We start from the raw sequence: 57,671 nt of genomic DNA, 5'->3' as shown, positions 1-57,671 counted from the left end.
CAGCCCGTCCAGAGTGCCACAGAGGGAGCATCAGTTGTGCCCGCTATTACTTCTGAACCCGCTACATTAGCAACACCTGTTGCTCTCACCTCATTACAAGCAGAAGTTTTGTACTGTCTCTTGGCGCTTCTCACCACCAAGCAAATCAGTTCTGAAACCGTTGAGGCAGAGTCGAATACTGCGATCGCATCACCCAACCTAGTAGAGCTGAAAACTTGGGCGGAAGACATAGCGAGATCGCAACCGGATACCTATGATGTAACCCAGCTTCCGAGCCTTCAGTCAGCCACCGTGGATGAAGCTCGGCACTTGTTAGTCGAAGCTGGCTTTTCAGTTCAAGCAGTAGACCAAGCTTGGCAACTCCTACAAGCCTCAGGCCAGATGCCTCCTCAGGCGTGAAACATAAAATCAGTTTGCCCGCTTCATGTTTGCCAGCTTTATAGCTGTTGCTCTAAAACCAGTGCCCTACAGCCAGCACCCTAAAACTAGTCAAACTTCCTGTCTAGCGATCTAGGTCATTCTCTCGAAGGGGTAGACAGTCAAGGCAGGGGTTTAAGATGCTATTGAGAAACCTGATGAAGTACCGATGCAATTCTTCCTTGTGAAAGCGATTCAACCTATTTTGCAGCGTTGTCTAGGCATCATTCTGCTGCTGTGCTTGGCATGGCTATGGATCATCCTGTGGGCGACTCCCGCTTGGGCTCAGGTTGATACCGTCAACTACAACAACGCCAACTTAAACAACCAAGACTTTTCCCATGCCAACTTAGTTGGCAGAACTTTTGTCGCTGCGGAAATGCGAGAGATTAATTTTCAGGGAGCCGATTTAACTAACGCCATCATGACAAAAGGCGTGCTGCTCAATGCCAACTTAAGTGGCGTTAACTTCACTGGAGCCTTGGTCGATCGCGTCTTTTTGCAAGGAGCGGATCTTTCCAATGCGATTTTCCAAGAAGCAACTATGACCCGTACCAGTTTTGAAGGTGCGACTATCACTGGGGCAGATTTCACCGATGCCATTCTCGATCGCTACGAGATTGCCCAGCTCTGCAAACGAGCTGAAGGAGTCAACCCAGTCACGGGAGTAGCGACGCGCGATAGCCTAGGCTGTCGCTAGCGGTTGCCCTGCCCACTGAGCCATTGCGGGCCAATTCAACACATCCTCTAGCAGCGATTGATATCCCGCTACATTGGGGTGAAGGCCATCCTCGCACAGGCGCGATCGCCACCAGTCTTCACCCCGATCTAGCCAATGCTGAAAAACGTCCAGATAGTGGATTTGGCGCTCTGCACAGGCCAATCGAGTCACTTCTTTGTAGCGCACTTGCTCGCTCTGGCTGTAATAGAAGCAGTCTAGGAATGGCATCTTGGCTTCATCGATTGGCACCATGCCAACAAATAAAACTGGGCACAACTGCTTTGCTTGGTCTAGCAAATTGCTAATCTCAGTTTGGAATAGCTCAAAATCGGTAAAGTTACGTCCCGTAGGTCGCCCCAAGCGGGCAGAATCGTTTACTCCGACAGAGAGAATAATTAAATCTGGAACGCGGTTTCGTAGCTCCCCGCGATGGCGAAACTCACCGTCTAACCGTTGGGTTATTTGCTGGACTCCATCGCCCCGCACACCAAGGTTATAAAGTACATGACCTGGGCTATCCGGGAGCATCCAACTGCGGCGTAGGCGTTCTACCCAACCACCCCCAGCTGGATCGCCAAATCCGTACACAATGCTGTCACCCAGGGCGACAATCTTCTGAGGGTGATGCTTAAAGACAAGCCCACGTTGTTGCTGAGAAATAGGAGATTCAAGGGTTCGCATGCGATCGCCTGAACGCTGAATCGGACTTTATCATTCAAACAAAAACTTTGCAAATCTTGATGCATCTATAGAAGCAGACATAAACGCAACTTTTAAGGATCAAACAGCGTCTGGGAGACTCCTGATAGACTAGAGATTGCTCTCCCAACTTAAGAATTCTATGCACAAGCGTTCTGTATTCGATACCACCCAAATCATGCGACGGGCTGAAGATTTGATTGGGGCCGCTTCTAATCGTTATCGGATCACTGTGCAAGTTGCCAATCGGGCGAAGCGTCGTCGGTTTGAAGATTTTGACAGCATTGATGACCCCAAGATGAAACCCGTGTTACGGGCGATCATGGAAATGTCGGATGAGCTAACTCAACCAGAAATTATTGGCGAGTGAAAAGACGAAATCGAGTTCTAAAGTTTATTGCCACTGTTCTAAGTGTCGCGGGCTTAACTGCGATCGCAGCGGTAATGAGTTTGGGCAACCATAGCTTGCTCAATCCAGCCCCTGCTTTCTCTCAAAGCCCTGGTTTCTCCCAAAGCGTTGTCAGAGTTGATGATGCTTGGCAGCAAGTCTATAAGCAGATTCCTAACTTGCCCCGTGAAAACCAGTACACCAGCACAGAAACAGGTAAGGTAGACCCCAACAACACGTTGGTTCGACGCTTAATTCGCTATCACATTTATGTGAAGGGGAGACCCCCAGGATACCGCTTGGACTGGAAACTAACCTTGGCTGATTACTTGGGTGCCAACAGCCTGATGCAGGAATCTCAGTATCCAGGGTACGACACCTTAAAGACTAACCCCCTAGAAGGCGATCGCATAGCTATTGGTCGTTTAAATCGAGTCCAACGGAATGCGTTAGCTCAAGCTTTGACTAATGTGTTTAGTCCTCGGGCTAGTCAAGCGGCTCAACCCAACCCGAACCCAGCGAGTAATGTTCCATCAGGCTCAACTCGGCCTCAAGGGACTCCGACTTCACCAAGGCTCCCTCAACCAAAGCCAGGAGATGCGCGGTTGCTCTTGCCTTAGCAGTTAATGCAATTTAATTTAAGCGGGTAGTTGAGTGGATGTACGTCTGCTGAACTACCTTTACTTTTTAGGCTTAGTTTCTGGGCAAATACCACAGCATTTAAATGGAACGATTAGTCAAAAGTGGACCCGGTTGGCGACTGGGCTGGGACCCTAATGCCAAAGAATTTCAAGGGCTAGTCGGTGGGACAGACTGGGCCATTGAGTTAACCGAAGCGGAATTAAACGATCTCTGCCGCCTGACGGAGCAGCTTGCTGGCACCATGCAGCACATGGCTACAGAATTAATGGATGAAGAAAAGATTAGCTGTGAAGCGGAAAGCGATCTCTTGTGGCTAGAAGCCGAAGGTTATCCCCATACCTACAGCTTGCGTTTCATTTTACAAACTGGACGCCGGGGAGAAGGCAGTTGGCCTGATTCGGCAGTGCCCGCTCTGCTACAAGCTATTCGAGTCCTGAAAGTTTTCTGATTTTTTGTACTGAATTAATTGGGAAGTTATGGTATAGTCGTAAAGCACGACGGGGCGTAGCGCAGCTTGGTAGCGCACTACTTTGGGGTAGTAGGGGTCGTGGGTTCGAATCCCGCCGCTCCGATTGCATAAGGCCTGCTCATTAAATTGAGCGGGCTTTGTTGTTTTAAAAATTTTTTGGTAAAATCTGATTCTTCACACAGCTGGTCAAACTTCTAAGCAGAACGAGCTTCTAGATTTAAAGACTTAGGGTCGAGTTAGCAGAAAAAGCAGAGGGCGATCGCATTGTTAATTTGACAAGGAATATTGTCTCTAATGTTCTTCTGATCGCGGTTGTAGGCTATCTCTGCTTGAGTCAGTTTTTTCTCTTCCTATAATGACTAGGGATCTTCATCTAGGGGATTTATCCTTTCCTGCCTGCGTAGATTGAGGTTGCTTGAGGAGATAGTACGGAAGAACGGCTCCTTTATAAGACTTAGCTTGTTGAAGTTGAGACCAAGCTAATCTTTTAGCTGGTCTATCAAACCTGTATCTATCAGGTATCAAGCCTTTAACCCCTATTCCCCTTTGCAAGCCTGGCCATGCAAATCGCACCTGTTCCAGGTTCGCTTCTACAAAGGATACTCCTCGTAAGTTTGCTCCCATAAGGAACGCACTTTGTAGATTCGCTTCTCTAAGGTCAGCTTCTTGTAAGTTCGTCCCTATGAGATCCGCGTTTTGTAAGTTCGCCTGTATTAGGTTTATCTCCGCCAGGTTCGCAAACCAAAGTCGTGCGTCTTGCAAGTTAGCTCCTTCAAGCTCTGCCTGCTTCAGATTTGCCCCCGTTAGATGCGCGCTGATAAGGCACGCTTGCACCAGGCATGCTTGGTATAGGTTTGACCTCAAAAGAGTTACCCCTTGTAGGTCTGCCCCTTGTAGCTTTGCCTGTCTCAGATTGGCTTCACAAAGCTTTGCCCATTGCAAGTTAGCACTGCAAAACTTCGCTTCTTGCAGATTCGCTCCGGTAAGTTCCACTTGTTGTAGATTAGCGTCTGAAAGCTCTGCTTGCTGGAAGTTGATTCCCGCAAGTTCTGCCTGTTGGAGACTAGAGCCTGAAAGGTCTGCTGAGCTCAGTTGAGCGGTAGGAGGAAGGTGTAAACGTCGCAAGTCTACTGCTCGCAAATTGAGGCGATGGGGTTCAAGCTTGTGCCCATAGGTATGCTTCCGTCGAGCAAGTAAGGTCATCACAGCCTGAATGTCAAGGGGCAGCGGTGGAATATTTGGTTGGCTTGCAAAGTTATCACCCTCAACTTTTTGAAGCGCTACTTGAATAAACGAGGTCGGCTTCTTTTCAGTTTTAGGTGGGTAGGGTGACTTTTCTCGTACGTAAGCAGTAAGAGTTTCCATTACTTGCCAGTAGTACTTTTCCTCCGCATCCTTGGCAATTTGCTCCAACGCATAAATGCCGCCAAGCCGAACGTGGATATTATCACTTCCCAGTTGCTCAATGGATTTGCTGAAGCGCTCCGCTACTTGTTTTTCTTGCGTAGCCTGATAGTTGAGCCAGGCAATAAAAGCAGTTGCAGCAGCGAAAATACCAACAACTCCTTGGATCAACCAACTTCGGGTAGCGTTCTCAGCATCAATTCGTGATTTTTCTAGAGCAGCAATTTTTTCAGGGTCGACAGGTTTGGATCGAGGCATCGAAGCTTTTGACGTTGGTGATCGCAGCGCATCAATCTGTTGTTGTAGAGGTTCTACCTGCCACTGTGGAACTTTCCAGAGTGCCCAAGGCATAAGAATAATAACCACACTTCCTATCGTCAACAAAATGAACTTTTGGGAGGGTAGAGATTTGGACATCCAATTAAAGCTGCCTTGAGTCCATGCATTTTCTCTAGATACAAATGTATCGATGTTGTTTTCGGCTGATCCTAAAATTAGAAGTACCACAGGCGTAAGGCGGAACAGCGATCGCATCAGCATGACAACGCGATCGCTTGTGGGGCATCCTGAATGGGTATTTGGCAGAACTTCTCGTCTTAAGCTTTTTGTATGTCTTTGACTTTCGTCTTTTATTCGGTGTTGGGTATATTCCTATTTGCCTTAGCCTTCTTTGTCATTTTTTGGCCAGTATTACTACTGCTCAAGCATCTGGGAAAAGGCATTAACACCCGATACTTCATTACAGCACTCCTTACTCTCACCATTTCCGGAGTAGGGGTAGCCGCAGCCGATCTCCGATTTCTGGTGCCTATAGTGATCGGGATTCCTGTTTTAGCACTGATGTGGTGGGGCGATCACAGAGCTGAAGCGAGGCAGCGATCGCGTCCGTAAACGTAAAACGTAATAGGAGAGCGATTTGTACGGGTTCAATTTGTGAACGCCCGGTTTTATGGTCGATTGTTTCCACGCAATCTCGCTTTGACTTCACGAACAGCAACCGCTGCAAGTACACCTACCATAGCCACTATAGAGCCAGCAAAAAGTTGGGCGATCGGCCACATGGATGCTCCACCTCCTTGGTAGGGGACGAAATACTCGTTGTAGAGTAGCCACGCCAGCAGCCCAAACCAAGGAATTGCACCTCCCAGAATAACGGAACGGTTCCCCTGGAAGATCCAGCCACAAATGCCTCCAGTGAGGGCAGCTAAAGAGATCAGCATTAACCACATGAATGAAATATACCCTCAAGATTGCATCAAGCCGTTTGGCTATATTTTCAATGGTGCTCTACGAAAAGAGCGTTTTAGCAAGCAGACATCCTGAAGCCTGGTATTGGAAAGCCCCTATTCAGCGACTAGAGCGTGACAGACGGTAAGGAAAGCGCAGGGATGAAGCGAGGCAGCGATCGCGCCAGTAAATGTAATAGAGGAGCGATACCTACTTTAGGAAAAAACCATACTGCCTAACTGATTAAACCGTGAAGGTATAAAATTTGCTCAAAGAGCGCAGTTTTTACGCGATTTTGCTAACTATAGTTCGGCCAGTTCAGTGAGTACAACGGAAAAAATTGAACGCACAATATAGGAAGTTCGAAGCTTTACAGGAACTTGATAGAGATAGCGATGACAATCACTGAACTTCACAATTCAACCACTGTTAAAGAGCGAATCTTGATTGTTGAAGACAATGAGCTGCATCGCTTAATTACTCACGACTGTTTAGAAGCTGAAGGTTACACGGTTCTGAGCCTACCGGATGGCCTCAACTTCTTTTCAGCCTTGGCTGAGTTCCAACCTGGGCTACTGCTCCTCGACCTGAAGCTACCTTGCATTGATGGATTGACTTTGCTTCAGCAATTAAAATCGTCTGCCTGGTCTGCTGTTCCCGTCATCGTTGCCTCTGCCTACGCCTTCCAGAGCGAGAAGCAAAAAGCGATCGATTTGGGAGCATGTGCGTATCTCACAAAACCGATCGCTCTAGAGAATTTGGTGAAAACAATTGAAGTTGAACTGAAGACCGCTTACTCAATCATTTAACTAGCGGTTACGGCTCTTGTTGATCAATAAAATCTTCTACAATCTCATTGATTTTTGAGTAGTTTACTGGGATTTTATCTGCTAGCTCGCTGAATTTAGTTGCCAATTCGCTGAATTTTTTAGACAGACTTACTAGCGTTTGCAGATCATTTCCAAGGCCATTTTGAGCTGCTAGATAAGCCTCTCTGAATTCTTCCGGTGTCATATGGGTCAGATCTCTTCAAGTAAGAAAAAGTTTGCGCTTAACAACTCAATTCTCTCTTTGCAGACCCCAAAACTCCCCTAGCCAAATGACTCAACCTGTATCAGCGATTGCGCCTAACCACAGGAAATTAGCTAATTACTCTGACAAAAGACTCTACGGAAATTCTTACTAAAAACTTTTGGCTTTTTAGTAGCGATCGCCTAATCACAGTCAATTAATCTTCATAAGCAAAAGAGGCAAAGCCTAAGCTTCACCTCTCTTACCTTAAGACTTATAAGCTACAAAACTAATTTAGTTCGCAGCTACAGTCAGCTTGGGTTCTGCACTAGTCTGACCATCGGGCTGGATTGACTGCCCTTCAATAAAGGAGCGCAACATCCAAGCCATTTCTTCGTGTTGTTCCATCAAACCTGTGAGGAAGTCGGCAGTTCCTTCATCATGGAAGCTTTCGGAGCACTGGTCTACATGGTCACGCAGATTACGAATTACCTGCTCGTGGTCACCGACCAAGTTAGAAACCATTTGCTCAGCTGTAGGAACGTCACCCCCATGCTCTTCAATAGATGCGTTTTCCAAGAAGCCTTGAGCAGTTCCAACCGGGTAGCCGCCCAACATCCGGACGCGCTCAGCCAGTGAATCAATGTTTTCGGTCAGAGCTTGGTAGTGCTCTTCCCACATTTGGTGTAGAGAGCGGAATTGAGGACCAACTACATCCCAGTGGTATTTCTTAGTTTTGATCAGAAGCAAATAAGCGTTAGACAGATCACGATTCAACAATCCAATCACGCCTTGACGCTGTTCTTCGGTCAAACCAATATTTAACTTACGCATTTTTATTTTTCTCCACGCTTCAGCTCTCTTTCTACTGCAACAAATCCACACAATTGCAGCATCAGTCAAATGAGAGATTGTTGAACTGGCGTAGGTTCTGAATCTTGGAGGATGCTAAAACGAAGGTGTTTAGGGCTTATCTGCAACCACAGGACTCACCTTAGCGCGATAAAGCAGCTTCCCCTCTTGACGATAACCTGTGTAGCGGACTCGGACGCGATCGCCAGGTTGAGCAATTCCTTCCATCAATTGATGCTGAGTTGGGTCGTAGGGCAGTTCCATTCCCACTTCAGCGATCGCCTCGATTCCCCACTGCTGTAATAAAGTTTCAATCGGTCGCAGTAATGGTAGCAGTCTGACCGCTGGTGCTTGAGGGTTTTGTTGAGCTGCATAAGCCGCTGTCGGCCATTGCAGAAGCCAAGATTCGATCGCCTGCAAAACAGATTGTTGAAACTCTTGCCAAAGCGCCTCTCGTTGTTGAGCCAATTGCGCTTGCGATCGCTCATATTCCAACTTTACGGCTACCAGTTCAGCCTCCAAACCCGTTTCACTGACTGTCGGCAAAACAGGGCGTACCTCTGGCTCTAGGGCAACCTGCGAAAAAGTGCTAATCAGCTCAGGCAAGGAGATTTTTAGAGCTTGGCTGAGCTTAATCAAGGCTTCGGCCCGCATCTGAGTAGCTCGTCCTTGCCGCAGTTGCCGCACCTGCCACTCTGACACGTCGGCTTTTTGAGCTAGGGCTTTAAAGCTGGAAACACCCATCGGTTGCATAAGCGATCGCAACTGATGGGTGTAGTCTGGAGAGTTCGCTGGGATCATCCTACTTACACTTCAACGGGTAGCTCTGAAGTAATACCATCTCATTTTCTACCCATTCGTGAGTCTGAAGTTGATGACGTCCCAAGTAATGATTCGAGATCTTACTGATCGAGTAGGCTTCTCAACATCCAAGCTGTTTTTTCATGAATTTGCATCCGCTGCGTTAGCAGGTCAGCCGTTGGTTCATCATTAACCCGCTCCGTAGCTGGAAAAACAGAGCGAGCAGTGCGAACCACAGCTTCCTGACCCTCTACCAAGAGACGAATCATTTCGTCGGCGGTGGGGACACCCGGAGTTTCGTCGATCGAGCTAATTCGGGCAAAATCGCTGTAGGTGCCAGGAGCAGGAAATCCGAGGGCACGAATTCGCTCAGCAATTAGATCCACAGCCAAAGCTAATTCGGTGTACTGAGTCTCAAACATGAGGTGAAGCGTCTGGAACATAGGACCCGTCACGTTCCAGTGGAAGTTATGAGTCTTGAGGTAAAGCGTGTAAGTATCTGCCAGCAGACGGGAAAGTCCGTCCACAATCTCCTTGCGATCGGCTTCACTAATACCGATATTGATGGCGATACCTTTAGATTGGGCTTGCATAATATCTCCGTAGGTAACTCAAGGATTTTGTTAGCTAACCATCCAGCTTGCAACTAGATTATGCCAGTTAGATAGTCATCGCTAAATGTCAGGATGATAAATGTCAGGGTTAATACAAAAGGCAGTTTACTCGGTTGCTACTTTCAGCTTTAGGCCAGGTGCATCTGCAAAACTGAGCGAGGCGCACGACGAACGTTGCAGCGGATCATTTCATGACCCAAGCGACTACAAGCCTCGAAACGGTGGCAACCCGAGAACCCATAGTACTCGCCCTCAACTTCTAAAACATCAATGGGTTCTCTTAAGCCTTCTGCCTCAATAGAAGTCATCAAAGCGGCAACTTTAGCAGGGTCGTTTTGTCGAAACAAAGGACGACGAATTTTTTGGATGGGAATATTTTCAATTCTGGCCATCGGCTGCGGCGGAGAGATGATTGCTTATGTCCTAAATCATACTCATTCCGACTACGATTTGCAACATTTTTTATAATTTCTCTTGTCGCTGCGACTTGCTGAGCAGCCAGGAAAGAGATTGTTAAGCCTGATGAAAATTACGGATCTTTTTCCCTGTTTTTTTCGTCGAACTGCCGTATTCTGTCAAAGAAGTCTTCTTGCGATGCCGCGACCTGTGAGCCAACCGCTTCAACCCATTGCTTCCTCTAAAGCTAAAAACCCCAAGGTTCAGAGAAACCCACTGCGTCTCCCTTGGTTTGAGTTATCTGGTATGGCGATCGCTGCTTCCTGCTTAGCAGGCTTAGGAGTCCAGGCAGGAGTCTCTGCTGCGCCCCCAGAACCAGAGCTACAACTTGGCGTTGTGCAACGATTTGGCACCAAACCCACCGATGAACTAACTTTGCAAGCCCCAGCGGGCGATCGCCTGACCCTAACTTTTACGACAGGCCCCATCCGCCAAACCTTAAGCACTACCAAGGTAAAGATGGATGTGGTGATGCAGCCACTACCAGAACCACAAGTCAATGAACGAGTGGTCCTGAGTACTCACCGCAGCTTCGAGAGTGCTGAAGACAGCGCTGCCAAGTGGCAGGCTCAAGGGATTGAAGTTGAAGTCGCCCAGCCGGAACGCTGGCAAGTTTGGGCTAAGCGGGATGTGTACAGTTCCCCGCTCCTGCGGCGTTTACTACTGCAAAGCTTGCAAGACCAAGGTAATGCGACTGCGTATATTGATTCACAAGTTCTTTCCCAAGTCCCGAAAGCCTCGTTTATCGTAGATGGCTACCGCTACACCCGGGATCAGTTCCAAGTCAGTAGTAGTAGCAGTTTGGTTCAGGTCACGCCGGGCAGTAAAGAGAAAAACAAAAGTCCCGAACAAATAGCCAAAGAGCAGCAAACCAGTCGGCTTTATGCTGGAACAATACGCCTGCAACCCAACTCTTACGGCACCTATACTCTCGTTAATCAAGTACCTATCGAAACGTACTTGCGAGGCGTTGTGCCGCACGAAATTGGGGCTGGAGCCCCCCAGCCTGCGGTCGAAGCCCAAGCAATTTTGGCTCGTACTTACGCCCTACGCAACTTACGCCGCTTCGCGATCGATGGTTACGAGCTTTGTGCCGATACCCAATGCCAAGTGTATTGGGGATTAACTGGAACCGTGCCTGAAGCCGATCGCGCGATCGCAGCGACTCGGGGCTTGGTCTTGACTTACCAAAACGAACTCGTGGACGCTTTATACTCCTCGACCACAGGTGGAGTAACCGCGCCCTTTAGTGATGTCTGGAATGGAGCCCCTCGGCCTTACTTGCAAGCCGTGATCGATTCAGCCGCTAACATTTGGGATTTATCGCAGCGCAGCTTAGCCAATGAGCAAAACTTCCGGGCCTTTATTACTCAGCGTAAAGGCTTCAATGAAGAGGGGTGGGATATGTTCCGCTGGCGCGAAGAGGGCAGTTTACCTCGACTGACCACAGATCTGAAGCAATATTTGCAGAGCAATAAACATCCCTTAGCTGATTTCACAGCTATTCAACAACTCCAGGTCACCGAGCGATCGCCTGCGGGACGAGTGTTGAAGATGGTGGCACAAACGGATCGAGGCGCGATCGAGTTAGAAAAAGATGACATTCTCAACGCTTTCTACCCACCCAACAGCACCCTCTTTTACTTAGACCCCATTTACGGAGCCAACAAAGTTCTCAAAGGTTACGCCTTTGTGGGAGGAGGGCTGGGACACGGCGTAGGGTTAAGCCAAACTGGCTCCTACCGTCTAGGTAAGTTGGGCTGGACCAATCAGAAAATTTTGAGTTTCTACTATCCAGGCACTCAGATTCAACCGATTAGTCAAGCGCTGACCTTTTGGCGCACTCCGTCTCCCCAAACGGCTCCTAGAAGCTAAAAAATAAGGCAGGCAGTGCAACTCGCACTCCTGCCCACTCCCTCGACCAATATCATCTAAGTTCCTCTTTTAGCAAAAAGGTTTAGAACCTTGGTGAGAGCCAGAGAGAAATCAACCAATTAGCATTTCTCTCTGGCCCGACAAAACGAATTTTTTAGTACAGTTCTTCTTCTTGGTGGGTCAGGATGGTGCAATCAGAGGTGGGGTAAGCCACGCAAGTTAGCACGAAACCAGCTTCGATTTGATCGTCATCCAAGAAGGACTGATCGCTTTGATCAATGCTGCCGCTGGTAATCTTACCAGCACAGGTAGAGCAAGCACCAGCGCGACAGGAGTAAGGAAGGTCAATTCCCTGCTCTTCTGCGGCGTCAAGAATGTACTCGTCATCAGGAACTTCAATAGTGGTGTTGAGCCCTTCAGCTTCGTTGATCAAGGTGACCTTAAAAGTTGGCATGCAGTAGTCCTCTCTGTTCAATGAATCGGCACGTAAAGCCTGTAGAAAGGCGACTTCAGGCATCTTCCTGAGTAATGGCTTCCTTCATCAGCTTCACTTCTAGATACTACGGGAAAAATTAAAACTTGTAACACCAAATCAGGTGTTGGGTTGAATGGGATTCGTAATGAAATTTGGTCATTTGATCTACTTATACTTATGGGACGGGTAAAGGCTTGACTAAATGGCTTTTACCGGTTCCTTTCTCAGCCTATTCATTAGATTTATGGCTTAGAAGTAAGATGCTATGAGGGTTTAGCGGTTGACAAATGGAATTCTATTAGTCCCAAAATCAAGCGATAAATTAGTAAGAATTATCTGTTTTATTAGAATTCATTAACTACGCTAGTTAGTCGGGTTGGAGCTAAAACTATCTACCTGGATTAGAACAATTCGGTAATCTATAGATTCGCCATCTTGTTCATTAGTACTGACTTGGATTTGTAGCTGTGACCACGCATTTCTTCAAAGATATGGTTCCATTTCCCCTCAATGTAGGGTTGGTTGGGACTGGCTATGCCGCAAAGTTACGAGCAGAGACATTTCAAGCGGATTCGCGATCGCAACTAGTAGCAGTAGTGGGCCACGAGCTAGAAAGAGCCGTTGCCTTTAGCCAAACTTACCAAGCTGAGGCGTTGGACAATTGGTCAGCCTTACTCGATCGCCCGGAAATTGATTTGGTGGTGATCTGTACGGTAAATCGGGATCACGGAGCGATCGCCCGAGCCGCCCTAGAAGCAGGCAAGCATGTCGTGGTTGAGTATCCCTTGGCTTTGGATGTAGCCGAGGCAGAGATGCTGATTGCCCTAGCTAGAACCCAAAACAAATTACTGCATGTCGAGCATATTGAACTCTTGGGCGGCTTGCATCAGGCCCTACGGAAATCTTTGCCGCAGATTGGCTCCGTCTTTTACGCCCGCTACGCCACAATCAATCCCCAAAATCCCGCGCCGCAAAAATGGACTTACCAGCCAGAACTGTTTGGCTTTCCCTTTTTGGGTGCTACTTCCCGGATTCATCGCTTAACCGATTTGTTTGGCACAGTTACAACTGTAAGTTGTCAGGCGCGTTACTGGAGGCAACCTGAAGCCGATCAAGACTCTGGTTTATATCAGGCTTGCTTGTGCACCGCCCACTTGAATTTCGCCAATGGGGTGCTAGCTGAAGTCACCTATGGCAAAGGGGAAACCCTATGGCAATCGGCTCGTACCTTTGAAGTGCAAGGAATCCAAGGAGCTTTAGTCTTTGATGGCGATCGCGGCACTTTAATTCAAGCTGCTGGCGAGCAGGTGGTTGAGGTGGGCGGACGACGGGGTTTGTTCGCGAAAGACACAGCCAATGTTTTAGATCATCTCTATAAAGGCACTCCTTTATATGTGTCACCAGAGGCCAGTTTGTATGCTTTGAAAGTGGCAGACGCCGCGCGGCGATCGGCAGAGACGGGACAGGTAGTGGCAGTGGGTAGTGAGTAGGTAGTACTTAGCGGTTAACGGTTGGCTGGTTTCCTGCCTCATGTTGGCCGTTATCGACGCTCTGCGTGACCGTTAGAGATTACTTGAGGGCTGGGGGTCTCTGCTTCGTGGAATCCCTGCACTTCTGCAAGGGTGTAGAGGGGCCTACCTTTGATTTCCTCGTAGATGCGGCCAATGTATTCGCCCAGGATACCGATGCTGACCAATTGCACCGCACCCAGAAAAAAGACCGCCACAATAATAGCCGCGTAGCCAGTCAAAGGTGAACCAGGGGCAAAAAATCGCCAGTAAAGCACCAAAATTGCCATACAAAGCGCGATCGCCGCAGAAAATAGCCCAATATAAGTCGAAATGCGCAGCGGTACTTTGGAAAACGAAACTAACCCATTCACAGCTAGCCCCAAGGACTTGCGGAACGTATATTTCACATCTCCAGCAAAGCGAGGGTTCCGCTCAAACAAAATTGCGGTTTGCCGAAACCCGACCCACGATCGCAGCCCTCGAATATAACGATTTCGCTCTGGCATCGCATTCAGCACATCCACCACTTGGCGATCGAGCAAACAAAAGTCTCCCGTATCGGTGGGGATTTCGACATCGGCTAACTGCTTCAGGATGCGATAGAAAGCATAGGCCGTGAAACGCTTAAACCAACCTTCGCGTTGGCGCTGCGTGCGTTGGGCATAAACCACTTGATAGCCTTGCCGCCACTTTTCCACCATGTCGGGGATCAGTTCTGGTGGGTCTTGCAAATCCGCATCCAGAATCACCACAATTTGCCCACGGGCAAAGTTTAGCCCCGCCGTCACTGCAATTTGATGGCCAAAGTTGCGAGCCAAGCTCAAGTAGCAAACCCGCGCATCACGTTGGTGCAGCTCCCGCAATAGTTCCCAAGAGCGATCGCGACTGCCATCATTAATCAATATCAACTCCACTGGCCCATCCATGCGGTCCATGATGCTGCTAATGCGGCGATACAGCTCTGGGATGGTAGCTTCTTCGTTATAAATAGGAACTACAAAAGAATAGTGAGGGCGCATGATCCGTCTCTAGCCTGCCAGTACTTGCACGCTGACCTTGTGATGAATATACCCTTAGTTGCTATTACTCTGAGCGATCGCCCCGCGCTGATTAACCATAGACTCAGCAATAGATCAGGAGATTGAAATGAATACTCCTAAACTTGCAGAAATTCGAGCTTTCCTCAGCCTCTCTGACAAAATCGGCACAGCCGGGCAACCGAGTGTCGAGCAGTTCGTAGCCATTAAAGCCGCAGGTTACGAAACTGTGGTGAATTTAGCGCTATCCACCTCAACGAATGCGCTGCAAAACGAAGCAGAAATCATTACGAGTTACGGGATGGAATATATTCACATTCCAGTTGATTGGGAAAAACCGCAGGTTGAGGATGCTTTGAATTTCTTTGAGGTGATGGCAGCTAACCACGACAAAAAAGTGTTTGTCCATTGTGCTGCCAATATGCGGGTTTCAGCATTTATGTTTTTATACCGCACCCTTTGCCAAAATGTTGCTCCTGAAGCAGCACTCCAAGACTTACAGCAAATTTGGACTCCAGCACCGCAATGGCAAGCTTTTATTGAGCAAGTAACTACTCAATACCGGAGAAAAATTCTCTAGAAAATTATTATTTGCACCTTAATTTTCCTACTCCTTGAATTTATTTGTAGTGCAGGCATTCTGCGTGCTACAGACAGGAAGATGGGGTTTTGCGAAAAGCCTTTAATTCAGCCTGTATTTATATCTTCAGGGTTAATCATGCTTTAGAAATAGCGATCGCATGTGACTCTATGGAGGCGATCGCTCCGCATTCTCTTCAAAAAAAATTAAAACCAAAAAGAAATCTTCACCTCGACAAAAGGAGGAGAAAACTCTATGAAGAAAACTTCAATCGCTCGTTGGACAACAATTTGTCTTCTGTTATGGTTTGCGATCGCTTGTTCCACAAATCGTGCTTCGAATAGTTCGGTGGAGACTGCACAGAACTCCCAAAATCAGGTTCCAACTCCAACCTCAACTCCTGGAGCAGAGAGTAGTCCTACTAGGCCGTCTGAGCGCTCTCCGCAAACTGCTAGTTATGACACTACGTATGATCCGCAAACAGTGCAAGGCTATGGCGATGGGTCAGACCAATCCTCATTTATTGCCCAAATTAGATATAGCAACGTGCCTCTATGGGTTAGAGAATCTTTTTTTAAGCAAAAGTTGAATGAACGTTATGTCATGGTCTTTAGGGACATCAGACCTCTATATCTGCGAGGAGACTTTAACGGCGACAGCAAAATTGATATTGCCTTAATGCTGCAAGAAAAACCAGTTCAAAATGGCTTGAGTTCTCCTTTAGTGATGGCAATTTTTCAGGGTGGTACAGAGCAGGCAACTATCATTGATGATCCCGACAAGTTGGGTGCCGATGATATTTGGGCAGTCGTCCCTGAAGAAGAGATAGCTAAATATCCGTCAATCTCGGCTCTAGGAGAAGGAATTTTGATGGCAAAAGCAGCATCAGCTAGCCGCACGATCTACTGGGATGGTAAAGAATACAACTCTCTCCAAACTTCAGATTAGTAGCGAGGTAGAGCGATCGCTAAAGCTAAACAATGAGCACCAATAGCCATGCTTCTGGGGAACAGCAAAGATTTTAGTCTGTCCATAGAGGTTAGAACGAGTTGCAACAGCTTATGAGTGTGCAGACTGGATTTCTAGAGCAGCGATATAACTACATTCTTTCCAGCTTCATTGGCTTAGCCATCGCCTTGCTTGTTTTATCCGGGCCACTATTTATCTCAGTACCGATCGCTGCTTTTACAGTTGGTGTAGATGCTCAGCGTATTGTTCTATCAGGGCACCGTTTTCAGTGCATCGGACGAGATCCGGTAAAAACTTCTGCTAGATGTACAACTCATTTGAAAGGGCAGCTACTTGAACTTGAGTTCACTTATGGCCACCAAACCAGCACGGTTTTAACTCAGTGCAACGTCAAGTACGGTCAGCAGATACTAAAGTGCTCTGGTGGATATGATTACCGAGCTAGCTTTAGTAAACCCTTTGTTTACGTTCAAGACAACCTAGGATTAACTAGCTTTGAGCGTCGGATGCTGTGGTTAGAAAACCCACTGATTAATGTGTCTGAGAGCGACTGGCTCACCTTAAATAGAAAGTTTGCTTTAGTTATATCGATCTTGCTTGGGATAAGTATTTGGTTAAATGTAAAGCTCAAACGAGCTTGGCGAATTGTACTCGTGAGCCTCAGCATTCCATTTCTAGTGGTACCAACGGAGTCATTGATAGCGTTGGTACTTTTATTTACTGGATATGTTGATTAAAGATCAGGAGTTAGCGACCTAGCAGATTGGGAATGCCTTCGCAGCCGCCCATGATCGTATTTCTAGTTTTGGAACCGCCCCAAGCACAGCAGTAGCAGCGTTGATCTTCCGACAGCTTTACCCCCGTGAGATCGGCGTTTTCTACAACTGCCCCTGTATGCAGGCCAGCCCGGTAGTCAGGAGCCTCGGTGCGGCTGCGAGGAGTGGCAGTATCAAGGTTGCCATAGAACAGACGGGTGCCTTCTAGGTCAGCCTTTTGCAGCTTGGCTTCATACAAAATTGCTCTGGCTAAGTTGGCTTTTACTAGGTCGCAGTTGTTGAGATTCGCCCGGACTAAATTGGCTTCGCTTAAGTCAGTCCAGCGGAGATCAGTCCCAGACAAATCTGCCCCAGCCAGCATCACTCCCAAGTCAATGACTCGGACCCCATGAATTCGGTCTTCTTCGTAGCCGCCAACCCCATCCAAAATTGCTCGGCCCAACCGGCGATCGCGCCTTAATGGACTTAGCAGCTTGGCCCGCGAGAGGAACCGAATAATTTTGGCTTTTCCACCCGCATCCACACTGCTAAAGATGGCAGCCGTACGGCCCTCCGCGATCGCCCGTTCTTGGGGCCAATCTTCTAGCAACCCTTGGTCATCCAACACCAGATCTGAAATACCTTGGAAATAAGTGTCGATAGTTTGCTGTTGAGTAATAAGGTTCTGCTGGATTGTCAGGTCTTTAGAAATTACATACTGTCGCCAAGCAATATAAACCGCTAAAACCGCAATTAAAATCTGCCCTAACGCGCCAAAGACTTCGCCTAACGCTCCAACCGCATCCCAATTTAACTGATTGATCCAATTATTCAGGCGCTGATTGAAGCCAGTAAGTTGATAAAGACCCACCAGAGCTGCAATCAGTCCTACGGTGCCGATCCAAACCGATTGCTCTTGTCGGGGGAATAACTCGGCGATCGCAGGTTGCCAAACAGGCCACACCACCTGCAAAGACAGCAGCAAAGCCACCAAAGCCCCTGCCCAACCAAACCAAGCATTATCCAATCCAAACCCAATCAGCATGATGGCGATCGCGGCCAAGATCATGACGGAAGTAGCAGCAGTAGTCGCTGGCGAGCTACCCGGAACCCCTTTCTGAGACTGGGTATGCCGCACGACAGGCTGCCGCGACTTTTGTAACGAATTACTCGTTAGTGCCCCTAATGATTGGTTAGCCGCTAAGTTTTCTTGGTAAAGCTGATTACTCGCCGCACCATTAAGGCTGTTAGCGCCAGAGTTAGAGTCAGGTGAGCCGGGTTCCGGCGCAGACATAGGCGAGTGAGACTGAGATGAGTTGGGATTGCTGGTCATGCTGTTCAGTATGAAGCCTCAAAGACTCTGGGCATGGCTACTTGTATCCAAAATAGTAGCCAAATTTTAGGAGGGACGCGATCGCATTCGTGTTTATAAGCGAAAGCGAGGGCATACCTTCGCACACCCCCGCTGCTAATTAATCAATGCTTCAAGTGGTCGGAATTAAATTCCAGATCCGGTTCCGGGTAACGGATCGAGAACTATACCGCCGATGACAACTGGAAGCATGGCGGTTTCGGTACCACTACTAAAGGCACTACTACCGCCTACACCACTCGTGGTTAAGTCGATGGTCTCGCCGTTTTGGCCATCTGTGAGATCCCAAGCGTGGAATGTAAAGGTGGCGAGGCCAAGGAAATTAGGTTCTGGCTGGAAGCGAATCAGTTCTTCGCCAGCTAATAACTGAGCTGACTTTTCTGAAACTCCAGAGATATCCGTCCAATTACTGCCACTATCGAGGGAGTACTGCCAAGTGCCGCTAGCATCATTCGCTTCTGTGATGGCAATGCCTGAGAGGGCACCTACGTCCGAGTCCGTGACTTGGGTACCCAATAACTCAAACACCATATTACCGGGACTGTCGGTGGCAGTAGGGGCGATCGCCGTTAATAGAGGTGCAGCCTCAGGATTGAGCACAGGCGCATCATTGACTGCATTAACCCCGATGCGAACGGTGGCAGAGGCCGTAGCGTTGTTGCCATCCTTGACGGTGTAGCTGAAGCTATCGCTACCGTTGAAGCCAAAATTAGGCTGGTAGGTAAAGACCCCTTCCTCGCTAAAGGTGACAGTGCCTTGATCAGGCGTGGTAAACGAGACGAGGGTAAGCGGAGTATTTTCGACATCAGTATCGTTCGCAAAGGCGTTGAAGCTGGCGATCGCCGTGTCTTCATTGGTTGTCACAAAGTCATCTAGGGCGATGGGCGGAACATTCGTGTCCTTAACCACCGTGAGATTAACGTTGGCTACTGCTGTCGCACCTACACCATCTCGGACAGTGTACGTAAAGCTATCGCTGCCACTAAAGTCTGCCTTGGGCATGTAGAGATATGTGCCATTGCCAAAACCCATAACACTGCCATTCGTCGGTTGCGAGAAGCTAACGATCGCTAGTGGTTCTCCTTCCACATCAGAATCGTTCGTCAATAAGTTGGTGGCATTGAGCGTGAGCACTGTATCTTCATTGGTGGTAAACGCATCATTGCCAACAATGGGGATGTCGTTGACCGCATTAACGGTGAGCGTGACCACAGCTACTGCCGTTGCATTATTGCTGGTGCCATCTGTAATGGTGTAAGTAAAGCTATCGCTGCCACTAAACCCAGGCTCTGGGGTGTAAAGGTAGGTATTGCCGCCTCGATCGACTAATTGCCCCTTGGAAGCAGCGGTGAAATTGGTGATCAGCAGCGGGGTGCCATCTGCATCTCGATCGTTGAGCAGCAGATTGTTGGCAGTAATGGTCAGCGTGCCATCTTCATCCAAACTAAAGCTGTCTCCAGTCGCGATCGGCAAATCGTTAACTGAAGTCACACTGAGAGTCACCGTACTACTAGCGGTGCCACCATTGCTGTCGGTAACGGTGTAAGTAAAGCTATCGCTGCCGTTGAAGTTGGAGTTGGGTGTATACAGATAAGTGCCGTTATTGTTACCCACTAAACTGCCGTTCCCAGGTTGGGTAAAGCTAGTAATGAGCAACTCTCCAATCTCTGTATCGGAGTCATTGGCGAGTAAGTCTGTTGCGTTTAAAGTTAAAGCCGTGTCTTCAACTGTGGTCGCGGTATTGCTGCCGACAAGGGGCAAGTCATTGACCGAGTTCATCACTAGGTTGGCTGTAGCGATCGCCGAACTACCATTGCTATCTGTAACGGTGTAAGTAAAGCTGGCGCTGCCGTTGAAGTTGGGGGCAGGGGTGTAGAGGTAGTTGCCGTTGTTATCTCTGGCTAAACTGCCACTTGTAGGTTGAGTAAAGCTTGTAACTGTCAGCAGTCCATCTTCAACGTCCGAATCGTTCGTGAGTAAGTTCGCTTGGGTAAAGCTGAGGGATGTATCTTCATTTGTGGTCAAGCTGTCAGATCCAGGGGTTGGGGTGTCATTAACAGCTCCAACCGAGATCGTCACCGTTGCCGTAGCAGAACCGTCGAGGCCATCAGTCACAGTGTAGGTAAAGCTCTCTGTGCCATTGAAGTTGGCGTTGGGCGTGTAGACGTAAGTACCGTCACCATTCCCTACTACCGAGCCATTCGCAGGTTGGGTAAAGCCAGTAATGAGTAAGGTTTGGCCGTCAGGCTCAATGTCATTAGTAAAGAGAAGATTGCTGCTAATCGTCAGTCGGGTATCTTCGCTGGTGGAGACCGTGTCGTTAGTCGCGATCGGAACATCCGGCAATGGATTCACTAAGACACTTACCGTGGCGATCGCGGTCCCACCAAAGGCATCAGCCACTGTATAAGTGAAGGTATCACTACCGTTGAAGTTGAGGTTGGGTGTGTAGCTGAGGGTGCCGTCCTGATTGATGGTCACAGTGCCATTTGCGGCTGGACCGACACTGGCGATCGCGATCGCATCACCATTGCTATCACTAGTATTCAGCAAGCCATTGACGGTAATCGCCACATCTTCGTTGGTCGTGATTGCTTGATTGCCGACCACAGGAGCAGCATTGACTCCCAGACGGTTTTCCGCTTGGCCAAACAAGGCAAAATGCTCGAAAGCGCTTTTGAAGATTCCTGCTGCCACCGCTTGGGCAACATCGGTATAACGCGCCAAGTAAGCCCTCCCGTCAAAAGCCGGGCTCGGACTGCGATTTTCCCCTTGTCCAAACAAAGCAAAGTGCTCATAACCACTGTTGAAAGCGCCTGCTGCTACTGCCTGAGCTACATCGAGGTTCTGGGCTAAATAGTAGTCGCTATCAAATAAGGGAGTGGGGTCACGCCTCTCCACTTGGCCAAATTGCAGAAAGTGGCTCACTGCACTTCTAATCGTTCCTGCTGCCACAGCCTGAGCTACGTCAGGATTGGTGCTGAGGTAATAGTTGGTATCGAAAAACGGGCCGAAGCTCCGACTTTCTCGTTGCCCGAACTCCAAAAAGTGGTCATAGGCGCTGCTAAAGATGCCCGCTGCCACAGCCTGAGCCACATCAGGGTTTTTTGCCAAATAGTAGTTGCTATCAAACAGAAAAATTGGCTCACGTCCCTCTGTCTGCCCAAACTGCACGAAATGATCAATGGCACTAGGGATAGTTCCAGCAGCGATCGCTACACCAATATCCGGGTTGGTACTGAGGTAGTACTTGGTGTCAAAAAAAGCACTGGGGTCTCGCCCCTCTAAACGACCGAACCGAGTGAAGTGATCGAGACCACTGGTGAATGCGTCTGAAGCAAGCGCAAGAGCTACATCAGGATTCGTTGCCAGATAATAGCTTTCGTCAAACAGCTCAGCGAAGTTTAGGCTCATAGAATTCCTCTACTCAAAGGACATGGACGGTTTTGGGCGGAAATCTACGGTATTCAAACTACGGAAATTAAAGTTAAATTTATTACCAAAGCAGACTGCTTTACAGTATTCCTTATCACTCTGCAAGAGTATTAATGCTGGTTAAAGTACCATACCAGCTAGATTTAACAATCTTTTTGTTTTTTTGATGAAGTCTTCTTACTTGCAACACAAAACCCTAGGGAGACACAATGAACAAGGCCAAGGGACAGAAAAGATATGAACAGAATTTTGGGATGGACAGCGATTGGTGTCGGAACTTGTAGTGCCGTCTTGTGGCAAACCGTGACAATAGCAGCACAACCGCTGTACCTGGCCTACCCACCGAATAACCATGAGACCACTAGCGATCGCATTTTCTTAATTGGCACCGCTCCCCCCTCTGGAGAAGTGCTGGTCAACGATCGCCCAATTCAACGCAGTGCGGCAGGGCATTTTGCGCCTACGTTTCCGCTGCAAGTTGGCGAGAATTTATTCACCCTGCGCTACCAAAACCAAACCATTCAGCTCAAGGTGACTCGTCAAGCCGCTCAGCCAGAAGTGCCCACTGGGTTAAATTTCGCCAAAGATTCTTTGACTCCTGCTGTTGATATCGCTCGTTTGCCTGGAGAATCTATTTGTTTTGGCGCGATCGCGCCACCGCAAGCTCAGGTCAGCGTCAAGCTCGGTAACCAAACGATTCCGTTACAGGGTCAAACCCAAGCGGTGAATCTGCCAGAAAACTCGGCGGTGCTGACTCAGCAAAACCAACCCACCATTGGCTCCGCGATCGGGCAATATCAAGGCTGCACCACCGCAACTACCCCTGGAAATTTAGGTCAACCACAATTTCAACTCAGTTCCAAAGGGGCGAGCACGACGCAAGCGGCTCCTGGCAAAGTCACTATTTTGGCCCCGAATCAACTGGAAGTGGCAGAGGTGACAGCCGAGGCAGGCACCACTCGCACAGGCCCCACTACTGACTACTCTCGTCTCACTCCCTTGCCGAAAGGAACGCGAGCCGCTGTGACAGGCAGAGAAGGAGATTGGTTGCGCCTAGATTATGGCGCTTGGATCAACCAAAAGGAAACGCGACTGGCGTCCAGCACAGTGCCACTACGATCGCTGATCCGCAGCATTAGTTCTCGTCAGGTTCCTGGATGGACAGAAGTGGTGTTTCCCTTGCAAGCCCCTGTGCCTGTGAGCGTGCAACAGGGCGATCGCACTTTTACCCTCAATCTTTTCAACACCACCGCCCAGACGGACACTATCTATGTCAACCCCGATCGCCTAATTTCTCGACTAGATTGGCAACAAGTTGCTCCAACTCAGGTACAGTACACCTTGCAACTGAAGTCAGATCAACAGTGGGGTTATAAACTGCGGTACGAAGGCACCAGCTTGGTCTTGTCCTTGCGCCATCCTCCCCAAACATCTCAGAAATCTAAAAACCGATCTCTACAGGGCATCACCATCCTGCTCGACCCAGGCCATGGCAGCCCCAACGATTTAGGATCGAAAGGCCCCACCGGATATCCCGAAAAAGATGTGACGCTGGTTATTTCTAAACTGGTACGAGAGCAGTTGCTCAAGCGAGGTGCCACCGTCTATATGACCCGCGAAGGCGATGAAGACCTATATCCCCAAGATCGGGTAAACCAAATTAACAAACTAGAACCCGCGATCGCCCTTAGCCTGCACTACAACGCCCTCCCAGACAACGGTGACGCGATCAAAACCAAAGGTGTTTCCACGTTTTGGTACAATCCCCAAGCCAACAGTCTCGCTGTGTTTCTGCATGACTATCTCGTAGAAAAGCTCGATCGCCCTTCCTATGGAGTCTATTGGAATAACTTAGCTTTAACTCGTCCGACCGTCGCTCCTGCGGTCTTGCTCGAATTGGGCTTCATGATTAACCCAGAAGAATTCGAGTGGATTGTCGATCCCAAGGCGCAGCAGAAATTAGCTGAGGCGATTGCGGCTGGGATTACCGAGTGGGTGCAGTCGAGCAAATAATTTGGAATTCAGCGATCGCTCTTTGACTATAAAGGGTGGCGATCGCTGAACGAGGTCACTCAATCATCGCAGCATTAGTTGCTTACCAGGGACCCCAAATTGCAAAGGTAATGCCAGGAGTTTGCATGTTCACGAACATCGTTTGACCATCGGGAGAGAAGCAAACTCCAGCCAGCTCTGATGTATTGAGGGCATTCCGAGCAAACTTATAAAGACTGCCACTGGGGGTGACACCTAGGATAAAGTCTGTTCCATCGCCGTCTTCGCAGAGGAAGATATCTCGGTTTGGCACAACAACAATATTGTCAGGATTGTCTAAGACACCGGAGTTGTTAGGTTCAATATAAAGCTCGACAGTATTGTTAGCAGGTGAATAGCGCCAGATCTGCCCATCTCCAGAACTACCGCCGCTCTTGCAGGTGAAGTAAACATAACCACCGCCGTAAAAGATCCCCTCTCCACCAGAGAATCTCGCTGCTCCCTTGTTAAATCCCTCTGTTCTAACGGTATCCGTTGAAGGGTCGGGATTCGCGATCGTCACCCAGTCCACTGTTCTAGCAGTATTTTTGGGGAAACCCGTGGCGGTATTGATTCCGGAGGAACCCGTGATCCTTAAAGCAGATAAAGTGCCGCCAGCACTCAAGTTGGTTCTTTGGTTGGGAATGAAGCGATAGAAAAGCCCATCTCCTCGGTCTTCCGTCATGTAGACATACCCTGTGTTGGGGTCTACAGCAGCAGCCTCATGATTAAAACGTCCCATCGCGGTTAGCGGCACAGGTGTCACAAACCCCGTTGCGCTGCTGGGAACCTCAAATACGTAGCCGTGCCTCTTGGTATTGTTGGTTTCAAAGGTTTCCTCGCAGGTTAGCCAAGAGCCTGAAGGGGTCGGACCACCAGCACAGTTACGAATCGTTCCTGCCAACACACCTCGATGCGATACCAGAGTCCGAGTGGGACTAACCACCAACTTAGTGCAGCCGCCCCTAGCGTTGGTGTTGTACTTCCTGGTGCTGGGAGCGCTCAAGCCATTACTAGAGGTAGGAGCGAGTTCATGGTTCCGGATGAGAACCGTATTGCCGCTGGCATCTGCAAAGGCACCCATACCATCATGACCACCAGGCACTCTGTAACCATCGGTCATGGTTTGCCCCGTTTCAGACAGCCTGCGATAGGTAAACCCAGCTGGTAAATCTAAGACTCCATTTGGATCAGCGACTAAATTACCGTAAGGCCCAGCAGCGATCGAGGGTTTAGCATAAAAAGCTTCCAAAGGGGATAACAATACAGCACCCGCAGCCGATGTCCCTGCCAGGGCAAAAAATTTACGTCTTGATAGATTCACTACAGCCTCTTTGAAATTCTGAAAAGGTTGTTACCAATAGGCAGTTTGATTATCTAGGAAAGATAAGAATTCTTAGTTTAAGTAGAGGCTAAGAGAAGCTTATAAAAAGCAAAAACTTAAGTTAGAAAATATATGAATTTCTAATCACCAACTTATTATTAACAATTACAAAGATTAAGTTAAAATCTCAAAGGTTAAATTAAAAATGAAACTTATTTGCAACAGGTATCTTGCGTTTATACTTGTATTTGCTGTACTTATGAAGGTTCAATATGAAATACTCCAATGAAAAACCTGAGACTTCTGACAACCTCTAGCCTATTAGTAAATACTCTATTAATAAATTTAGTAGGAAGCCATAATCACTCCGTTCTTGCCTCTCAGCAGTTTGACTACTCTACTGTCCCAAGCACTGATGCGTCAGTGTGTTATATGAGAACGACTAGTGGTTCAACCCTCAATCTCGATCGCCTCTGTGGAGAAAAAGCGGTTGAAATAGTTCAAACTAGAGATCAGCAATTTCTTGAAGAGTATTTAGGTCTTTTAGCAAGTTCTCCCACACTTAACCCACAGTTAAGGCAAGTAGCTCAAAACAATCCTCGCCAAATTCTTCAAGCCGCATCAGACGTATGCAATGCGTTAAGGACAGGTACCGAAAGCACTTTTTGGAAAAATAAAACTTCAGTTGACAGAGATATTCTAGTGAATTTATCGACTGAGTATTACTGTCGTGACCTTGCCGATTAGCAGCAATACTTGAGGAGTCATTTGGCGGCCCTAAAAAGCTCTTTTGTTCAACCAATTTATCTAAAAATTAGCTAAAAAATTGCCACCTGAAAACCTTTACTGTTTCCAAGTGGCAACGATTCGCCCAAACATTAACGCAGGTGAGAAGGATAAACGCGATCGCTCTCTAAAAATGCCAATTCTAAAACATTAAGAGAGAGCAACTAACAAACTTAAATTAAGCTCGGCTCCAAGGTCCCCAAATGGCAAAAGTGATGCCAGGAGTTTGAATGTTCACGAACATGGTTTGACCATCAGGAGAGAAGCACGCACCTGCAAGCTCTCTGTCATTAATGGCATTACGAGCAAAGTGATACAGTTCCCCTTGAGGAGTGACACCCACAACGAATTGCTCGTCATCCCCATCTTCACAAAGAAAGAGATCGCCGAACGGAGAGACAACAATGTTGTCAGGATTTTCTAGTTCTGCTTTATCTGTGGATTCAACAAACAGGGTGAGTGTACCGCCATCCTGAGCAGACTGCCCAGGCACATAGCGCCAAACTTGTCCTAAACGGAAGGGGCCACCATCGGTACAAGTAAAGTACAACTCATTATTGCCAAACCAGATACCTTCTCCACGGGTAAAGGTAGCGGCTCCCTTCGCTCTCCCCTGGAATCGTGTCCCTGTAGGAGCACTATCACGGGCTGGGTCAGGATTGTCGATAGTCACCCACTCTACTTCCAGGGTCTGACCAACTGGAATGGTGACACCGCTGTTGTTACTAGTATTGACACCAGGTCTCCCCTTGATTGCTAGGGCTTGCAGAGTACCACCCATCTGTAATTCGCCAGGTTGATTGGGGATAAATCGGTAGAACAGGCCATCACCCCGATCTTCAGTTTCATAAGCAATCCCTGTTGCAGGATCGATCGCCACAGCTTCATGGTTGAAGCGGCCCATTGCAGTTAAAGGAATTGGGGGAACAGCGCCTGTCGCTTTAGCGGGTACTTCAAAGTTATAACCATGCCGCTTAGAAACTAAACCAGGATTTTCTTCGGGTGTAGAAGTGTTTTCTTCCGACGTCAGCCAAGAACCCCAAGGAGTTACACCACCAGCACAGTTGCGGAAGGTGCCTTGAATGGAAGGATAGTGACGGATAAGTTTGCGATCTTCGCCAATAATCAATGTGGTTGTGCCACCTTTGCACAAGGGGTCATACACAGGTGCATTCAGGTCAGAAACTTTGGTAGCAGAAGTGGGGCTGAGTTCGTGGTTCCGTACCAAGATGGTAGTACCTCTGGGACCTGCAAAAGACCCCATGCCATCGTGTCCTCCGGGCACTAAAGAGTTATTGCTCATAACGTCGCCAGTGCGGGAGAAAGCTCGGTACTGGAAGCCACGAGGTAAGTCTAGTAAACCATTGGGGTCGGGAATCAGTGGGCCATAGCCATCGCCAAATACAGATTGACCGTTCGCTTTGCGAGCATAGAGCGCCTGCAAAGGAGACATCATTACCGTACCAGCAGCACTAGCACCTGCCAGCGCAAAGAATTTACGTCGCGATAAAGCCATGTCCTTCTCTCAGTTCTCAGGATGCGTCATTAGCTTAAGCAACGAATCTCATCAACTGGCAAAGGATAGATTAATCTTGGGTTAAGCAATTGCAGATTTCAATTTTTTTGCTGTATTGCTTAACACCTTTTGGCAAGATTGCTGCTGTCAAGTTGCTTTACGGAGCTACTTAGTGAGCGACTAAGTTCTGCTCAACAATTTCTTGCTGAAAGCTGAAGAGATTGGGGTCTTTGAAGTCAACAGTTGCCCTCAGCCAGTGGACATCTGGTGAGCCAAAGGTTTCAACCCGAGTAAAGTTCTCAATGCGGCTTTGGCTGCGCGAACCAACTAAAGGCTTGTCAATGCGGAAATAGTGACTATCTCCATGTACCAAAACCACAGGCTTTTTGAAGGCGACAGTTTCAGCTTCTAAAGCCGCGAGAAAATCGTTGTACCCGGTACGGTTGGGATCGGTAGGAGCTAACTCGAACCCAGGATTGGCTTGAATAACCAGCATGATGCCTTTGCTGCCATTGCGCTGGGCGATCGCGAATCCTTCTCTTAACCAAGCTAAATTTGCCGCATTGCGCTCTTGGTATTCAGCGTCAGCTTCTGGAGTGCGACCGAAGTTATTGTTGCTCCCCGGAATATTCAGCCCCACAAACACGATGTTGTTGGATATCCAGCGGACATTCTCGCGAAATTTGCTGTACTGCGGATCGTTACTTTGGCGAGTCAGGGCGATCGTGCGTTTACCTTGGCTCTGATTGCCTTGAAAGAAGATTTCCCGCAGTTTAGCCAACCGTTCTAAGGGGTCGTAGCCGCCATTGTTCGCGCGGTGGCAGTCTGTCCACTCATTGTCTCCCGGCACAAAAATGAACGGATGCACAAAGGTATTGAACAAGTTGTAGCGCTGATAGAACGTTTCATCAGTGCATAGAGTCGAGCCACTCTTAAAGTCACCATCGTGAACAATGAAGGCGAGCCGTGTCTTGTTCATGTCCTGAATCAGGTTTTGAAACTTGCCTTCCTGCTCAGGGTTGTAGGGTAAGTCGCCGATCAAGCCAAAGTCAAACTTCGTAGCCGCTACACTTTCGTTGCCAAAAGGCTGGGCTTCTAACCAAGAGACCAGTCCTACAAGCAGCATTGACAACAAGGCAACCCAAATGAACTGACGGCTTCGACGCATGTTCCTTCCCTCCCACCAAGAGATGACCCTAAAAGTAGATAGCTCCACAAAAGCCAGCCTGAGGTACTACCTTAGAGTGTTTTCTTCAACGAGAGGGAAAGAAGGTATTAACAATGCGTTAAGAGTCTAGGCAGTAGCAGAAGCGAAATGATAGGGACTTGTGAGCTTATCGAGCTGCTGCACTAACAAGCTGAGGAACAAACCTACATCTGTGACCACTCCAACGGATTCGACAGAACCGCGATCGCTAAGTTTGGTAACTACGGCTGGGTTGATGTCCACGCAGACCATCTTCACACCTGCTGGAGTCATGTTGCCCACGCCGATTGAGTGCAGCATCGACGACAGCATCAAAATCAAATCGGCTCCTTCGATTAGGCGAGCATAGTCTGCTTGGGCTTGGAGCAAATCCATCTGCGTGTCGGGTAAAGGGCCATCATCGCGAATTGAGCCAGCCAGGGAGAAAGGCACGCCGTTGCGGACGCACTCATACAGCACGCCACTCGTCACTACACCTTGCTCTACAGCCTGGGGAATGCTGCCACAGCGACGGACGGCATTGATCACCTTGAGGTGATGGCGATGACCACCGCGCACCGAAACCCCACGCTTCATATCCACACCGAGGGAAGTGCCCATCATCGATTGCTCAATGTCATGAACGGCGATCGCATTTCCACCCAGTAGCGCTTGCACATAGCCTTGACGGATCAGGTGGGCTAGATGCTCGCCTCCGCCTGTATGAATTACCACTGGCCCCGCCGTGACTACTACCTTGCCACCTTGATCGCGAATCTTGCGTAATTCCCAAGCAATCTGCTCCACCACAAGCTCGACGCGGCGTTCGCTAGAAACGCCTGCTCCCATGAAGCTAAACTCTTGCACATTCCGCTGCTCGCGGGATTCCGTTTTCCGGACTGTGCGAATTCCTTCTACGCCAATAATGACGCGATCGCCTACTGCCAAATCTCGTAGCAGCTTACATTCGGCGATCGGACCTGTAGGGGTTGAATCCAAGACGAGCGCCGCATCCATCCGTTGTTTCTGCACTTTCACCCACTGACACTCCACGCGCACTTCTGTGGGGTAAATCGTGGTGACATAGAAATCATCTGGAGCTACTCCCGCTTGAGTCACCACTTCATAGCTGATATCACAAGCTTCTTGGGGGGGTGGCACAGCGCCCAGATCGATCAACTGCGTCATGATCGTTTCCATGACCTCGTGGGAAGGAGCCGACACTTTCACTTCCGCCGAAGAAGTGCTTTGCCGCTGTTCTCCCAAGTTGAAGTTGAGTACTTGAAAGCTGCCGCCTGCTTCCACCACTAAATCTAAGGCACGGTTGATCAAGCCAGAGTCGAGTAAGTGACCGTCTAGGCGGATCACACGGCTCTCCACGGTAGCCCTAGCATGAACTTCAGCTTGGACAGGTTCGGTGACACGCAGCGTTAAGCACTTAGCCGCACCTCCCGCTTTGAGAAATTCGGTTAGAGGCGTTTCCAGCACTTCAAAGCCTTTATCAGCCAGACGTTGCTTCAGCTCATCACTGGCTTTGTTCAAGATCACTCTGTGATCCACATTCACTGCGTTGCAAGCGAAGTTCACTGCATCGGCTTCCGCGATCGCAATCCGCTTCTCCTCAGGCACCCGCATTTCAATCAAGCGGTTGGAATAAGCATCGAAAGCAGGAGGATAGTAGAGCAGATAACCTTGGCTAAGTGGGCAGAAGCAGGTATCGAGGTGATAGAAGCGCTCGTCCATGAGGCGCAGCGACAGCACTTCAATATCCAACCACTTGGCTAAATAAGGATGGGAATCGAGTTCGGAGCGGAAACCATACCCTGCCCACAGCCAGCGACCCTCGCGATCGAATAGGGCATCTCCCGCCCCCTCAAATGGCAGTTCTTTCGGCAATTCATGCACAGTGTAGCCCTTCTCAACAAACCATTGCTTGAAGAAGGGTTCTTCACCTTGCCGCTCTTTATGGAAGAATCGACTTAACACCACGGTGTCGCCTAAGACCAAACCCCCATTCGCCGTAAACACAATATCGGGGACACCGACTTGAGGTTGGATCAAATCAACGATCGCGTATTCTTTGATCAAATGAAACAACTGATCCCATTGCTCTACAGCGCGATCGCGAGAAGACTTGTGAACATTTCCTTCCATCCAAGGATTAATTACATAGTCCACCTCATAGTGATCCGGCGAACACATTAAAAAACGAATTGAGGAAACCATAAAGCCAAAGCTCGAATGAGGAGTTGATGCAAAAACTTTAACGAGCAAACAAGATGAAAACTGTGGTCAAACTTGCAGCTAAATAACGCTTCTCAGTCTCTAAATTCCCGTAGCAACGAGACTGGAGTCTATCTTATTATTCCTACGACCTCAGGTATTGACAAAAAAGCCAACCTTGTAATAGGTTCCTGACTTTCCGACTGTCTCTCTCTCCAGCCTAGATCATCAAAAGTGTCTACCTACAACCGTATTTATGCGATCGTGCGTCAAATTCCCATAGGAAAAGTTGCTACTTACGGCCAGGTAGCAGAGTTAGCGGAGTTATATGGCAAAGCTCGTTTGGTGGGATACGCACTTTACCGAGTTGATAAAAATTCAGATATTCCTTGGCATCGCGTGATCAATGCCAAAGGCGAAGTGTCAGAATCACCCCTGCGGCTTGGTTCTGATTATGTGCAGCGATCGCTTTTAGAAGCAGAAGGCATCGAATTTAATGCCGAAGCAAAGATCGATCTACGGAAATATCAGTGGCAACCCACCATCCTCTAGCAACGTCGGTGCTCGGTCGGAAAAATTGATGACGTTTCAGGTTGGTTTAAAGCTGGCTGAGGTAGCGATCGCAGCTCTTTCCAAACGTTGTAGCCGTTGTCAGAATCAGTGATGACAACCTGCTGGCCGTACTCCGATAACCCATAGGCCAAGGCATAAGCTTGGTTTTGACAAGCTGCTGGAAATGACGCGACATAGCTATACAACTGGCCTCCACTTCGCATTCCCTGTCTCAGACAACCATCAGGGCTAACGAAGGTGAAGTAATGAATCAGAGTTTCAGAAATCGTCAATGGAGACATGGAAGTGTGAGATGCAGAGTTAAAGGCAGTTTAAGCAAATGCCTCTGGCTCTACAAGTAGACTTTTGCAAGATTCACGGTCTCTTAATCCAACCAAGCTGAGCGGGGTTCCTTCAGACGATTTTGGTCTTGCAATATTCAGATCTACGAGGGTCAACCAAGCTTTCAACCGTAGCTTTACTAGGAATCATAGCTTGCTGAATAAAGACTTCAAGATTACTAGATGTCATAAATATCTAAACCAACAAAAATGCGATCGCCTGTGATTAAACCAGAGAGCGATCGCCTTGTCTTTATAATATGCTGCAATTGTGCTGCAATCTACGAGCTGTGTTACTCTGGCAACCCAATCAATTCCCCAGCACCCGAAACCACTTCACCGATCGCATAAGCCGCAAGACTTTGCGAGGTAAACCACTGCATCGTTTGCTCAGCTTGGTTAGGTGGCACAATCACGACCAAGCCAATGCCCATGTTGAACGTATTAAACATGGCAACTTCGCTGACTTCTCCGGTCGTTGCCAACCACTGAAACACGGGTAAAACAGGCCAAGAGTTGGGGTTGAAGCGGACTGCTTGGCCTTCACCCAGACAGCGGGGAAGATTTTCTGGCAAGCCACCGCCCGTGATATGCGCCAAACCATGAATTGTCAGGCCTGCTTGACGCGCGGCCAATACAGGTTTGACATAGATCTGAGTCGGGGTAAGAAATGCCTCCGCTAAAGTTTGCCCCCCAAACAGTTCCGGTTTCTCTTCCCAGCTAAAGCCGCGATCGCTGATGATTTTGCGAACCAAACTGAACCCATTGCTGTGCACCCCTTGACTCGCCAAACCGATCGCCACATCCCCAATTTGCACTTGAGAACCGTCTAGCAGTTGGCTTTTCTCCACCACACCCACACAAAAGCCCGCCAAATCGTATTCTCCTGGCTGGTAAAAACCTGGCATTTCTGCGGTTTCTCCCCCCAGCAGCGCACAGCCCGCCTGACGGCAACCTTCACTAATTCCAGATACCACCTGGGCTAACTGTTCTGGTTCCAAATGCCCTGTTGCCAAATAATCCAGAAAAAATAAGGGTTCAGCTCCAGAAGTCAGTACATCATTGACACACATCGCCACCAAGTCAATCCCGACCGTGTCATGACGATTTGCCACCTGAGCAATCTTTAATTTAGTACCTACGCCATCGGTACCGGAAACCAAAATCGGCTCATGGTAGCCTGCCGGAATTTGAAATAACCCGCTGAAACCACCAAATTTTCCCAGTACGCCCGGTCGATAAGTGCTCTCGACCATGCCGCGAATTTGTTGCACAAAGGCTCGGCCTGCTTCGACATCAACCCCAGCTTCTCTGTAATCCATGAAACGACGTACTTCCCGTGCTAGTTGCAGGATGTATTCTACTCGCCATTGGTCTTGAGAATTTAGTCTTTCAAAATTGCGCCGATTTAAAGCTCTGCAATCGCTAGTTAGCGACTAAATCAGGTAAAAAATGATTCATATCTAGTATGAAGTTTATATAAAGTTTTGATGAAGCACACTGAAACAGCATAAACCTCAAAACCCCCTTCACAGAAGCATTTCGTCGTTTTTTTCAATGTAAAGTTTTAATAAAAATCCAAACGGCTTCCGTAGCACCCTGATCCCCAGGGCCAAAACTTCGTGTTACTCTGTTGCAGTTCTATGACAGAAAGTAAATACGGAACGAGTACGAGTTGCACTAACCCATTAGACCCTGTTGTTACAGCTCATTTGCAACCTATCAATCTCGATTTTCCAGCGCCCTTTACATGGATTTATGAATCAACGATTTCGGAGTAGTGCCACTGTTGCCCTGTTGTTGGCTGCTTTATCTACACCCCTGTTAGGTTCTAATGAGCTAGCAGAAGCCATCGAACCCAGCACTGAGACCAACCTAGCGAATAGCAAGCCCACTTCAGGCCCCCCTCAGGTAGCGCCGCAATTTCCAGTAAAGCTGGCACAGTTACAGCCAACTCAAACGGCCCAGGTCGTCAAAGTTGGAGAACGTCAGTCTTCTACCACCGAGGAAAACACCCTCGTTGCCAAAATCCAAGCCCATGAAGTGGCAGGCCGTAAAGCTGCAACTCTGTATGTCCGAGATATTCCGGTTTTGACTTTCCTTACAGACCCAGAATCGGAACCAGGAAGTGAAGTTGCAGACAGCCAAAGTTTAACCATCACTCAACCTGTCAAAGTAGCAGCCCGTCAAGCTGTGTCTTTAGAATCTGAAGCCTTCAAGCCAGTTGCATTGACCAAGACAGGCGCGATCGCTACGAACTCACCCCTAGATAGTGCTACCTCACCCAGTGCTGACGACCCCCTGTGGCGAGCGACTGCGGTTGCGGCCCAGATTAATCAAATGAGCTGGAATGGCTTGGATGCTGACAAGATTACCGTCAGTTGGGATGGTGAACCTAGCGTGACAGGCGAACCCCGCGATCGCTACTTGATCAAAGCAGACGGTAACGTCCTAGTCACCCTAGATGCAACCGCAACCACTAAACTACCTGACACCACTCGCGATTTGGCTAAAGATGCGCTTCAAGCCACCAATCGGCTGAGACGTTTGCTCGGTAACGCAGCTCCCTTGCGAGAAGTTTCTGGTCGCCCCGTGGTACGTCGTCAACAAACCGTTGCCTTCGGTTCTGTCCAATTTCAAATTAAAGGTTGGGCCTCCTGGTATGGCCCTGGTTTTGACGGTAATCGTAGTGCTAGCGGTGAAATTTTTAACCAAAATGCTTTAACCGCAGCCCATCGTGACCTACCTTTTGGCACTAAAGTGCGAGTCACCAATCTAGACAATGGGCGAACAGTAGTCGTACGCATTAACGATCGCGGTCCCTATGCCTTCGATCGCGTCATTGACCTGTCTGCTGCTGCGGCTCAGGTGTTAGGTCTAATTCATAGCGGTGTGGCTCCGGTGCGTGTTGATGTTTTAGATCAGCAAAAAACTGTCACAGCTAGCAATTAAACCGACACAGACTGGAGATGAATCCCTAAACTAGTAGGCGGAGCTTTGGTAATCAACCTAGGGGGATCGGTGCGCCTGTTTACGACGGTAGCGGGATTGCGGTGCTATCTGGAGCTACATCGATCTCAACAAGATGGGTTGAAGCTAAATCAGCCAATTAGCGATGCATCGTCTTTGGCACCTGCGGCAACCGTGGGTCTAGTGCCGACAATGGGAGCTTTGCACCAAGGCCACTTGAGCCTAATTCAGCGGGCGCGCCAGGAGAATGCTCTCGTCATTGTGAGTATCTTCGTCAATCCGTTGCAGTTTGGGCCTACGGAAGACTTCCAACAATACCCCCGCACCCTAGAAACGGATCGGCATTTATGTGAGCAAGCTGGAGTCGATGCCATCTTTGCCCCTACTGCTGAAGAGTTATACGGCTCAGCCTATTGCCGTCAGCAAGAACAAGTGACTCAAGTCGTACCCCCTCAGTTTATGACGGCTACTTTATGTGGTCGCTCTCGCTTGGGACACTTTCAAGGAGTGGCCACGGTAGTCACAAAGCTACTACAACTCGTCCAGCCCGATCGCGCCTATTTTGGCCGCAAAGATGGTCAACAATTGGCAATCATTCAGCGACTCGTGCGCGACTTAAATATTCCCGTTGAAGTTGTGGGTTGTGAGACGGTGCGGGAGGCAAGTGGATTGGCTCTCAGCTCTCGTAACCAGTACCTTTCCGCCCAAGAACGCGAGCAAGCGGCGGCAATATATCGAGGTTTGCAGCGAGCGAAACAACAATTTCAAACGGGTGAGAAAGACACGAATGCACTAATTGATGCGGTCAAGGTAGAATTGGCAACTGTGCCGATCAAACCTGAATACATTGAATTAGTGCATCCCATGACGATGGCTCCCTTAGATAAAGTTGACGAAGCAGGATTGCTGGCGATCGCGGCCCGCTTAGGCTCAACTCGCTTGATTGACAACGTAGTTTTGCAAGACCGTCAGCCGATTGTGGCGATCGATGGTCCCGCTGGAGCTGGTAAATCGACGGTAACTCGTCAGATAGCTCAGGCTTTAGGGCTGCTTTATTTGGATACGGGAGCCATGTACCGCGCTTTGACTTGGCTGGTGCTGCAATCGGGGATCGACATTCAAGATGAACCTGCGATCGCAGAACTGGTGAGCAAGTGCGAAATTCAACTCGTGCCGGGAGAAAACCCACAAGAACCCGTTAGAGTTTGGATTGATCAGCAGGAAGTGACCGAGGCCATTCGGGACCTAGAAGTGACTTCTAATGTCTCAGCGATCGCAGCTCAACCTGCCGTCCGCAAAGAACTGGTGAAGCAGCAACAGCGCTATGGTCGCAAAGGTGGGATCGCGATCGAAGGCCGTGATATTGGCACCCATGTTTTTCCCGATGCAGAACTTAAAATCTTTTTGACTGCCTCGGTGCAAGAACGCGCCCGTCGTCGCCAACAAGACCTGAAAAATCAGGGCAAGGGCGACATTAGCCTAGATGAATTAGAGCGGCTGATTTATGAGCGCGATCGTAAGGACAGTACTCGCACTTTGGCCCCACTCCAAAAAGCCGTAGACGCGATCGAAATTAATACCGATGGTCTCACGATTGCTGAAGTGCGCGATCGGATTGTAGCGCTGTATCATGAGCGGGTTTCCACTGCTGCTAAGGCTTAAAGTTAGCCACAAAGAGTTGGCTTAGCGAAGCAAGCTATTTGATAGCGATTAGGAGGAGTAGCTTTACGCTTGCTCCTTCTCTTTTTTCACTTGGCAGTCTTTACAGCTAGCACTTCTATTCCAATAGCCAACCAAACACAGTTCCCACGCTCAAATTTAGTTCGCTAGCGAAAGAGGGAACTGGCAATTTCTGGCCTGATTCATCAAAGGCTTCGGGTTGCTGCTTTGGAAGATAAACAAACACGGTTTGCTCATCTGGATCAATCAGCCAACCCATTTGAGTTCCATGATTGAGACAATGCAGGATATTTTTAGTGACTTTGGTTTGGCTTTGATCAGGTGAAAGGATTTCGATCGTCCAGTTAAGCGCGATCGAAAAGGTATTGGCAATCTCGCCATTCTCATCGCGTGGAATTCTTTCCCAAGTAAACACAAACACATTTGGAACAGTTGAGCGTCCCCCAAAAGTACAGCGTAACTCTGAGAATGCCCGTGCAATCCGCCAAGGTTTAAGAACACTATTGGCGGTAGTAGAAAACTCGGTTTGAATGGTGCTGTGCTTCCCCTGCGGCATTGGCTTCTGAACAACTTTCCAATCTAATGTATTCACCAGCAGGTTTGGCTTCTGGTAGCTTCAGGAAATCCTCTAAAGCTACAGGCTGAAATGAAGTTTGTACCATTGGACCTCTTCATAAAAAGGAGTTTGATGGGTTTTGTAATTAATACAAAGGAAGACACATACACAGCTATTGAACCGACAAGCCGTAGACAGCTCAAAACCAAGCAGTAAGGGCTATTCTTCTACCATACTCATTTTCTGTTCAGAATTCTCCAAGCCAGCAATGTGGGCGAGAATGTATGTAATTTGAGATGGAGGCTTAATATTCATTTCCTCAAAAGTAACTAATTCTGGCCATCGAGCTGTATCAAGTAATTCCTTCTCCAACTTTTCAACAAGTAACCAAGCATCAGAATTGAAACTGATTTCTTTCTTGATGAGTTTACATTCGAGTACAAAAAGATAAGTTGCATAAAAGCAGTTGAAGGATGCATAATAACCTGAAAAATGGGAGGTAGAATACGAAGCGTCTATTTCTCCATTTTCATTCATATCGCCCCACCCCATTCGGGTCAAAATGTGAGGGCTGAAATGGACCCATCTTGAAGTTGCTGCATAAAAATAGTCATATAGTTTTAGCAAATTACAGCTTTTAGCCATCTCTCTCGTTGACGGACGATAGCCACTACTCTTCCATTTGTATTTACCCTTAAGATTTCCAATTTCTCCTCTAGCTAAACTAATCTGGCTGTCATCTAAAATTTTTTTAACTACAGGCTGAGTTGGCTTGTTAGAGTTAAAAAATTCTGCTTGAGTTCTAACATTCTCTGCCATATCAATTACAGCCATATACTTGATCACAGTTTCTCTGTCTTCAACGTCAAAGCTGTAATAATATTTCAAACTGATAAGATCTTCACAAATACCACGCAAAGTCGCGGTATAGAAAAATGCATCTAACTTACCTTCTTCCAAGGTTGTGAAAAGGCAAAACTCATAACTCTTAGCAATAGCAGCTTTAAGAATTGAGTTAAAAAATCCATCAGTTGGATAACAACCCTTGCAAAAATCTTTTACATGAGGTTCAAGCGATTTGACAACGTTAGACAACTCTTTCGACATAAGTTAAGTAAAGGAAATTCTTCTTGGCTATTATTAACTTACAACTCTTTATCAGTTGTTAGACTCTCTGTAAATAGGCTGAATCTTTGCACTTATCACCTTTATTAGAGAAATAAACTAAAACATTAGGCTATGAAAATTGCATAGAATATTTCCTGCTCTTCGATCAAATTTCTTACTGCATCACTGAGAGTGGGATTGCCCTCAATAAACCATAGGAATGTATGAGTAACGAGCAAGGGCTTCATGGATTGTATTCCTCAAAGCCCTCCAACGGCTCGTCAAAATCATCCGACATTTTCACTAACCCCTAAGCACTCCCAAACTTAGGAGTAGCTTTGACTTCGCTCATCGGCACAATCTTGAACGATGTTCCATCACTACGGGTAATGACAACTTCTTCCCCACCTGCCGCTTCTTCAATTAACTCTGCCAGTAGAGTCTCAGCTTCTTTCAAGTGAACCTGATGCATCAATGGTTTCCTACAAAAACTGATGTCTTGAATATAACCTCTGGTTAGAAAACTCAACGACTACAGGTTTTAAGCGGTTCAATTTGGCTGCAATACAGGCTGAAAATATTACAAAAATAGGGGCTAGCTTTAGTACTAACCCCTAATCAATGATTGTAGTGAGCGATCGCCTAAACAATCGCCCGCTTTTTTACTGCACTGAACTCAACACCTTTTCAGTTGCAGCATCCGGATTTGCTTCTGGGCTGTCTGCTTCGGAAGGTGGTACTACTTGCCAGAACTTAGCTAAAGACTCTGACCAATGGGCCAAAATCGCTTTTGCTTTCGGGCTACCCGTCCGCTCTGCATGAGCCTCAATCAGGTCGCGTAGTTGTTGTTCGCCAACAGGAGCAATTACCCGTTGCACTTTCACGATTTCGGGGTTGACCTTGGTGGGGAAACTGCCATCTTCATCCAAGAAGTAAGCAAGGCCACCCGTCATGCCAGCACCCACGTTGCGGCCCACACGACCGAGGACAACAATAGTGCCACCCGTCATGTATTCGCAGCAGTGGTCACCCGCCCCTTCGATCACCGCTTGACCTTTGGAGTTGCGAACTGCAAAGCGCTCACCCGCCTGACCGTTGGCAAAGAGAGTGCCACCTGTAGCTCCGTAGAGGCAAGTGTTGCCTACAATCACATTCTGAGAAGGATCGTAGGTCGCAGCAGCAGGTGGTTTGATCACAATTTCGCCACCATGCATGCCCTTACCCACGTAGTCATTCGCTTCACCTTCTAGGTTTAGCGTCATTCCCGGCAGGTTAAAGGCACCAAGGCTTTGGCCTGCACTGCCTTTGAAGTTTAGAGTAATTTGACCTTCAAACCCAGAGTCGCCATACTTCTTCGCGATCGCCCCAGACAAGCGAGTGCCGACAGTCCGGTCAGTGTTGATAACCATGACCTCTTTTGTCACGCTACTCTGATTCGCGATCGCTGCTTGAATCTCCGCATCAGCCAGTAATTGATCGTCAAGTACTGGACCGTTGCTGTGTACTGCCTCGTGCTGCAACCAAGCTCGGTTTTCACGAGTGTCAGGCAGTTGAGTCAAGCAATTGAGGTTCAGCGATTGTGTCTTGGTCAGCTTCGCGCCTTCCCGGACTGTTAGTAGATCTGCCCGACCAATCACTTCATCCAAGGAGCGATAGCCGAGTCTTGCCAACAGCGATCGCACTTCTTCCGCGATGAAGCAGAAGAAATTGACCACATGCTCAGGCGTGCCCGTAAAACGCTTGCGGAGTTCTTCCCGCTGCGTCGCAACACCCACAGGGCAGTTATTAGTGTGGCAGATCCGCGCCATGATGCACCCTTCAGCAATCATCGCGATCGAACCAAAGCCAAACTCCTCGGCCCCCATCAACGCTGCGATTAGGACATCCCAGCCTGCCTTAAGACCACCATCCACGCGCAGAATCACGCGATCGCGCAGTTGATTTTCCATCAGCACACGATGCACTTCGGTCAGCCCCAGTTCCCAAGGTCCACCCGCATGCTTAATCGAGCTGAGGGGAGAAGCTCCAGTACCACCGTCATGACCGGAAATTTGGATGATGTCAGCGTTGGCCTTGGCCACACCCGCCGCAACTGTCCCGATGCCAATTTCAGCTACCAGCTTCACCGAAACCTGGGCCGTGGGGCTAATCTGGTGCAGATCAAAGATTAGCTGGGCCAAATCTTCGATTGAGTAGATGTCATGGTGAGGCGGGGGGGAAATCAGAGTCACTCCAGGCTTGGAGCGCCGCAACATGGCAATGTAGGGGCTGACTTTCTTGCCAGGTAGCTGCCCCCCTTCCCCAGGCTTGGCCCCTTGAGCCATCTTGATCTCAATTTGTTTGGCACTGGCGAGGTACTCCGGGGTCACGCCAAAGCGACCAGAGGCAACTTGTTTAATGGCAGAGCTGGCAGTGTCGCCGTTTCTCAGCCCTTTTAGGTGAGGCAGTGTGGGTGAGTTGCCGTTTTCATCTACGTCATTGAGAGTGTTGTAGCGCACCGAATCTTCGCCGCCTTCACCAGAATTGGAACGGCCACCGATGCGGTTCATCGCGATCGCCAATGTTTCATGAGCTTCCCGCGAGAGTGCGCCCAAGGACATGCCCCCGGTGCAAAAGCGTTGCATAATGTCAGCGACCGACTCCACTTCCTCTACAGGAATTGAGGGGCGATCGCTCTTGAAGTCGAGCAAATCCCGCAGAGCCGTAATCGGACGGTTGCTGAGATGTTGCTGGTACAGGTCGTAATGGTCGTGGCTCTTGTCAGCCACCGCTTTATGCAGCGTCTTGACCATTTCCGGGTTGTTCATGTGGTACTCACCACCCGGACGGTATTGCACAAAGCCGTAGTTTTCCGGTTTCTTGGCGGTCAGTTCAGGAAAGGCACGGCAATGGAAGGAAATTACTTCATTGGCTAGCTCCGCAACACTGAGACCACCCAACCGAGAAGTTGTACCAGAGAAACCTAGATGCAACAGATCGGAGCCAATCCCAATCGCTTCAAAGATTTGGGCACCGTGATAGCTGGCCAGCAGCGAAATTCCCATCTTGGAAAGAATCTTCAGCAAGCCCGCTTCAACTGCCTTACGGAAGTTATCTTGAGCGCCATTTAGGGTCGAAACCTCGATCTTGCCACGCTGCATCATGGCTTGAGTCTTAGAGTCAGACCACCAATGACGTACAGTTTCCAGAGCTAGGTAAGGGCAAATTGCGCTGGCTCCATAGCCAATTAAGCAAGCAAAGTGATGGGTGCTCCAGCACTGGGCTGTATCCACGACCAAGGAGGCTTTCATCCGCAAGCCTTGCCGAATCAGGTGGTGGTGGACTGCACCCACTGCTAGCAAAGGTGGAATGTAACTGTAATCTTCAGTTAATTGAAGATCATTTTCCTGGTTGCGATCGCTCAAAACCAGAACCTTTTTACCGGCACGAACTGCTTCTACCGCTTGCTGACAGAGGGCATTCACTGCTCGTTGCAACCCTTCTGGCCCTGCGGAAATGGCAAATAATGTAGACAGTGATGCTGTTTCAAACCCAGACTGCTTGATTTGCTCTAGCTCCACCTCATTCAGCACTGGAGATTCTAGCTTTAGCTGACGAGCCGACTCTGGCTTGGCTTCTAGCAAGTTACCGCGCTCACCCAACTGCATGGTCAAAGACATGACCAAACTTTCCCGCAGGGGATCAATGGGTGGGTTAGTGACTTGGGCAAAGCGCTGCTTGAAGTAGTCGTAGAGCAGACGGGGCTTCTCAGATAAAACAGCCAATGGAATGTCATCACCCATCGAGAAAGTGGGTTCTTTTCCTTGGGCTGCCATTGATTCGATGATCATTTCCACATCTTCAGAGCTGTAGCCGAAGGCCACTTGGTGACGCAGCAGCATCTGACCGTCCATTTGGGTGGTATCGGCAAAGGGTTGAGCCTGCAAATTTTGACGATTTTGCTGGAGCCACTCGCTATAAGGATGAGCCTGAGCCACCCGTTGCTTGATCTCCCAGTTTTTCAGGACTTCATGGGTGCCCAAATCCACCGAGATCATTTGTCCAGGGCCAAGGCGTCCTTTTTCTACAATTTCTGCTTCGGGTAGGTCAACCACACCTGCTTCCGAAGCCACCACCACGAAACCATCTTTAGTGATGCTATAGCGAGCGGGACGCAAACCATTGCGGTCTAGAGTCGCGCCCACTTTTTTGCCATCACTAAACACCAACAGCGCGGGGCCATCCCAAGGTTCTTGAATGCCGCTGTAGTATTCGTAGAAGTCAACAATTTCTGGATAGTTCGCTAAGTCTGGCTGATTCTTGTAAGCCTCTGGCACCATGATCATCAGGGCTTCCACTGGGCTACGTCCTGACTGCACCAGCAGTTCCATGACGTTGTCCAGCGTCGCGGAGTCACTGTTGTCTGGGTTAACCACGGGCTTCAGGTCTTGCAGGCGATCGCCCCAACTTGCATGAGCAAGATCCGCTTCCCGCGCCATCATCCAGTTGATGTTGCCAAGCAAAGTATTGATTTCACCGTTATGCCCCAAAAGCCGCATCGGTTGCGCCAGTGGCCACTTAGGTAAGGTGTTGGTGCTAAAGCGACGGTGATACACCGCAAACACACTTTGGTAAGCAGGCTGCTTCAGGTCGGTGTAGAAATCTCCTAGTACCGCCGATCGCACCATGCCTTTGTAAATAATGGTGCGGTTGGAGAAGGAGCAAACATAAAAGTCTCTCAACGAGTCGTACTCGCTAGGACCGGAAGATTCCTGAAGGGCGATCGCAACTGCCTGCTCAATCCGCTTACGAACTAAGTACAGTTTGCGCTCTAACTCATCCCCACTTAGGCTCTCAGCCTGTATCAATACTTGCTCAATTTGAGGTTGGTTTTCCTTCGCTTGAACGCCCAACACTTCAGGCTGAACCGGAACCAAACGCCACCCTAACAGCGTTAGAGATTCTTCCTGAACAATTTTTTCTACAATCTGACGAGCTTTAGCAGCGACTGAGGCATCTTGAGGCAAAAAGAGCATGCCTACCCCTGTGCGCTCAGGTGCAGCGGCGGGCGCTCCCATCTCCGTAAGAGACTGCTGCAACAATTCCCAAGGGATGGCAGTCATCAACCCCGCGCCATCCCCAGAATCTTGGTCGGCACTACAGCCGCCCCGATGTTCTAAACACTCTAGAGCTGACAACGCCTTAGCCACTAAAGAGTGGGTAGCTCGACCTTGGAGATCCGCAATGAAACCAACGCCACAAGCATCTCGCTCCTCAACCAACCAACGTTGGCCGGAGTAGCCTGCTTCTAATCCCTGATTTAATTGCTGGTTCAAATTCACACTCACGTTATCCATGGGATGGCTCGCTTCGTTCATTGGCTAAGGCTGGGTAAAGTCCTCTGGAGTTAAAAATTAGTTTGATTGGGCGCAGTCGTCGCTACAGCAAGAAGCTGCACATTAATTACGAAGCCACGATCAAAGGCAAAGTCCGTACCCTATTAAATTTAAGAACGTACTTAACCCTCCGGCGGTTCATGAGCTTGAGGTAAGTCAAGACACTACCTTTACGGGTTTGGCTCCAAACCTGCGCTTCCCATCAGCATGGCTGGCAAACTTCAAAAGCTATTTAATTCAACCCCTTGGCCCCACTTAATTTGTGTTGGTGACAGGTAAAACTCTTCTTGCAAGTCCAAGTTACTGGTGCCATGAAACAGTACCTAACACCCCCGTCGCTAAGGGTTTTCCTAGGGAGCTGGAGTAAAAATATTATAGAAGGTATCTGAATCTGACAATCCCTAACCTCTACCGTATCCGTTACGGGTTTACGGGTTGTCAGACTACATGCCTTTTCTTGCCCAGGCTGGTTCCCTATTTTTCAAGCAACTTTAAAGACTACAGCAGAGCTTGTATTAAACACAACAATCTCATGCCGACTGATAGTCCCATATCTTCATTATGAAACTTGGTACCAAAAACGAAGTCACTATTTCCTGATAGAGGGACTCAGGTGTCTGCTGATTTGAGTAAGAACTCAGTCATCCTTACGGAAAATCAAGAAGTAAAAATTTAAGGATCAAAAAACTGTGAACTTCGGGATCGCCCTCTAAAATTCAGTCGTTGAAGTCAGAATTTGTCTCGGCAGTGCTCGTTTAACTCAGGATTTCTCAAATCATCGTGCTTAACGCTAAAACCTTCGCTCAGCGGTTGCTCGCCAAACCTGCTCCTCGGTCCCTCCATCTTCCTTCAAGATTTTTACTTTCACCCCTACTAGCGTTGTGCTACCTCCTAATGGGTGCCTTTGTGGACAGAGTAGAGAGTGGAGCTGTACCCTCTGCGATCGCTCAACTCAGTCAAGCAACTCCGGTGACTCCGCGATCGCCCAGTACCTCACCAACCTCTTCATCTGCCCAATTGTTACAGCAGGGAACCCAAATTTCTCTCAATGGTCGCATTTGGCCCGTTGCTTGGGGGCAGTGGCAATCTAATAGTAATCAAATTCGTACAGGAATTAGTGACACAGGCTTACTGCGTACAACTGGGGTGGATTTGTTAAACACCAATGACCCTCTACAACAGCCCGTGCAGTGGTACTCTAGCCCCACTTCGAGCTCACTCAACTTAGCCGTCCGTCACAGTCAGCAATATCGCTATTTAGATATTACGGAGCTAGCAACTCGCACTGGTTGGCAAGTAAGAACATCGGGCAGTACGCTTCTCATCAATGCCCCCACATCGCAACTGACCTCTATTCGGCAAGGCCGTCAGCCTTGGGGCACTCGCATTGTTGTAGATCTAGACCGTCCTACCCCTTGGCAAGTCGATCAGCAAGGCCAAGCCTTAACTGTAACGCTCAACGCAGCTGCTGAACCAGCTTTAATTCAGCGTTTCCAGCCCAGACCTATACGCCCCACACCTAGCACCACACCATCTCGCCCTATTGCTACTCCCCCAGGAACTCCACCGCGGGCAGGTATTCCTCTAAAACTGGAAGTTGTTCAGAACCAACTAGCATTGCGCCTGGATATTCCGGCGGGTTTGCAACCACAGTTCTCAACTTTATCCCAGCCCAATCGGCTCATTATCGACCTTAGACCCGACGCTATGGTAGAGCGCAATATATTGTGGGCTCCAGGGCTACGCTGGCAACAACAATTTCTTGCGCTGGGTAGCTCTCGTTTTCCTGTGGTTTGGCTCTCGGTGAACTTGCGTCAGCCCGGATTGAAACTAGGGCCAATTTGGAGCAACACCAGTTCTCTCGTCGGCATTGCTCCCCTCGTGCAAACCGCTCAGCGTTGGCAAGTCGCCGCGGCTATTAACGGGGGCTTTTTTAATCGCAAAACCCAGTTACCACTCGGCGCCATTCGGCAAGATGGCCGTTGGGTATCCAGCCCAATTTTGAACCGAGGGGCGATCGCTTGGAATGAGGCAGGAGACGTAAAAATCGATCGCCTGACGCTCCAAGAAACGCTTAGCACTTCCACTCAGCAACGCCTACCCGTTTTGTCAGTCAACAGTGGCTACGTTCAGGCAGGCATTGCTCGCTATACCTCGCTTTGGGGAGCTGCTTACACACCACTGACTGACAACGAAATCATTGTCACGGTTCGCAACAACCAAGTAACCGCTCAACAGCCTGGTGAAGGGGCAAATAAAGGTGTCTTCCCAATCCCTAGTGATGGCTATTTGCTGACCTTACGGGCCAATCGCGCTGCTGCCGGTGTTCTACCCGTTAATACAGCGGTACGACTGGAGGGTGAAACTACACCCGCTGACTTTGACCGCTATACCCAAATTATGGGTGCGGGTCCATTGTTAGTACAAAATCGGCAAATTGTGCTCGATGCTAAAGCAGAAAAGTTCAGCGATGCCTTTGTTAAGGAAAGAGCGGTTCGCAGTGTAATCGGCACGAATGGGGAGGGCACCCTAATGATAGCGGCGGTTCACAATCGAGTCGGAGGGGTGGGTCCAACTTTGGCTGAAGTGGCTCAACTGACCCAACAAATGGGAGCGATCGACGCCCTGAACCTAGATGGTGGCAGTTCTACAACTCTGTATCTGGGTGGTCAAATTCTCAATCGTCCTCCTCAAACCGCCGCTCGGGTTCACAACGGCATTGGAGTATTTATCCAACCCAGACCATAAGTACTTCTAACTACACTTTTTCACAAAAAGTTAAAGCTGCTTTGAAGTTCCCTGGCAGTGAGTAAAGACTTGATGTAAATTTGCCGATTTACCTAACTCATGGGTGACATCAACTAGGCCACATTTGCTATGTTTGCCTTCAGGCCAACCTTGTGGCTTCTAGGATTTGGAGATTTACCCTCTTAATCTTGACTAAAACATCCCTTTCCAGCAGTTCTTAAGGAGAGAAATCGTGGCCCAGCTTCAAGAAGTTCCTCAAGCGTCTACCTTCCCTACAGCTACCCCTGTTACTTCCAAGGGAGTCGCTGCAACAGAATTGCGTCCCTGGGGTTCTTTCACGATCTTAGAAGAGGGCCGAGGCTACAAAATTAAGCGAATCGAGGTAAAGCCAGGACATCGTCTCAGTCTGCAAATGCATCATCATCGCAGTGAGCATTGGATTGTAGTTTCTGGCACCGCTAGGGTCAATTGTGGTGATCAAGAGCTAGTTTTATGCAGCAATCAATCCACCTATGTACCGCAATGTACTAGTCATCGGTTGGAGAACCCTGGGGTAATTCCTTTGGTTTTGATTGAAGTGCAAAACGGTGAGTACCTAGGCGAAGATGACATCGTGCGTTTTCAAGACGATTACGCCCGTACAGCTTCGCAAATCAAGTAGCGTTTTAAGTTCTAAATTGAATTAACTTAAGCAAGCTGGCAGCGTTAGTAGGATACTATTAGCGCTGTAAATTCTCTTTAAAGCACTTACTCAAAACTCACTCAAAAAGTTAGTGAAAAACTCGGTGAATGATGCTCCAGCTCAGTCAAGCCGCAATTAAAGAAATCTTGCGTCTCAAGCAGAAGTGCCGCAAGCCAAATGCCGTATTCCGTTTGGGAGTACAGCCAAGTGGTTGTTCGGGTATGTCCTACACTCTAGAATTTGACGAAGAAGTCGGGCCTAATGACGCGTTGTATGACTGCAACGGCATTCAAGTTGCGATCGCTCGCTCAAGCCTAACCGTTTTAAGCGGCTTAAACTTAGATTACTCCGAAGACCTGATGGGCGGCGGCTTCCGCTTCCACAATCCCAATGCCACTCAAAGCTGTGGTTGTGGTAACTCCTTCTCTGTCAGCTAAACGTTACAATTTGACTTGATAATCGAACTGTTCCCTCAAAACCACTCAAGCACTGATATAGCAGGCAGCTCAGCAACACACGACCGTCGCTTGAGCCTCAAGGATTTGAGATTGTTCACCAAAAAATTGACATTGACTCCATTAACTCGGTAAGATTAGAATTTGTTGTTTGTTGAAGCAGCGAAAGGCCGCGCACGCCATAACTCATGCCCACTATCCAGCAACTCATTCGTAGCGAACGTCAGAAAGTTCAGAAGAAAACCAAATCCCCGGCTCTGAAGAGTTGCCCTCAGCGTCGTGGCGTTTGCACAAGAGTTTACACGACCACTCCTAAGAAGCCCAACTCCGCTCTGCGTAAAGTTGCCAGGGTTCGTCTCACTTCTGGTTTTGAGGTCACAGCCTACATCCCAGGTATCGGTCACAACCTGCAAGAGCACTCTGTAGTAATGATTCGAGGCGGTCGGGTCAAAGATCTGCCCGGTGTGAGATACCACATCATCCGGGGCACCTTGGATACTGCTGGAGTTAAAGACCGCCGTCAAGGTCGCTCCAAGTACGGTACCAAGCGCGCTACTGCTAAAAAGTAAAGCCCAAGCTTGTCATTCGTATCGGTTAACGCTGAAGAAGCAAGTATTAGTAAGTTGCAAGCCTTGCTTGGAAGACTGGGCTATTGCATACGGCCTTAGAGAAGCTTGAAAAGTATCTCGGTCTTTTGGCTTGGCCAATTCTATACAATGGTCGTATTGCTTCTTGCTTTACCGAGCTTGTTTTTGACTGAATAAATCTCGAATTGCATTCAAAATAGTAGTTCCGCAATCTTTTCTCTAAAGGCTCAATATGTCTCGTCGTACTGTTATTCAAAAACGTCCTGTTCCTCCTGATTCTGTATACAACAGTCGCCTAGTCAGCATGATGATGCGGCGGATTATGAAGAGTGGCAAGAAGTCCGTTGCTTCCCACATTGTTTATGATGCTTTCAAAACCATTGAGGAACGGACAGGCTCAGATCCCTTAGAGCTATTTGAAAGAGCAGTACGAAACGCAACTCCTTTAGTTGAAGTAAAAGCTCGCCGAGTAGGTGGAGCAACATACCAAGTCCCTATGGAAGTTCGCTCTGATAGAGGAACTGCTTTAGCTTTACGTTGGTTAAGTCAGTTTGCTCGTCAACGCGCTGGCCGAACTATGGCTGGCAAGCTAGCGAATGAATTAATGGACGCAGCTAACGAGACTGGTAGCGCGATTCGTAAGCGTGAAGAAACTCACCGCATGGCTGAAGCGAATAAGGCTTTCGCCCACTATCGGTACTGATCTCCGAACCCTGGTTTCCGTAACAAAAGTATAGAATTCTAAAAGAAGCGCAAATTTTTTGCGGCAAAGATAAAGGAGGTAGCCGTGTCACGCACCACCCCGCTTGAACGAGTACGCAACATTGGTATTGCTGCCCACATTGATGCGGGCAAAACTACAACAACAGAGCGAATTTTGTTCTACTCCGGTGTAGTTCACAAGATTGGCGAAGTCCATGACGGAACTGCCATCACTGACTGGATGGAGCAAGAGCGGGAGCGGGGCATTACCATCACTGCTGCCGCAATCAGTACTGCTTGGGCCCGTCGCGACCCTAAAAACCCGACTAAAGCCCTGGCGGGCGAGCCTGAATATAAGATCAACATCATTGACACTCCGGGACACGTAGATTTCACGATTGAAGTGGAACGTTCCATGCGGGTGTTAGACGGTGTTATTGCTGTCTTTTGTTCAGTAGGCGGAGTTCAGCCTCAATCTGAAACTGTGTGGCGTCAAGCCGATCGTTACAAAGTCCCTCGAATGGTCTTTGTTAACAAAATGGACCGGACTGGAGCTAATTTCTTCAAGGTTTACGGTCAGATCCGCGATCGTTTGCGTGCCAATGCGGTTCCAGTACAAATCCCCATTGGTACTGAAGAAAACTTCAAGGGTCTCGTAGATTTGGTACGCATGCGTGCTCATATTTACAGAAATGACTTAGGAACTGACATTGAGGAAACTGAAATTCCTGCGGAAGTTCGGGAGCAGGCTGAGGAGTTCCGTCTGAAGCTGATCGAGTCTGTTGCGGAAACCGATGATACCCTCACCGAGAAGTATCTAAATGGTGAAGAGCTAACGGAAGAGGAAATTCGAGCTGCGCTCCGTAAAGGAACGATTGCTGGAATGATTGTTCCGATGCTCTGTGGCTCTGCCTTTAAAAACAAAGGTGTGCAGCAAATGCTGGACGCAGTAATTGATTACCTGCCTGCTCCAGTGGATATCCCTCCTGTTCAGGGAACACTGCCCAATGGCTCAACGGTCGAGCGGGGTCCAAGCGATAGTGAGCCGTTCTCAGCTCTAGCCTTTAAGGTGATGTCCGATAAGTTCGTCGGGCGGCTAACCTTCGTTAGAGTCTACTCAGGTGTCTTGAAGAAGGGCAGCTACATCCTAAACGCCTCCAAAAACAAGAAAGAGCGCGTCTCCCGCCTCATCATCTTGAAAGCCGATGACCGGATTGATGTGGATGAACTGCGTGCTGGTGACTTAGGGGCTATTCCTGGCTTGTCGGATACCTTGACTGGGGACACGCTTTGCGATGAAAATGCTCCTGTAATCCTGGAATCTCTTTACATCCCAGAGCCGGTGATCTCGGTTGCGGTAGAGCCAAAAACCAAGCAAGACATGGAGAAGCTTTCCAAGGCCCTTAAAGCGCTTTCGGAAGAAGATCCAACTTTCCGGGTTAGTATTGACCCTGAAACCAATCAAACCGTGATTGCAGGCATGGGTGAGCTGCACTTAGAAATTCTTGTAGATCGCATGCTACGGGAATTTAAAGTGGAAGCCAATGTAGGTGCTCCCCAAGTCGCTTACCGTGAAACTATACGCAAGGCAGTTAAAGCTGAAGGCAAATTTATCCGCCAAAGTGGTGGTAAGGGTCAGTACGGTCACGTTGTGATTGAACTGCAACCGGGTGAAACAGGCAGCGGCTTTGAGTTTGTCTCTAAGATTGTTGGTGGTACTGTACCTAAAGAGTACATCGCCCCAGCAGAACAGGGCATGAAAGAAGCCTGTGAGTCTGGAATTCTAGCTGGATACCCACTGATTGACGTTAAAGTCACGATGGTAGACGGCTCTTATCACGATGTAGATTCTTCTGAAATGGCTTTTAAGATTGCTGGTTCAATGGCAATTAAGGAAGCTGTGATGAAGGCATCCCCTGTTCTGTTGGAGCCTGTAATGAAGGTTGAGGCTGAGGCTCCTGAGGAATTCCTCGGCTCCGTCATGGGTAACCTTATTTCCCGTCGAGGCCAAATTGAAGGTCAAACAGTTGAACAGGGAATTGCTAAGGTAACCACTAAGGTTCCATTAGCTGAGATGTTTGGATATGCCACGGATATCCGGTCTATGACTCAGGGCCGCGGTACATTTACGATGGAATTTAGCCAGTACGACGAGGTACCTCGCAACGTGGCTGAAACAATCATCGCAAAGAGTAAAGGGAACGCATAATCAGGAAGAGGAACACATAATCCATGGCACGCGCAAAGTTTGAACGGACTAAACCCCACGTTAACATTGGTACCATTGGTCACGTTGACCACGGTAAAACCACTCTAACTGCTGCAATCACTATGACTCTGGCTGCTTTGGGTCAGGCAGCAGCTAGAAATTATGATCAAATCGATGCCGCACCTGAAGAGAAGGCTCGGGGTATTACGATTAACACAGCTCACGTTGAGTATGAGACTGCCAACCGTCACTATGCTCACGTAGACTGTCCTGGCCACGCTGACTATGTCAAAAACATGATCACTGGCGCTGCTCAGATGGACGGTGCCATCCTAGTGGTGTCTGCGGCTGATGGCCCTATGCCTCAAACTCGTGAGCATATTCTGCTCGCGAAGCAGGTAGGTGTTCCAGCAATGGTTGTCTTCTTAAACAAAGAAGACATGGTGGATGATGCAGAACTGCTTGAGTTGGTAGAACTCGAAGTTCGTGAACTCCTCAGCTCCTACGACTTCCCTGGCGATGATATTCCTATCGTTGCTGGTTCAGCGCTGCAAGCAGTAGAAACCATGACTGCTAATCCTAAAACGCAACGAGGTGAAAACCAGTGGGTTGATAAAATTCACCAACTCATGGATGAAGTTGATGCTTACATCCCAACTCCTGAGCGTGAAGTTGATAAGCCCTTCCTGATGGCGGTAGAGGACGTATTCTCCATTACAGGTCGTGGTACAGTCGCAACTGGCCGGATTGAACGCGGAAAAATCAAGGTTGGTGACACCGTTGAATTGGTGGGCATCAAGGACACTCGCAGCACCACTGTAACGGGTATCGAGATGTTCAAGAAGAGCCTTGAAGAAGGGATGGCAGGAGACAACGCGGGTCTACTACTGCGTGGTATTCAGAAAGCTGATATTGAGCGGGGCATGGTAATTGCTCAGCCCAAGTCCATCACTCCTCACACTCAGTTTGAGTCTGAAGTGTATGTTTTGAAGAAAGAAGAAGGTGGTCGTCACACTCCTTTCTTCCCTGGCTACCGTCCTCAGTTCTATGTTCGTACCACTGATGTAACTGGCACCATCACCACCTTTACTTCCGATGACGGTAGTGAAGCTGAAATGATCATGCCTGGCGATCGCATCAAGATGACTGTAGAACTGATCAACCCGATCGCGATTGAGCAAGGTATGCGCTTTGCTATTCGTGAAGGTGGTCGTACTATCGGTGCGGGTGTCGTTTCTAAGATCCTCAAGTAACTCTCTGTTATTGATGATCTAGGAGCAGAAAAGAAGTGCCATTTCGGTATTGTGCTTTTCTGCTCCCGCTTTTTTGGCATAGCACTCTGCTATACAGACTATTTTTCAGACCGTAGAACCTCGACAATTCGAATAAATCTAAAATGGCAACTATTCAGCAGCAAAAAATCCGTATCCGCCTCAAAGCTTTTGACCGTCGCCTCTTGGACACTTCTTGCGAAAAGATTGTTGATACTGCAAATCGCACAAACGCTACAGCAGTTGGACCGATTCCTTTACCAACTAAGCGGAGAATTTATTGCCTCCTGCGATCGCCTCACGTAGACAAAGACTCCCGAGAGCACTTTGAGACTCGGACACATCACCGCATCATTGACATTCACCAGCCTTCTTCAAAAACTATCGATGCTTTGATGAAGCTAGATCTACCAGCTGGTGTTGATATTGAAGTCAAGCTCTAGTAACGCTAGGGAAGTTCTATAGAGGTTGGAAAAACTTGGTCTTGACCTTGCTAGCCTACGCCTCAAAACATTGGGCCAGATCAAATTAGTGTTGGTTTTATCCCCTTAAAGCGTGAGGCATGAGCTTTGAGGGGCTTCTTATTCTTATTAATTTGCCTTTGCGTTCTGAGCAATTTAAGTAAGTTCAAATAATAGGTTTCTACGGAAAACTTTTGGTGGTGCCCTGATGACTCCCTTATATGGGATAGAGTAGAGACAGAAGCACTGTCTCTTAATCTTTAGACAATGGCATCCTCCTCATCAATTGCGGTTCGAGAACTTCCTCTATTTCCCCTGCCAGAAGTAGTTCTGTTTCCCGGTCGGCCTCTCCCTCTGCACATTTTTGAATTCCGTTACCGCATCATGATGAACACGATTCTGGAGGGCGATCGCCGCTTCGGAGTGTTGATGTGGGACCCGGTTGAAGGAAAACCTGCTCTGGTAGGATGCTGTGCTGAAATTCTTCAATTTCAACGCTTGCCTGATGACCGTATGAAGATATGGACATTGGGACAACAACGGTTTCGAGTGTTGGAATATGTCCGAGAAAAGCCTTATCGGGTAGGGCTTGTAGAGTGGATAGAAGACCAGCCTACCGAACAAAACTTACAACCTTTAGCGACTGAAGTTGAGCAATTGCTTCGCGACGTGGTTCATCTTTCAGCCAAGCTGACAGGTCAGGTTATCGAACTACCGGAAAGTATTCCTGATCTACCGCTAGAGCTTTCCCACTGGGTAGCCAGTAATCTATACGGAGTTGCGAGTGAGCAGCAAGCTCTTTTAGAAATGCAAGATACGGTAGCTAGGTTAGAACGGGAAGCAGAAATCCTCACTTCTACGCGAAATCATCTAGCGGCTCGCACTGCATTGAAGGATGTCTTGAAGGATACTCCTAAATAATTGCAGCAAGTTAGGGACGGCGATCGCCAAACCTACTAGATAAATACCAATGCAAGTAGGCTGTTCAGAGATTAGATCTGAGCAGCCGCTTTAATTTGAGTGGACATCGCCAACTTGGGTTTGTAAGGTAGAACGCCACTGCTGCACTAGTGTTTGCAATCGCTTTGGTAGCCAATGATCATACTTAGGATAAACCGGCAAGCGAGGTACTAGCTGCCAGCCCTCTCGGGCCAAGATCGCAGTTAAAGTTTCCAATTCTGGATGGGAATAGTCGGGGTTCACTTCATCTCGCGGCCCAATTCCACCTAAATCTCTCGCTCCTGCTGCTAAGCAAGCCAATAGTAAGTCTGGTTGCTGCACTAGATTAGGAGGGATTTGTAAAGTAATGCCGTCAGGTAAAATCTGCCGAGCTGTCGCAATTACCTCGACCAGTTCTTCTGCGGCGAAGGTAGCTCCCTGCCAAACTTGGCTTTGGCCTGGGCTATGAGGTTGCAAAATTACTTCTTGAATATGTCCCCAGCGCTCCTGTAGCTGTGCGATCGCTTCTAGGGTTGCCCAGCGATCGCCTGGAGTTTCACCAATGCCTAATAATAATCCTGTTGTGAAAGGGATTTGCAGTTCCCCTGCCCAAGCCAACTGTTGCAGTCGCAGTTGAGGAACTTTACTAGGAGCATGGCGATGTACGGTTTCTAATAACTTTGGGGTAACTTGCTCTAGCATCAACCCCATAGAAACATTTACAGCCTTTAGCTGCGACATCTCCTCAAAAGTTAGAGGCCCAACATTAGTATGAGGCAGTAGTCCCAGAGATAAAGCCAATTCCGCTAAATCAGAAATTCGTTGCAGCCAGTCAACTCGCTGCAAACTGCGCGGATGCACTTCACCACTGAGCAGCAAAATTTCAATGGCACCTTGAGAGCGAACTCGCCGCAATTGAGTTTCAGCTTCGCTCAAAGACAACCAAACATCCTCTCCTGGATCAACTCGAAAATTGCAGTAGGCGCAACGATTAAAGCACTCATAAGTGGGTACTAAAGTGTAAGCAGGACTATAAGTAACGGTGGCTGTTGTGGGTAGAGGCATAGATTCAGCAGCAAGGACAAGCAACTTAGAAGTCTAGCTGCCCTTGCTGAGTCTTACTCGCTTAGTCTTATAAATCATTGCTTAAAACACTACAACCTGTTCTCGCCCTTGGCAGCTCCGTTTTTTGGCATAAACGTTTTTGACGTGAGTTTTGACCGTGTTCAAGCTGATGCGTAATGTTTTAGCAATTTCTTGATAGCTGTATTCCTGCCGCAGCAGCATCCAAATTTCGGTTTCGCGTTCAGTCAGGTCGTATCTTTTTTGCTCAATCTGTAATTCTTCTCGCAGTACCTCAGTGCAGTTCTCTAAAATCACCAAAATGTACTGAGAATCGTTAGCTGAACTGGCAACGCCATCAGTCGGGTTCACTTGTAGCCAGCTAGCTCGGATGCGAATCAGATGCCCCTGAGGAGTTTGGCGTTCGACAACGAGAGGTTGCTTGGTAGAACTAGCATTTTTTAACAAGCGGTGGCCAATTTCTGAGATCACTAACGGTGGGCTAGCAGGTTGGCGATCGCCTGAAGCTAGAAGTTGGCACAGATGATTAGCTCTCTCGTTTAGATAAAGTGGCTGCATATTACGAGAGAGCACCACTACTCCTTGAGGCAAAGCCTCCAACAGAGTACTCCAGAGCATCTCCAAAACCGATGTGCTAGCTGTAGGCACTTCATCTCTTCGCTCCATAGGGGATTTGAAGGTGCGTCTGGTGAAGATTTGGCTGTTGAGGAAGTAATGATTGAGCGATGCAGTCTTGAGGAATTGAGCCTCTACGGGATTAGAAAGTAGACGGGCTGTCATGGAAGTGTGCCTCAAATCATGCCGCTATTCTGCGTGCTCTAAGAATGAACATGCAATGAGCAGCTAGTAGGCAGCACCAGAATCCTGAAGTGCAACTAACCACGCTGAAGTGAGGTGAACCAGGGTGAAGTGAGGTGAAGTTTTCCGTTACAATTCCTTTCTCGATAGAGAAATTGCGGAATAATAGTGTCAATTAAGCAAAAAAATTGGAGCCGCACTAGATTTGTCAGCGGCTTACCTCAGCTATAACAGCGCCTAGGGCAACCTTGAGCTGTTATCCCCTAAGCGCAGGAAGTAACTACTAAACCTTTTTTGGCTTTCCTGTAGTCTAGATTTTCAACTGAATTGCCTTTTCAAGACTCACTCGTTAGGGTGCTCTTTTGTTTAAGCCCTATCCTGCAAGCGCTGAATCCTTTAAAACTCTGCCGACTCAGGTATTGCTGAATGATTAACTTTGATAGCCGCTCTAAACTGATTGCTGAGGGACGCAGTGTAGACAAAACTGTTTCCTCCCTAAAACCTGAATTATTAGACCAATGGTTTCCGGTACAACAGCAGCAACATTATGTTTCCCAATGGATGGGAATCGGTCGAGTTGGGTTAACAAAGCGACGGGCTGAGTGCTTGGTGCAGTTATGGGCTTATCTATTTCTCAAACAACAATTTCAGTTGGGGCAGATGCCTAAAGCTTCCTTAACTGCCTTAGGGAGTTTAGAAGGGCTAGTACCTTGCACTCACCGTGAGGCAGCTGAACTGTTTTACAGCAAAACAGAACGAGGGAGCGATCGCGCGGCTGGCATGATGATCGATCGCCTAGCAGCTTTAGGTCTGATAGAAAAAAAGTTTGATGGTCACACCATCTGCATTGGCATTCGGCCCTTACCATCACCTCCACCACCAAAAGACCCAAGCTTGCCCGAGGTTTTACCAGACGCCTTTAACCCCAGAACCGATACGATTCCTATTGCCAACTTATTGGCGCGTAACTACTCGTGGATGGACAAAGACCCTTCCGCGATCGCACCTCAGAAAATTGCCAAAATTTTGCGGTGTTGGGCTCAACAATATCCTAAGGGGATGCGGGTGCTGCGCCGATGTGACAACTTGACTGCCGTTGGGATTAACATCCTATTTCCCGTCGCGAGTGAATCTGAAGTTAATTTTTTCTTGCCACCCACTAAGAGCCTTTACCTCACGACCAGCACTGAAGTTGACCCATTTAAGATTGCTACTCCAGGAGATCCAGACTGCACCTCTATTTTTGTCCGCTCTTGGATGATTGATCCGCCTTACATGCAGCGGCAACAGATGTATCAATTCTTGGAAGATGGCCGACAGACCTTAGTGGCCATGCAGGAAGACTTCCCCAACTTATGCGACATTTACGCACTTGCGATTCATCCTATTTACGAAGAGTTACAGCCAGCGATCGGATTTCATAAGACTTGTCAAGCACCTCAAAGCCTTCTGTACTGGACTTATCAACCAGTTGATCGGTACTTAGCTTTAGACCTGAAGCAAGCAGTTGCCAACTTAAAGCTGGATCTTTTCCCCAGCGATCGCTAAAACAAGAGGTGCCAATCAAACGGAGGTATTTGTAAATAAAAGTTAAATATCCAGCAATTAATACTCATAAACTGCTTTACAAAATTAAATAGATCGTCTAACCTAAGACTTAAGTGGAGTAAACATCCACGCATCATTTTGTAGTTCATTAAGCACTCATCCAGACATGACTACCACTCTACAGAGACGCGAAAGCGCCAACCTGTGGGAGCAGTTCTGTAACTGGGTCACCAGCACCGACAACCGCCTTTATGTAGGCTGGTTCGGCGTCCTGATGATCCCCACCCTGCTCTCCGCCACCATCTGCTTCATCATCGCCTTCATCGCGGCTCCTCCCGTTGATATCGATGGCATCCGTGAGCCCGTCGCTGGCTCCCTCATCTACGGCAACAACATCATCTCTGGTGCTGTCGTCCCCTCCTCCAACGCGATCGGCCTCCACTTCTACCCCATCTGGGAAGCGGCTTCCCTCGATGAGTGGCTCTACAACGGTGGCCCTTACCAGTTGGTGATTTTCCACTTCCTCATTGGCGTCTTCTGCTACATGGGTCGTGAGTGGGAACTTTCCTACCGCCTCGGCATGCGTCCTTGGATCTGCGTCGCTTACTCTGCGCCTGTCGCAGCCGCAACCGCAGTGTTCCTCATCTACCCCATCGGCCAAGGTTCCTTCTCCGACGGCATGCCCCTCGGAATCTCCGGTACCTTCAACTTCATGTTGGTGTTCCAAGCTGAGCACAACATCTTGATGCACCCCTTCCACCAACTCGGTGTGGCAGGTGTATTCGGGGGTAGCTTGTTCTCCGCGATGCACGGTTCCTTGGTGACCTCCTC

General features: G+C 48.5%; 51 protein-coding genes, 1 tRNA gene and 1 pseudogene (1 of these 53 running past the window's edge). 29 read left to right on the top strand and 24 right to left on the bottom strand.

From position 1 onward, the window contains the following. Positions 1–399: the 3' portion of a hypothetical protein gene (locus H6F72_RS29715; protein WP_199299109.1), read on the top strand. The gene continues 282 nt to the left of window position 1, outside the view; the window shows 399 of its 681 coding nt (coding positions 283–681); the start codon falls outside the window, past its left edge; its stop codon occupies positions 397–399. Between the two features lie 187 nt (positions 400–586). Next, a complete protein-coding gene (locus H6F72_RS15235; protein WP_190437162.1) occupies positions 587–1,117 on the top strand; it encodes a pentapeptide repeat-containing protein in 531 nt (176 codons plus the stop codon). Here the strand turns inward: H6F72_RS15235 and H6F72_RS15230 are convergent. Continuing rightward, the gene (locus tag H6F72_RS15230; RefSeq protein ID WP_190437159.1) at positions 1,103–1,819 is read right to left on the bottom strand and encodes a GDSL-type esterase/lipase family protein; all 717 of its coding nucleotides are present in this window, start codon (positions 1,817–1,819) and stop codon (positions 1,103–1,105) included. The genes H6F72_RS15235 and H6F72_RS15230 overlap by 15 nt on opposite strands. Positions 1,820–1,979: 160 nt before the next feature. Here H6F72_RS15230 and H6F72_RS15225 point away from each other — a divergent pair, with 160 nt between their 5' ends. From H6F72_RS15225 to H6F72_RS15210, 4 genes are all read left to right on the top strand, one after another. Further along, positions 1,980–2,207, top strand: coding sequence for a DNA-directed RNA polymerase subunit omega (locus H6F72_RS15225; protein WP_190437156.1), 228 nt, complete (start codon positions 1,980–1,982; stop codon positions 2,205–2,207). Continuing rightward, a complete protein-coding gene (locus H6F72_RS15220; protein ID WP_190437153.1) occupies positions 2,204–2,845 on the top strand; it encodes a hypothetical protein in 642 nt (213 codons plus the stop codon). Before H6F72_RS15225 ends, H6F72_RS15220 begins: the two co-directional genes overlap by 4 nt. 104 nt (positions 2,846–2,949) lie before the next feature. After that, positions 2,950–3,315, top strand: coding sequence for a DUF1818 family protein (locus H6F72_RS15215; RefSeq protein ID WP_190437150.1), 366 nt, complete (start codon positions 2,950–2,952; stop codon positions 3,313–3,315). Between the two features lie 50 nt (positions 3,316–3,365). After that, positions 3,366–3,439 (top strand) — tRNA-Pro (locus H6F72_RS15210). Between the two features lie 266 nt (positions 3,440–3,705). On the opposite strand, the gene H6F72_RS31130 is transcribed toward H6F72_RS15210, so the two are convergent. Then, positions 3,706–5,106: a pentapeptide repeat-containing protein gene (locus tag H6F72_RS31130; protein ID WP_190437147.1), complete on the bottom strand. Its 1,401-nt coding sequence runs from the start codon at positions 5,104–5,106 to the stop codon at positions 3,706–3,708. Between the two features lie 243 nt (positions 5,107–5,349). On the opposite strand from H6F72_RS31130, the gene H6F72_RS15200 reads away from it, so the two are divergent. Next, complete coding sequence (locus H6F72_RS15200; protein ID WP_190437144.1) at positions 5,350–5,631, top strand: hypothetical protein; 282 nt, start codon at positions 5,350–5,352, stop codon at positions 5,629–5,631. Between the two features lie 56 nt (positions 5,632–5,687). On the opposite strand, the gene H6F72_RS15195 is transcribed toward H6F72_RS15200, so the two are convergent. Continuing rightward, positions 5,688–5,969 (bottom strand): hypothetical protein, encoded by a 282-nt coding sequence (locus tag H6F72_RS15195; protein WP_190437141.1) that lies wholly within the window; start codon positions 5,967–5,969, stop codon positions 5,688–5,690. A gap of 393 nt (positions 5,970–6,362) precedes the next feature. On the opposite strand from H6F72_RS15195, the gene H6F72_RS15190 reads away from it, so the two are divergent. Beyond that, complete coding sequence (locus H6F72_RS15190) at positions 6,363–6,776, top strand: response regulator (RefSeq protein WP_190437138.1); 414 nt, start codon at positions 6,363–6,365, stop codon at positions 6,774–6,776. Between the two features lie 7 nt (positions 6,777–6,783). Here the strand turns inward: H6F72_RS15190 and H6F72_RS15185 are convergent, their stop codons facing one another. The 5 genes from H6F72_RS15185 to H6F72_RS15165 form a co-directional block, all read right to left on the bottom strand. After that, positions 6,784–6,981: a hypothetical protein gene (locus tag H6F72_RS15185; RefSeq protein WP_190437134.1), complete on the bottom strand. Its 198-nt coding sequence runs from the start codon at positions 6,979–6,981 to the stop codon at positions 6,784–6,786. A gap of 291 nt (positions 6,982–7,272) precedes the next feature. After that, complete coding sequence (locus H6F72_RS15180; protein ID WP_190437130.1) at positions 7,273–7,812, bottom strand: Dps family protein; 540 nt, start codon at positions 7,810–7,812, stop codon at positions 7,273–7,275. Between the two features lie 129 nt (positions 7,813–7,941). After that, on the bottom strand, positions 7,942–8,631 hold the full coding sequence (locus tag H6F72_RS15175) for a helix-turn-helix transcriptional regulator (RefSeq protein WP_190437129.1): 690 nt from the start codon (positions 8,629–8,631) through the stop codon (positions 7,942–7,944). Positions 8,632–8,732: 101 nt separating this feature from the next. Then, complete coding sequence (locus tag H6F72_RS15170; protein ID WP_370527508.1) at positions 8,733–9,203, bottom strand: Dps family protein; 471 nt, start codon at positions 9,201–9,203, stop codon at positions 8,733–8,735. A 170-nt stretch (positions 9,204–9,373) separates the two neighbouring features. Then, positions 9,374–9,637, bottom strand: coding sequence for a ParB N-terminal domain-containing protein (locus H6F72_RS15165; RefSeq protein ID WP_190437126.1), 264 nt, complete (start codon positions 9,635–9,637; stop codon positions 9,374–9,376). A 202-nt stretch (positions 9,638–9,839) separates the two neighbouring features. Between H6F72_RS15165 and H6F72_RS15160 the strand changes: the two genes are divergently transcribed. Then, positions 9,840–11,576, top strand: coding sequence for a SpoIID/LytB domain-containing protein (locus H6F72_RS15160; RefSeq protein WP_242016956.1), 1,737 nt, complete (start codon positions 9,840–9,842; stop codon positions 11,574–11,576). Positions 11,577–11,730: 154 nt separating this feature from the next. On the opposite strand, the gene H6F72_RS15155 is transcribed toward H6F72_RS15160, so the two are convergent. Beyond that, a complete protein-coding gene (locus H6F72_RS15155; RefSeq protein ID WP_190437124.1) occupies positions 11,731–12,030 on the bottom strand; it encodes a ferredoxin in 300 nt (99 codons plus the stop codon). Between the two features lie 488 nt (positions 12,031–12,518). Between H6F72_RS15155 and H6F72_RS15150 the strand changes: the two genes are divergently transcribed. Beyond that, positions 12,519–13,541 (top strand): Gfo/Idh/MocA family protein, encoded by a 1,023-nt coding sequence (locus H6F72_RS15150; protein ID WP_370527506.1) that lies wholly within the window; start codon positions 12,519–12,521, stop codon positions 13,539–13,541. A gap of 50 nt (positions 13,542–13,591) precedes the next feature. Here H6F72_RS15150 and H6F72_RS15145 read toward each other — a convergent pair whose 3' ends face one another. Then, a complete protein-coding gene (locus tag H6F72_RS15145) occupies positions 13,592–14,581 on the bottom strand; it encodes a glycosyltransferase family 2 protein (protein ID WP_190437122.1) in 990 nt (329 codons plus the stop codon). 127 nt (positions 14,582–14,708) lie between these two features. On the opposite strand from H6F72_RS15145, the gene H6F72_RS15140 reads away from it, so the two are divergent. From H6F72_RS15140 to H6F72_RS15130, 3 genes are all read left to right on the top strand, one after another. Beyond that, the gene (locus tag H6F72_RS15140) at positions 14,709–15,179 is read left to right on the top strand and encodes a protein tyrosine phosphatase family protein (RefSeq protein ID WP_190437120.1); all 471 of its coding nucleotides are present in this window, start codon (positions 14,709–14,711) and stop codon (positions 15,177–15,179) included. Positions 15,180–15,434: 255 nt separating this feature from the next. Continuing rightward, a complete protein-coding gene (locus H6F72_RS15135; RefSeq protein WP_190437118.1) occupies positions 15,435–16,127 on the top strand; it encodes a hypothetical protein in 693 nt (230 codons plus the stop codon). Between the two features lie 113 nt (positions 16,128–16,240). Continuing rightward, the gene (locus H6F72_RS15130) at positions 16,241–16,885 is read left to right on the top strand and encodes a hypothetical protein (RefSeq protein ID WP_190437115.1); all 645 of its coding nucleotides are present in this window, start codon (positions 16,241–16,243) and stop codon (positions 16,883–16,885) included. 10 nt (positions 16,886–16,895) lie between these two features. Here H6F72_RS15130 and H6F72_RS15125 read toward each other — a convergent pair whose 3' ends face one another. After that, positions 16,896–18,236 carry a pentapeptide repeat-containing protein gene (locus H6F72_RS15125; RefSeq protein ID WP_190437113.1) on the bottom strand — a complete coding sequence of 447 codons (1,341 nt, stop codon included), beginning with the start codon at positions 18,234–18,236 and terminating at the stop codon, positions 16,896–16,898. Between the two features lie 165 nt (positions 18,237–18,401). Next, complete coding sequence (locus H6F72_RS15120) at positions 18,402–21,689, bottom strand: cadherin-like domain-containing protein (RefSeq protein ID WP_190437107.1); 3,288 nt, start codon at positions 21,687–21,689, stop codon at positions 18,402–18,404. Positions 21,690–21,947: 258 nt separating this feature from the next. On the opposite strand from H6F72_RS15120, the gene H6F72_RS15115 reads away from it, so the two are divergent. After that, positions 21,948–23,723, top strand: a complete 1,776-nt coding sequence (locus H6F72_RS15115) for an N-acetylmuramoyl-L-alanine amidase (RefSeq protein WP_190437105.1) — start codon at positions 21,948–21,950, stop codon at positions 23,721–23,723. A gap of 82 nt (positions 23,724–23,805) precedes the next feature. Here the strand turns inward: H6F72_RS15115 and H6F72_RS15110 are convergent, their stop codons facing one another. Next, entirely contained in the window at positions 23,806–25,065 is a 1,260-nt protein-coding gene (locus H6F72_RS15110) for an alkaline phosphatase PhoX (RefSeq protein WP_190437102.1), read from the bottom strand. A 432-nt stretch (positions 25,066–25,497) separates the two neighbouring features. On the opposite strand from H6F72_RS15110, the gene H6F72_RS15105 reads away from it, so the two are divergent. After that, positions 25,498–25,812, top strand: coding sequence for a hypothetical protein (locus H6F72_RS15105; RefSeq protein ID WP_190437099.1), 315 nt, complete (start codon positions 25,498–25,500; stop codon positions 25,810–25,812). 217 nt (positions 25,813–26,029) lie between these two features. Here the strand turns inward: H6F72_RS15105 and H6F72_RS15100 are convergent, their stop codons facing one another. From H6F72_RS15100 to H6F72_RS15090, 3 genes are all read right to left on the bottom strand, one after another. Then, positions 26,030–27,367, bottom strand: a complete 1,338-nt coding sequence (locus tag H6F72_RS15100; protein ID WP_190437096.1) for an alkaline phosphatase PhoX — start codon at positions 27,365–27,367, stop codon at positions 26,030–26,032. Positions 27,368–27,536: 169 nt separating this feature from the next. Then, complete coding sequence (locus tag H6F72_RS15095; RefSeq protein ID WP_190437093.1) at positions 27,537–28,535, bottom strand: hypothetical protein; 999 nt, start codon at positions 28,533–28,535, stop codon at positions 27,537–27,539. Positions 28,536–28,661: 126 nt separating this feature from the next. Next, complete coding sequence (locus H6F72_RS15090) at positions 28,662–30,779, bottom strand: TIGR00300 family protein (RefSeq protein WP_190437090.1); 2,118 nt, start codon at positions 30,777–30,779, stop codon at positions 28,662–28,664. A gap of 231 nt (positions 30,780–31,010) precedes the next feature. Here H6F72_RS15090 and H6F72_RS15085 point away from each other — a divergent pair, with 231 nt between their 5' ends. Then, positions 31,011–31,328 carry an MGMT family protein gene (locus H6F72_RS15085; RefSeq protein ID WP_190437086.1) on the top strand — a complete coding sequence of 106 codons (318 nt, stop codon included), beginning with the start codon at positions 31,011–31,013 and terminating at the stop codon, positions 31,326–31,328. Here H6F72_RS15085 and H6F72_RS15080 read toward each other — a convergent pair. Together H6F72_RS15080 and purM are read right to left on the bottom strand one after the other, a co-directional pair. Further along, positions 31,325–31,630 (bottom strand): hypothetical protein, encoded by a 306-nt coding sequence (locus H6F72_RS15080; protein ID WP_190437083.1) that lies wholly within the window; start codon positions 31,628–31,630, stop codon positions 31,325–31,327. The two genes, H6F72_RS15085 and H6F72_RS15080, sit on opposite strands and share 4 nt — an antisense overlap. A gap of 332 nt (positions 31,631–31,962) precedes the next feature. Further along, complete coding sequence (gene purM / locus H6F72_RS15075) at positions 31,963–32,991, bottom strand: phosphoribosylformylglycinamidine cyclo-ligase (RefSeq protein ID WP_190437080.1); 1,029 nt, start codon at positions 32,989–32,991, stop codon at positions 31,963–31,965. Between the two features lie 436 nt (positions 32,992–33,427). Here purM and H6F72_RS15070 point away from each other — a divergent pair, with 436 nt between their 5' ends. Together H6F72_RS15070 and H6F72_RS15065 are read left to right on the top strand one after the other, a co-directional pair. Next, the gene (locus H6F72_RS15070; RefSeq protein ID WP_190437075.1) at positions 33,428–34,621 is read left to right on the top strand and encodes a septal ring lytic transglycosylase RlpA family protein; all 1,194 of its coding nucleotides are present in this window, start codon (positions 33,428–33,430) and stop codon (positions 34,619–34,621) included. Positions 34,622–34,666: 45 nt separating this feature from the next. Further along, positions 34,667–36,301, top strand: a complete 1,635-nt coding sequence (locus tag H6F72_RS15065) for a bifunctional pantoate--beta-alanine ligase/(d)CMP kinase (RefSeq protein ID WP_199299107.1) — start codon at positions 34,667–34,669, stop codon at positions 36,299–36,301. Between the two features lie 115 nt (positions 36,302–36,416). Here the strand turns inward: H6F72_RS15065 and H6F72_RS15060 are convergent, their stop codons facing one another. The 4 genes from H6F72_RS15060 to gltB form a co-directional block, all read right to left on the bottom strand. Then, positions 36,417–36,911 carry a Uma2 family endonuclease gene (locus H6F72_RS15060; RefSeq protein ID WP_370527505.1) on the bottom strand — a complete coding sequence of 165 codons (495 nt, stop codon included), beginning with the start codon at positions 36,909–36,911 and terminating at the stop codon, positions 36,417–36,419. Between the two features lie 183 nt (positions 36,912–37,094). Next, a complete protein-coding gene (locus H6F72_RS15055) occupies positions 37,095–37,982 on the bottom strand; it encodes a DUF5677 domain-containing protein (RefSeq protein ID WP_190437072.1) in 888 nt (295 codons plus the stop codon). A 310-nt stretch (positions 37,983–38,292) separates the two neighbouring features. Further along, positions 38,293–38,454: a type II toxin-antitoxin system Phd/YefM family antitoxin gene (locus H6F72_RS15050; RefSeq protein WP_242016955.1), complete on the bottom strand. Its 162-nt coding sequence runs from the start codon at positions 38,452–38,454 to the stop codon at positions 38,293–38,295. 190 nt (positions 38,455–38,644) lie between these two features. Beyond that, the gene (gene gltB / locus H6F72_RS15045) at positions 38,645–43,318 is read right to left on the bottom strand and encodes a glutamate synthase large subunit (RefSeq protein ID WP_190437069.1); all 4,674 of its coding nucleotides are present in this window, start codon (positions 43,316–43,318) and stop codon (positions 38,645–38,647) included. Positions 43,319–44,251: 933 nt separating this feature from the next. On the opposite strand from gltB, the gene H6F72_RS15040 reads away from it, so the two are divergent. The 9 genes from H6F72_RS15040 to H6F72_RS15000 all read left to right on the top strand — a co-directional run bounded on the left by H6F72_RS15040 (position 44,252) and on the right by H6F72_RS15000 (position 53,393). Next, positions 44,252–46,105 carry a phosphodiester glycosidase family protein gene (locus tag H6F72_RS15040; RefSeq protein WP_190437066.1) on the top strand — a complete coding sequence of 618 codons (1,854 nt, stop codon included), beginning with the start codon at positions 44,252–44,254 and terminating at the stop codon, positions 46,103–46,105. 232 nt (positions 46,106–46,337) lie between these two features. Further along, a complete protein-coding gene (locus tag H6F72_RS15035) occupies positions 46,338–46,766 on the top strand; it encodes a cupin domain-containing protein (RefSeq protein WP_190437064.1) in 429 nt (142 codons plus the stop codon). Between the two features lie 128 nt (positions 46,767–46,894). Next, positions 46,895–47,224 carry a HesB/IscA family protein gene (locus tag H6F72_RS15030; RefSeq protein ID WP_370527504.1) on the top strand — a complete coding sequence of 110 codons (330 nt, stop codon included), beginning with the start codon at positions 46,895–46,897 and terminating at the stop codon, positions 47,222–47,224. 206 nt (positions 47,225–47,430) lie between these two features. Further along, a complete protein-coding gene (gene rpsL / locus H6F72_RS15025; RefSeq protein ID WP_190437061.1) occupies positions 47,431–47,811 on the top strand; it encodes a 30S ribosomal protein S12 in 381 nt (126 codons plus the stop codon). Between the two features lie 250 nt (positions 47,812–48,061). Then, entirely contained in the window at positions 48,062–48,532 is a 471-nt protein-coding gene (gene rpsG, locus H6F72_RS15020; RefSeq protein WP_190437058.1) for a 30S ribosomal protein S7, read from the top strand. Positions 48,533–48,616: 84 nt separating this feature from the next. After that, positions 48,617–50,740 (top strand): elongation factor G, encoded by a 2,124-nt coding sequence (gene fusA, locus H6F72_RS15015; protein ID WP_190437055.1) that lies wholly within the window; start codon positions 48,617–48,619, stop codon positions 50,738–50,740. Between the two features lie 23 nt (positions 50,741–50,763). Continuing rightward, on the top strand, positions 50,764–51,993 hold the full coding sequence (gene tuf, locus H6F72_RS15010) for an elongation factor Tu (protein ID WP_190437052.1): 1,230 nt from the start codon (positions 50,764–50,766) through the stop codon (positions 51,991–51,993). Between the two features lie 152 nt (positions 51,994–52,145). Continuing rightward, on the top strand, positions 52,146–52,454 hold the full coding sequence (gene rpsJ, locus H6F72_RS15005) for a 30S ribosomal protein S10 (RefSeq protein WP_370527507.1): 309 nt from the start codon (positions 52,146–52,148) through the stop codon (positions 52,452–52,454). Positions 52,455–52,739: 285 nt separating this feature from the next. Next, positions 52,740–53,393 (top strand): LON peptidase substrate-binding domain-containing protein, encoded by a 654-nt coding sequence (locus tag H6F72_RS15000; RefSeq protein ID WP_190437046.1) that lies wholly within the window; start codon positions 52,740–52,742, stop codon positions 53,391–53,393. Positions 53,394–53,483: 90 nt separating this feature from the next. Here H6F72_RS15000 and cofG read toward each other — a convergent pair whose 3' ends face one another. Further along, entirely contained in the window at positions 53,484–54,476 is a 993-nt protein-coding gene (gene cofG / locus H6F72_RS14995) for a 7,8-didemethyl-8-hydroxy-5-deazariboflavin synthase subunit CofG (RefSeq protein WP_190437044.1), read from the bottom strand. A gap of 81 nt (positions 54,477–54,557) precedes the next feature. Beyond that, entirely contained in the window at positions 54,558–55,274 is a 717-nt protein-coding gene (locus H6F72_RS14990) for a LuxR C-terminal-related transcriptional regulator (protein WP_190437042.1), read from the bottom strand. Between the two features lie 444 nt (positions 55,275–55,718). Between H6F72_RS14990 and H6F72_RS14985 the strand changes: the two genes are divergently transcribed. Both H6F72_RS14985 and H6F72_RS14980 read left to right on the top strand, forming a co-directional pair. Beyond that, a complete protein-coding gene (locus H6F72_RS14985; protein WP_242016954.1) occupies positions 55,719–56,840 on the top strand; it encodes a hypothetical protein in 1,122 nt (373 codons plus the stop codon). A gap of 166 nt (positions 56,841–57,006) precedes the next feature. After that, positions 57,007–57,671: pseudogene (locus tag H6F72_RS14980) on the top strand (photosystem II q(b) protein); the annotation flags it as partial.

It is taken from the genome of Trichocoleus sp. FACHB-46 (assembly GCF_014695385.1).
In the GTDB taxonomy this organism is placed as follows: domain Bacteria; phylum Cyanobacteriota; class Cyanobacteriia; order FACHB-46; family FACHB-46; genus Trichocoleus.
The sequence above is the reverse complement of the archived record's forward strand: the minus strand, read 5'-3'. Positions and strand labels throughout refer to the sequence as shown.

What these genes read in the sequence shown, in the direction of transcription:
- purM (WP_190437080.1), bottom strand. Translation starts at nt 32,991, where the DNA reads ATGGATTACAGAGAAGCTGGGGTTGATGTCGAAGCAGGCCGAGCCTTT.
- H6F72_RS15135 (WP_190437118.1), top strand. Translation starts at nt 15,435, where the DNA reads ATGAAGAAAACTTCAATCGCTCGTTGGACAACAATTTGTCTTCTGTTA.
- H6F72_RS15195 (WP_190437141.1), bottom strand. Translation starts at nt 5,969, where the DNA reads ATGTGGTTAATGCTGATCTCTTTAGCTGCCCTCACTGGAGGCATTTGT.
- H6F72_RS15070 (WP_190437075.1), top strand. Translation starts at nt 33,428, where the DNA reads ATGAATCAACGATTTCGGAGTAGTGCCACTGTTGCCCTGTTGTTGGCT.
- H6F72_RS15100 (WP_190437096.1), bottom strand. Translation starts at nt 27,367, where the DNA reads ATGGCTTTATCGCGACGTAAATTCTTTGCGCTGGCAGGTGCTAGTGCT.
- H6F72_RS15120 (WP_190437107.1), bottom strand. Translation starts at nt 21,689, where the DNA reads ATGAGCCTAAACTTCGCTGAGCTGTTTGACGAAAGCTATTATCTGGCA.
- H6F72_RS15030 (WP_370527504.1), top strand. Translation starts at nt 46,895, where the DNA reads ATGATGCTCCAGCTCAGTCAAGCCGCAATTAAAGAAATCTTGCGTCTC.
- H6F72_RS15105 (WP_190437099.1), top strand. Translation starts at nt 25,498, where the DNA reads ATGAGAACGACTAGTGGTTCAACCCTCAATCTCGATCGCCTCTGTGGA.
- H6F72_RS15155 (WP_190437124.1), bottom strand. Translation starts at nt 12,030, where the DNA reads ATGCCAACTTTTAAGGTCACCTTGATCAACGAAGCTGAAGGGCTCAAC.
- H6F72_RS15185 (WP_190437134.1), bottom strand. Translation starts at nt 6,981, where the DNA reads ATGACACCGGAAGAATTCAGAGAGGCTTATCTAGCAGCTCAAAATGGC.
- H6F72_RS15140 (WP_190437120.1), top strand. Translation starts at nt 14,709, where the DNA reads ATGAATACTCCTAAACTTGCAGAAATTCGAGCTTTCCTCAGCCTCTCT.
- tuf (WP_190437052.1), top strand. Translation starts at nt 50,764, where the DNA reads ATGGCACGCGCAAAGTTTGAACGGACTAAACCCCACGTTAACATTGGT.
- H6F72_RS15130 (WP_190437115.1), top strand. Translation starts at nt 16,241, where the DNA reads ATGAGTGTGCAGACTGGATTTCTAGAGCAGCGATATAACTACATTCTT.
- H6F72_RS15165 (WP_190437126.1), bottom strand. Translation starts at nt 9,637, where the DNA reads ATGGCCAGAATTGAAAATATTCCCATCCAAAAAATTCGTCGTCCTTTG.
- H6F72_RS15055 (WP_190437072.1), bottom strand. Translation starts at nt 37,982, where the DNA reads ATGTCGAAAGAGTTGTCTAACGTTGTCAAATCGCTTGAACCTCATGTA.
- H6F72_RS15145 (WP_190437122.1), bottom strand. Translation starts at nt 14,581, where the DNA reads ATGCGCCCTCACTATTCTTTTGTAGTTCCTATTTATAACGAAGAAGCT.
- gltB (WP_190437069.1), bottom strand. Translation starts at nt 43,318, where the DNA reads ATGGATAACGTGAGTGTGAATTTGAACCAGCAATTAAATCAGGGATTA.
- H6F72_RS15200 (WP_190437144.1), top strand. Translation starts at nt 5,350, where the DNA reads ATGTCTTTGACTTTCGTCTTTTATTCGGTGTTGGGTATATTCCTATTT.
- H6F72_RS15160 (WP_242016956.1), top strand. Translation starts at nt 9,840, where the DNA reads ATGCCGCGACCTGTGAGCCAACCGCTTCAACCCATTGCTTCCTCTAAA.
- H6F72_RS15090 (WP_190437090.1), bottom strand. Translation starts at nt 30,779, where the DNA reads ATGGTTTCCTCAATTCGTTTTTTAATGTGTTCGCCGGATCACTATGAG.
- cofG (WP_190437044.1), bottom strand. Translation starts at nt 54,476, where the DNA reads ATGCCTCTACCCACAACAGCCACCGTTACTTATAGTCCTGCTTACACT.
- rpsL (WP_190437061.1), top strand. Translation starts at nt 47,431, where the DNA reads ATGCCCACTATCCAGCAACTCATTCGTAGCGAACGTCAGAAAGTTCAG.
- H6F72_RS15095 (WP_190437093.1), bottom strand. Translation starts at nt 28,535, where the DNA reads ATGCGTCGAAGCCGTCAGTTCATTTGGGTTGCCTTGTTGTCAATGCTG.
- H6F72_RS15230 (WP_190437159.1), bottom strand. Translation starts at nt 1,819, where the DNA reads ATGCGAACCCTTGAATCTCCTATTTCTCAGCAACAACGTGGGCTTGTC.
- H6F72_RS15235 (WP_190437162.1), top strand. Translation starts at nt 587, where the DNA reads ATGCAATTCTTCCTTGTGAAAGCGATTCAACCTATTTTGCAGCGTTGT.
- H6F72_RS15215 (WP_190437150.1), top strand. Translation starts at nt 2,950, where the DNA reads ATGGAACGATTAGTCAAAAGTGGACCCGGTTGGCGACTGGGCTGGGAC.
- H6F72_RS14985 (WP_242016954.1), top strand. Translation starts at nt 55,719, where the DNA reads ATGATTAACTTTGATAGCCGCTCTAAACTGATTGCTGAGGGACGCAGT.
- H6F72_RS15115 (WP_190437105.1), top strand. Translation starts at nt 21,948, where the DNA reads ATGAACAGAATTTTGGGATGGACAGCGATTGGTGTCGGAACTTGTAGT.
- H6F72_RS15190 (WP_190437138.1), top strand. Translation starts at nt 6,363, where the DNA reads ATGACAATCACTGAACTTCACAATTCAACCACTGTTAAAGAGCGAATC.
- H6F72_RS15050 (WP_242016955.1), bottom strand. Translation starts at nt 38,454, where the DNA reads ATGCATCAGGTTCACTTGAAAGAAGCTGAGACTCTACTGGCAGAGTTA.
- H6F72_RS15180 (WP_190437130.1), bottom strand. Translation starts at nt 7,812, where the DNA reads ATGCGTAAGTTAAATATTGGTTTGACCGAAGAACAGCGTCAAGGCGTG.
- H6F72_RS15080 (WP_190437083.1), bottom strand. Translation starts at nt 31,630, where the DNA reads ATGTCTCCATTGACGATTTCTGAAACTCTGATTCATTACTTCACCTTC.
- H6F72_RS15175 (WP_190437129.1), bottom strand. Translation starts at nt 8,631, where the DNA reads ATGATCCCAGCGAACTCTCCAGACTACACCCATCAGTTGCGATCGCTT.
- H6F72_RS15225 (WP_190437156.1), top strand. Translation starts at nt 1,980, where the DNA reads ATGCACAAGCGTTCTGTATTCGATACCACCCAAATCATGCGACGGGCT.
- rpsG (WP_190437058.1), top strand. Translation starts at nt 48,062, where the DNA reads ATGTCTCGTCGTACTGTTATTCAAAAACGTCCTGTTCCTCCTGATTCT.
- H6F72_RS15125 (WP_190437113.1), bottom strand. Translation starts at nt 18,236, where the DNA reads ATGACCAGCAATCCCAACTCATCTCAGTCTCACTCGCCTATGTCTGCG.
- H6F72_RS14990 (WP_190437042.1), bottom strand. Translation starts at nt 55,274, where the DNA reads ATGACAGCCCGTCTACTTTCTAATCCCGTAGAGGCTCAATTCCTCAAG.
- H6F72_RS15000 (WP_190437046.1), top strand. Translation starts at nt 52,740, where the DNA reads ATGGCATCCTCCTCATCAATTGCGGTTCGAGAACTTCCTCTATTTCCC.
- H6F72_RS15040 (WP_190437066.1), top strand. Translation starts at nt 44,252, where the DNA reads ATGGGTGCCTTTGTGGACAGAGTAGAGAGTGGAGCTGTACCCTCTGCG.